This window comes from Desulfarculaceae bacterium (genome assembly GCA_020444545.1).
Lineage (GTDB): Bacteria > Desulfobacterota > Desulfarculia > Desulfarculales > Desulfarculaceae > Desulfoferula.
The window spans coordinates 112,650-170,320 of sequence record JAHLKT010000001.1 but is presented as its reverse complement, the minus strand read 5'-3'; the positions used below and the strand labels follow the sequence as shown (position 1 = coordinate 170,320).

General features: G+C 66.1%; 44 protein-coding genes, 2 tRNA genes and 1 pseudogene (2 of these 47 cut by a window edge). 31 read left to right on the top strand and 16 right to left on the bottom strand.

The features are described 5' to 3' along the window. Positions 1-374 carry the beginning of an alanine racemase gene (gene alr / locus KQH53_00785; GenBank protein MCB2225181.1) on the bottom strand. The gene continues 769 nt to the left of window position 1, outside the view, so the window shows 374 of its 1,143 coding nt (coding positions 1-374); its start codon is at positions 372-374; the stop codon falls past the left edge of the window. A gap of 102 nt (positions 375-476) precedes the next feature. Between alr and KQH53_00780 the strand changes: the two genes are divergently transcribed. Next, positions 477-553: transfer RNA gene (locus KQH53_00780), tRNA-Arg, on the top strand. 238 nt (positions 554-791) lie between these two features. Here the strand turns inward: KQH53_00780 and KQH53_00775 are convergent. From KQH53_00775 to KQH53_00760, 4 genes are read right to left on the bottom strand one after another with little or no spacing between them, the layout of a single operon-like run. After that, positions 792-1,868: a two-component system response regulator gene (locus KQH53_00775; protein ID MCB2225180.1), complete on the bottom strand. Its 1,077-nt coding sequence runs from the start codon at positions 1,866-1,868 to the stop codon at positions 792-794. A gap of 2 nt (positions 1,869-1,870) precedes the next feature. Further along, positions 1,871-4,615, bottom strand: a complete 2,745-nt coding sequence (locus KQH53_00770; GenBank protein MCB2225179.1) for a response regulator — start codon at positions 4,613-4,615, stop codon at positions 1,871-1,873. Between the two features lie 4 nt (positions 4,616-4,619). Next, positions 4,620-5,147: a 4-vinyl reductase gene (locus KQH53_00765; protein MCB2225178.1), complete on the bottom strand. Its 528-nt coding sequence runs from the start codon at positions 5,145-5,147 to the stop codon at positions 4,620-4,622. An 18-nt stretch (positions 5,148-5,165) separates the two neighbouring features. After that, positions 5,166-10,274: a transporter substrate-binding domain-containing protein gene (locus KQH53_00760; protein MCB2225177.1), complete on the bottom strand. Its 5,109-nt coding sequence runs from the start codon at positions 10,272-10,274 to the stop codon at positions 5,166-5,168. A 270-nt stretch (positions 10,275-10,544) separates the two neighbouring features. Here KQH53_00760 and KQH53_00755 point away from each other — a divergent pair, with 270 nt between their 5' ends. The 7 genes from KQH53_00755 to KQH53_00725 all read left to right on the top strand — a co-directional run bounded on the left by KQH53_00755 (position 10,545) and on the right by KQH53_00725 (position 16,877). Next, positions 10,545-12,281, top strand: a complete 1,737-nt coding sequence (locus KQH53_00755; GenBank protein ID MCB2225176.1) for a thiamine pyrophosphate-binding protein — start codon at positions 10,545-10,547, stop codon at positions 12,279-12,281. Positions 12,282-12,301: 20 nt separating this feature from the next. Beyond that, on the top strand, positions 12,302-12,856 hold the full coding sequence (locus KQH53_00750) for a hypothetical protein (protein MCB2225175.1): 555 nt from the start codon (positions 12,302-12,304) through the stop codon (positions 12,854-12,856). A gap of 191 nt (positions 12,857-13,047) precedes the next feature. After that, positions 13,048-13,869, top strand: coding sequence for a DUF1194 domain-containing protein (locus KQH53_00745; protein ID MCB2225174.1), 822 nt, complete (start codon positions 13,048-13,050; stop codon positions 13,867-13,869). Between the two features lie 232 nt (positions 13,870-14,101). Then, positions 14,102-14,530, top strand: a complete 429-nt coding sequence (locus tag KQH53_00740; protein ID MCB2225173.1) for an Rrf2 family transcriptional regulator — start codon at positions 14,102-14,104, stop codon at positions 14,528-14,530. After that, complete coding sequence (locus KQH53_00735; protein ID MCB2225172.1) at positions 14,523-15,281, top strand: 4Fe-4S ferredoxin; 759 nt, start codon at positions 14,523-14,525, stop codon at positions 15,279-15,281. Before KQH53_00740 ends, KQH53_00735 begins: the two co-directional genes overlap by 8 nt. Positions 15,282-15,285: 4 nt before the next feature. Beyond that, a complete protein-coding gene (locus tag KQH53_00730) occupies positions 15,286-16,128 on the top strand; it encodes a 4Fe-4S binding protein (GenBank protein ID MCB2225171.1) in 843 nt (280 codons plus the stop codon). Further along, a complete protein-coding gene (locus KQH53_00725; protein ID MCB2225170.1) occupies positions 16,128-16,877 on the top strand; it encodes an HD domain-containing protein in 750 nt (249 codons plus the stop codon). The genes KQH53_00730 and KQH53_00725 overlap by 1 nt, the downstream gene beginning before the upstream one ends. 97 nt (positions 16,878-16,974) lie before the next feature. Here the strand turns inward: KQH53_00725 and KQH53_00720 are convergent, their stop codons facing one another. Both KQH53_00720 and KQH53_00715 read right to left on the bottom strand, forming a co-directional pair. After that, positions 16,975-17,358 carry a P-II family nitrogen regulator gene (locus KQH53_00720; protein ID MCB2225169.1) on the bottom strand — a complete coding sequence of 128 codons (384 nt, stop codon included), beginning with the start codon at positions 17,356-17,358 and terminating at the stop codon, positions 16,975-16,977. Between the two features lie 44 nt (positions 17,359-17,402). Further along, a complete protein-coding gene (locus KQH53_00715) occupies positions 17,403-18,611 on the bottom strand; it encodes an ammonium transporter (protein MCB2225168.1) in 1,209 nt (402 codons plus the stop codon). 601 nt (positions 18,612-19,212) lie between these two features. Between KQH53_00715 and hisS the strand changes: the two genes are divergently transcribed. The 8 genes from hisS (at position 19,213) to KQH53_00675 (ending at position 29,038) form a co-directional block, all read left to right on the top strand. Next, entirely contained in the window at positions 19,213-20,466 is a 1,254-nt protein-coding gene (gene hisS / locus KQH53_00710; GenBank protein MCB2225167.1) for a histidine--tRNA ligase, read from the top strand. Between the two features lie 2 nt (positions 20,467-20,468). Further along, entirely contained in the window at positions 20,469-22,262 is a 1,794-nt protein-coding gene (gene aspS / locus KQH53_00705; protein MCB2225166.1) for an aspartate--tRNA ligase, read from the top strand. 185 nt (positions 22,263-22,447) lie between these two features. Further along, positions 22,448-22,909 (top strand): LysM peptidoglycan-binding domain-containing protein, encoded by a 462-nt coding sequence (locus tag KQH53_00700; protein MCB2225165.1) that lies wholly within the window; start codon positions 22,448-22,450, stop codon positions 22,907-22,909. 151 nt (positions 22,910-23,060) lie between these two features. Then, entirely contained in the window at positions 23,061-24,893 is a 1,833-nt protein-coding gene (locus KQH53_00695; GenBank protein ID MCB2225164.1) for a hypothetical protein, read from the top strand. A gap of 114 nt (positions 24,894-25,007) precedes the next feature. Further along, positions 25,008-25,235, top strand: a complete 228-nt coding sequence (locus tag KQH53_00690; protein ID MCB2225163.1) for an acetyl-CoA carboxylase biotin carboxyl carrier protein subunit — start codon at positions 25,008-25,010, stop codon at positions 25,233-25,235. A gap of 154 nt (positions 25,236-25,389) precedes the next feature. Next, positions 25,390-26,955, top strand: a complete 1,566-nt coding sequence (locus tag KQH53_00685; protein MCB2225162.1) for an acyl-CoA carboxylase subunit beta — start codon at positions 25,390-25,392, stop codon at positions 26,953-26,955. Between the two features lie 12 nt (positions 26,956-26,967). Beyond that, positions 26,968-28,623 carry a methylmalonyl-CoA mutase family protein gene (locus KQH53_00680; GenBank protein MCB2225161.1) on the top strand — a complete coding sequence of 552 codons (1,656 nt, stop codon included), beginning with the start codon at positions 26,968-26,970 and terminating at the stop codon, positions 28,621-28,623. 13 nt (positions 28,624-28,636) lie between these two features. Further along, complete coding sequence (locus tag KQH53_00675) at positions 28,637-29,038, top strand: cobalamin B12-binding domain-containing protein (protein ID MCB2225160.1); 402 nt, start codon at positions 28,637-28,639, stop codon at positions 29,036-29,038. Between the two features lie 782 nt (positions 29,039-29,820). Here KQH53_00675 and KQH53_00670 read toward each other — a convergent pair. Genes KQH53_00670 through KQH53_00655 form a run of 4 tightly spaced genes read right to left on the bottom strand, consistent with a single transcriptional unit; the run spans position 29,821 to position 33,966 of the window. Then, positions 29,821-30,405, bottom strand: a complete 585-nt coding sequence (locus tag KQH53_00670) for a DJ-1/PfpI family protein (GenBank protein MCB2225159.1) — start codon at positions 30,403-30,405, stop codon at positions 29,821-29,823. 6 nt (positions 30,406-30,411) lie between these two features. Then, positions 30,412-31,029 (bottom strand): indolepyruvate oxidoreductase subunit beta, encoded by a 618-nt coding sequence (locus KQH53_00665; protein ID MCB2225158.1) that lies wholly within the window; start codon positions 31,027-31,029, stop codon positions 30,412-30,414. Next, positions 31,026-32,945 (bottom strand): 4Fe-4S binding protein, encoded by a 1,920-nt coding sequence (locus tag KQH53_00660; protein MCB2225157.1) that lies wholly within the window; start codon positions 32,943-32,945, stop codon positions 31,026-31,028. Before KQH53_00660 ends, KQH53_00665 begins: the two co-directional genes overlap by 4 nt. Beyond that, complete coding sequence (locus KQH53_00655; protein MCB2225156.1) at positions 32,938-33,966, bottom strand: Coenzyme F420 hydrogenase/dehydrogenase, beta subunit C-terminal domain; 1,029 nt, start codon at positions 33,964-33,966, stop codon at positions 32,938-32,940. Before KQH53_00655 ends, KQH53_00660 begins: the two co-directional genes overlap by 8 nt. A 219-nt stretch (positions 33,967-34,185) precedes the next feature. On the opposite strand from KQH53_00655, the gene KQH53_00650 reads away from it, so the two are divergent. From KQH53_00650 to KQH53_00585, 14 genes and pseudogenes are all read left to right on the top strand, one after another. Then, a tRNA-Gly gene (locus KQH53_00650) sits at positions 34,186-34,261 on the top strand. A 260-nt stretch (positions 34,262-34,521) separates the two neighbouring features. Beyond that, complete coding sequence (locus KQH53_00645) at positions 34,522-34,998, top strand: ribosome maturation factor RimP (protein MCB2225155.1); 477 nt, start codon at positions 34,522-34,524, stop codon at positions 34,996-34,998. Between the two features lie 48 nt (positions 34,999-35,046). Continuing rightward, a pseudogene (gene nusA, locus KQH53_00640) lies at positions 35,047-36,267 on the top strand (transcription termination factor NusA). 387 nt (positions 36,268-36,654) lie between these two features. Then, positions 36,655-39,474 carry a translation initiation factor IF-2 gene (infB, locus tag KQH53_00635; protein ID MCB2225154.1) on the top strand — a complete coding sequence of 940 codons (2,820 nt, stop codon included), beginning with the start codon at positions 36,655-36,657 and terminating at the stop codon, positions 39,472-39,474. 6 nt (positions 39,475-39,480) lie between these two features. Further along, a complete protein-coding gene (locus tag KQH53_00630; protein ID MCB2225153.1) occupies positions 39,481-39,813 on the top strand; it encodes a DUF503 domain-containing protein in 333 nt (110 codons plus the stop codon). Then, complete coding sequence (gene rbfA / locus KQH53_00625) at positions 39,777-40,169, top strand: 30S ribosome-binding factor RbfA (GenBank protein MCB2225152.1); 393 nt, start codon at positions 39,777-39,779, stop codon at positions 40,167-40,169. Before KQH53_00630 ends, rbfA begins: the two co-directional genes overlap by 37 nt. After that, positions 40,166-41,131 carry a bifunctional oligoribonuclease/PAP phosphatase NrnA gene (locus KQH53_00620; protein ID MCB2225151.1) on the top strand — a complete coding sequence of 322 codons (966 nt, stop codon included), beginning with the start codon at positions 40,166-40,168 and terminating at the stop codon, positions 41,129-41,131. Before rbfA ends, KQH53_00620 begins: the two co-directional genes overlap by 4 nt. After that, the gene (gene truB, locus KQH53_00615; protein MCB2225150.1) at positions 41,128-42,126 is read left to right on the top strand and encodes a tRNA pseudouridine(55) synthase TruB; all 999 of its coding nucleotides are present in this window, start codon (positions 41,128-41,130) and stop codon (positions 42,124-42,126) included. Before KQH53_00620 ends, truB begins: the two co-directional genes overlap by 4 nt. 82 nt (positions 42,127-42,208) lie before the next feature. Further along, positions 42,209-42,478: a 30S ribosomal protein S15 gene (gene rpsO, locus KQH53_00610; GenBank protein MCB2225149.1), complete on the top strand. Its 270-nt coding sequence runs from the start codon at positions 42,209-42,211 to the stop codon at positions 42,476-42,478. Between the two features lie 37 nt (positions 42,479-42,515). Continuing rightward, entirely contained in the window at positions 42,516-44,678 is a 2,163-nt protein-coding gene (gene pnp / locus KQH53_00605) for a polyribonucleotide nucleotidyltransferase (GenBank protein ID MCB2225148.1), read from the top strand. An 8-nt stretch (positions 44,679-44,686) separates the two neighbouring features. Further along, positions 44,687-45,940: an insulinase family protein gene (locus KQH53_00600; GenBank protein MCB2225147.1), complete on the top strand. Its 1,254-nt coding sequence runs from the start codon at positions 44,687-44,689 to the stop codon at positions 45,938-45,940. Beyond that, on the top strand, positions 45,937-46,383 hold the full coding sequence (gene dut, locus KQH53_00595) for a dUTP diphosphatase (GenBank protein ID MCB2225146.1): 447 nt from the start codon (positions 45,937-45,939) through the stop codon (positions 46,381-46,383). The genes KQH53_00600 and dut overlap by 4 nt, the downstream gene beginning before the upstream one ends. Position 46,384: 1 nt before the next feature. Further along, complete coding sequence (locus KQH53_00590) at positions 46,385-47,155, top strand: MBL fold metallo-hydrolase (GenBank protein MCB2225145.1); 771 nt, start codon at positions 46,385-46,387, stop codon at positions 47,153-47,155. Between the two features lie 77 nt (positions 47,156-47,232). Continuing rightward, positions 47,233-47,751 (top strand): hypothetical protein, encoded by a 519-nt coding sequence (locus tag KQH53_00585; GenBank protein ID MCB2225144.1) that lies wholly within the window; start codon positions 47,233-47,235, stop codon positions 47,749-47,751. 91 nt (positions 47,752-47,842) lie between these two features. On the opposite strand, the gene KQH53_00580 is transcribed toward KQH53_00585, so the two are convergent. The 5 genes from KQH53_00580 to KQH53_00560 form a co-directional block, all read right to left on the bottom strand. After that, complete coding sequence (locus tag KQH53_00580) at positions 47,843-48,322, bottom strand: universal stress protein (protein ID MCB2225143.1); 480 nt, start codon at positions 48,320-48,322, stop codon at positions 47,843-47,845. Beyond that, positions 48,319-50,655 (bottom strand): TRAP transporter fused permease subunit, encoded by a 2,337-nt coding sequence (locus KQH53_00575; protein ID MCB2225142.1) that lies wholly within the window; start codon positions 50,653-50,655, stop codon positions 48,319-48,321. Before KQH53_00575 ends, KQH53_00580 begins: the two co-directional genes overlap by 4 nt. A 90-nt stretch (positions 50,656-50,745) precedes the next feature. After that, entirely contained in the window at positions 50,746-51,735 is a 990-nt protein-coding gene (locus KQH53_00570; protein ID MCB2225141.1) for a TAXI family TRAP transporter solute-binding subunit, read from the bottom strand. Between the two features lie 304 nt (positions 51,736-52,039). Beyond that, the gene (locus KQH53_00565) at positions 52,040-52,675 is read right to left on the bottom strand and encodes a response regulator transcription factor (protein ID MCB2225140.1); all 636 of its coding nucleotides are present in this window, start codon (positions 52,673-52,675) and stop codon (positions 52,040-52,042) included. Beyond that, positions 52,672-55,161 carry a PAS domain S-box protein gene (locus KQH53_00560; GenBank protein ID MCB2225139.1) on the bottom strand — a complete coding sequence of 830 codons (2,490 nt, stop codon included), beginning with the start codon at positions 55,159-55,161 and terminating at the stop codon, positions 52,672-52,674. Before KQH53_00560 ends, KQH53_00565 begins: the two co-directional genes overlap by 4 nt. 219 nt (positions 55,162-55,380) lie before the next feature. On the opposite strand from KQH53_00560, the gene lon reads away from it, so the two are divergent. Further along, a protein-coding gene (gene lon / locus KQH53_00555) for an endopeptidase La (GenBank protein ID MCB2225138.1) crosses the window boundary here: on the top strand, positions 55,381-57,671 show its 5' portion. The gene runs 190 nt beyond the window's last position; 2,291 of the gene's 2,481 nt are visible here — the first part of the coding sequence; the start codon lies at positions 55,381-55,383; its stop codon lies beyond the right edge, outside the window.

The window sequence follows — 57,671 nt, the reverse complement described above, 5'->3', positions numbered from 1 at the left end:
ACCCCCAGGGCCTTGGCCGCCCCGCTCAGGGCGTCGAATTCTTCCATGCTGGTAAGGAAGGGGATGAGATCGTGGGCGGCCACCTCCTGGGCGCTGTCCGGGGCCAGGCCCATCATCACCAGGATGGGGCCCTCGAGGCCCGCCCGGCGCAGGAGCACGCCCTCGCGGGGCACGGCCACGGCCAGGGCCTCGGCCCCCTCGGCCTTGAGCCGCCGGGCCACGGGCACCATGCCGTGGCCGTAGGCGTCGGCCTTGACCACCCCGGCCACTCCCAGGCCGGGGGGCAACAGGGAGCGCAGGGCGGCCAGGTTGGACGCCACCGCGTCCAGGTCCACGGTCACCAGATTGTCGGGATTGGGTGCCACCCGGGTCATGCGGCCTCCTTTGCCTCGCGGTCTATATTCCCATCCCGGCCCCTGCCTGGCAAGCTCGGGGCTTTACACCGCGCCTCCAAAGGTTAGAATAGTCCGGCACACGCGCCAGTAGCTCAGGTGGATAGAGCAGTGGCCTTCTAAGCCACCGGTCGGGGGTTCGAGTCCCTCCTGGCGTGCCAAAAAAAATAAGGGGTTAGCCATTTCGGCTAACCCCTTTGCTGTCACCATTTTTAGGGTTCATCACCATCTTCGATATCAGGGATCGTCCCATTGCCGCCGCCATGACCCCAGCTTGGCAAAGGCAGGCAGGTTCGATTTATCAATAGGCCGAGCGATGTCCCGGCATGGCCGATGCGCCATGACGGAGGAAACCGTCTCCTCGTCCGGGCTCCGCCATCGCTCGAGAGGGGGCCCGGCTCAGTCCTGATCCTCGAACTCTTTGGCGATGTCGGCGAACTCCTGGTGCATCTCCAGGAAGGTGTCCACGATGTCCGGGTCGAAGTGGGTGCCGCGGCCATCGCCGATGATTTGGACCGCTTGCTCGTGGCTGAAGGGCGGCTTGTACACCCGCTTGCTGATCAGGGCGTCGTACACGTCGGCCACGGCCATGAGGCGGCCGGATACGGGGATATCCTCGCCGGCCAGGCCCTGGGGATAGCCCGAGCCGTCCCACTTCTCATGGTGGGTGTAGGCGATGTCCTTGGCGTGGGAAAGGAACGAGGGCCTCTCCTCCAGGTCGAAGACCTCCTCGGCCTTGAGCAGGGCCTGGAAGCCCAGCTCACAATGGCTCTTCATCACCGTGAACTCCCCGTCGTCCAGCTTGCCCGGCTTCAGCAAAATGGCGTCGGGCACCCCCACCTTGCCGATGTCGTGCAAGGGGGTGGACTTGAATAGAAGCTCCACGGTGTCGCCTCGCAGGGCCTCGGCGAACTTGGGATGATCGCTCAGCCGGCTGGCCAGGGCCCGCACGTAGCGCTGGGTCCTGAGGATATGCTTGCCGGTCTCGTTGTCCCGGGTTTCGGCCAGGGAGGCCAGGCTGTGGATGGTGATATCCTGGGTCACCTCCACCTCGCGGGTGCGCATGGCCACCAGCTGGTCCAGGTGGTCGCGGTGCATCTTGAGGTCCAGGTGGTTGTGCACCCGGGCCTGCACCTCGCGCACCTCGAAGGGCTTGGTGATGTAGTCCACCGCGCCCAGCTCGAATCCCTTGGTCTTGTTCTCGACCTCGGTGAGGGCGGTCAGGAAGATGATGGGGATGCTCCTGAAACGGGGGTCGGCCTGCAAGCGGCCGCACACCTCGTAGCCGTCCATGCCCGGCATCATGATGTCCAGGAGGATGAGGTCGGGCGGCTCCTCCTCCACCGTCTCCAGGGCGCTTTCGCCGTCCATGGCCACCATGATCTCGTAAAGGTCGCCCAAGGCGTCCACCAGGATGTCAACGTTGGCTTCGGTATCGTCCACCACCAGCACGCTGCATTCTTCCAGGGACTTCACGGCTACTGCCTTTCCTTCAGCTTATGCTGTAATGACTCCACTTTTTCCAGGGCAGGTTTGAATTTGTATTTCACGATCAGCTTGGCCAGATCGCCGATTTCGATGGACAAGTCGGGGGGCCAGGCCAGGGAGGTGACCCCCTCCATGGCCTCTTTGGCCAGCTTGGGTTTCCTGGTGCGCAGGTGGGGAACCAGCCCCTCCAGCGAGGCCAGCAGCTCCCCGGCGGTGGCCGGGGCCGCTTGGGCGGCGGCCGGGGCCGCTTGGCTCTCCCCCGCGCCCAGCACGGCCAGGGCCTCGGCGATCTCCCCCAGGCTTTGGCCGAAGGCCTCCAGCAAGGCGGGGTAGTCCGCCTGGCGCGCATCGCCGATGGCAGTTTCCAGCGCGCCGGCGGCATCCTGCAAGCCGCCCGCGCCCACGTTGCCGGCCACGCCCTTGATGCTGTGAGCCAGGCGCTGGGCCTCATCGTTCTGGCCCTTTTCCAGCAGCCCGGCGATTTCCTCGCGCCCTTGGGCATAGTCGTCGCGCAGCTTGATCAGGAGCTTGCGGTAAAGCTCCTTGTTGCCGCCCACCCGGGTGAGGCCCTCTTGCAGGTTGATGCCTTCGATGGCATCGGGCAGCTCGGCGGCGGGCGGGGCCGCGCTGGGGGCAAGCGGGGCGGCCGAGGGCACGAAGCCGCGCACCCCGGGCTTGATCCAGTGGCGCAGGGTTTTGAAAAGCTGGCTCACGTCGATGGGCTTGGCCACGTGGTCGCTCATGCCCGCTTGCAGGGCCTTTTCCCGGTCCCCGGCCATGGCGTTGGCGGTCATGGCGATGATGGGCAGGTCGTCGAAGCCGCCCTTGGCGCGGATGGTCCGGGTGGCGGTGTAGCCGTCCATCACCGGCATCTGCACGTCCATGAGCACGGCCTGGTAGCCGCCCTGGCCCACCATGTCCACCGCCTCCTGTCCGTTGCCCGCGATGCGCACTCCGAGCCCGGCCCCTTCCAATATCTCGCGGGCCACCTGCTGGTTTATCTCGTTGTCCTCCACCAAGAGCACTTGGGCCCCGTACAGGCCCTCTCCCTCGGGGACCTCGCCGCCCGGGCCGCGCCCCGCGCTGGTGTCGCGCTGGGTCTCCTTGCCGAAGGCGCTCATGATGGAGTCCAGGAGCAGGGAAGGGCTCACCGGCTTGATCAGGAAGCCTTCCAGGCCGATCTGGTCGGCCCGCTTCATGATCTCCTCGCGGCCGTAGGCGGTGACCATGATGATGGTGGGCGTGGTGGTAAGGCCGGGGTCGTGCTTGATCTTCTCCGAGGCGGTGAGCCCGTCCATGCCCGGCATCTTCCAGTCCATGAGCACCAGCTGGTAGGGCTGGTCCGGGTCGGCCTTGGCCAACATCTCCAGGGCCTCGGCGCCGTCGCGGGCCAGCTCGGCCTCGAAGCCCATGGAGTCCAGCATGCCCTCCAGGATCTCCCGGCTGGTCGCATTGTCGTCCACCACCAGCACCCGCATGCCCCTCAGGTCGGGATCGGGCGTGAGCTTCTTCTTGGCCTGGGCCCGGCCCAGCCCGAACACAGCGGTGAAGATGAACTCGCTGCCCTGGCCGGCCTCGCTCTCCACCCAGATCTCGCCCCCCATCATGTTCACCAGCTTCTGGCTGATGGTAAGGCCCAGGCCGGTGCCGCCGTACTTGCGGGTGGTGGAGCTGTCGGCCTGGCTGAAGGCCTGGAACAGCTTGGCCTGCTGCTCCGGGGTGAGGCCGATGCCGGTGTCGCGCACGCTGAAGCGGGCGTGCACCTGCTCGCCTTCAAGCTTGTCCAGCCTGGCGCTGATCACGATCTCGCCCTGGTCGGTGAACTTCACCGCGTTGTTGGCCAGGTTCACCAATATCTGCCCCACCCGGAGGGGGTCCCCCTTCAGGCTGCGCGGCAGTTCCTGGTCCAAGTCGAACAACAGCTCCAGGCCCTTTTCCTGGGCCTTGATGCCCACCAGGTTGGAGACGCTGGCCAGCACCTCGTCCAAGGAGAAGTCGATGCTCTCCATGTCCAGCTTGCCGGCCTCTATCTTGGAGAAATCCAGAATGTCGTTGATGATGCCCAGCAGGGCCTGGGCGCTGGCGTAGATCTTGTCCAGATAGTCGCGCTGCTTGGGGTCCAAATCGGTCTTGAGGGCCAAATGGCTCATGCCGATGATGGCGTTCATGGGGGTGCGGATCTCGTGGCTCATGTTGGCCAGGAAGTCGCTCTTGGCCCGGGTGGCCGCCTCGGCCTTGGCCTTTTCCTCGTCCAGGTCCTCCAGCATGTTCAGCATGGCCCGCCGGGTCTTGGCCAACTCCCCGATCTGGCTTTGCAGGGACTCGGCCGATTCCCGGCTCTGTTCGAAGGAGTCCTTGAGCTGGGCGGTCATGCGGTTGAAGGCCTCGGAGAAGTCTCCCATGAAGCCGACCTGCTGGTTGAAGTCGCCCGTGGCGATCTGCTGGGTGGTCCAGGTCAGGTTGCGCAGGCTGTTTTGCAGGTTCTTGAGCGAAGAGAGCAGGGCGCTGTTGCCCCGGGGCGCCTGGTGGTCGATGTCGCCCTGGGAAAGGGCCAGGCCCAGCGCGGCGGTGGCGTTGTACTCGGCGATGAACTTGTTGATATAGCCCACCGCCTGCTTGATCTCGTTGTCCGGAAAATCGGCGGGCAACTCGATGGGCGAGGGCGTCTTGCCCTTCGAGATCAGATAGAAGGCCTCGCTGATCTTGTCGATTATCTCTTCGCTGACCTGGAGCATCGCTTTAGGCTTTCGGCTTTACCTCGAAACGGCAGACCCGGTCTCCCGAGCACCAACAGTCGACCTCTTTGACATCGTACTCCTGTCCGGTGAACTCCAGGAACAGGCCGTTGATGAAGCCTTCGTCATAGGTGCAGATGTTCTCGTCGGTCAAGGGCAGGCCCGAGCAGTCCAGGTCCTCGGCCATGGTCAGGATGAAGTTCATGTCGGCCAGGTCGGCCTTTTCCACCCGGAGAATGCTGATGCTCAGGTCGCTGAGCAATTGCTGCAACTCGATGACGAATTGGTTGAAGTCTTCCTTTTGGGTGATCATGTTCCGGAAAAATTGGCGTCCGGCCGAGCGCCCGGCCCGGAAATAAATGCGGTCGGCCGCCTCGGGGCCGTACTCCTGGATGATCACGTCGCGCAGGGTGAACTGCATCAGCCGGTAGACCTCCACGCTTATGTTGTTGCCCAGGTTGGGGCGTCCCTCGGCCACGTCGCCCAGCATTCTCCAATCGAACAGCAGCTCGTCTCGCTCTTCCTTGAACATGGCTGGTCTCCCTTTCCCTTACTGTAGATCGCTCTGCTCGACGATCTTGTATTTTCTGTCCTTGCCGGCCGTTTCCAAGAGCTGGTTGATCTCTTGCTTTAGGGCGATCATGCGCTCCTCGCGCCCGATGGTCAGGCGGCTGAAGCGCTCCAACTCGTCCAGGTTGCGCCTAAGCTCCTCCTCGGCCTGCTTGCGCTCGGTGATGTCCCGGAAGGTCACCACCGCGCCCAGCACCTTGCCGTCCTTGGCGATGGGGGTGGAGGCGTACTCCACCGGGAAGGAGGAGCCGTCCTTGCGCCAGAGCACCTCATCCTCGATGTGGTGGGGCTGCCCCTTGGTGTAGGAGGCCCACATGGGGCAATCCTCCACCGGGTACTCGGAGCCGTCGGCCTGGTGGTGGTGGATCAGGTCGTGGACCTCTTGCCCCATGATCTCTTGTTCGGAGAAGCCCAGCATGTGCAGGGCGGCCGGATTTATGAAGGAGATGCCTCCCGAGGCGTCCACCCCGAAAATTCCCTCCCCGGCCGAATCCAGGATCGACCGGCTACGCTCCTCGCTTTGGGCAAGCGCCTCCTCGGCCTCCTTGCGCTGGCTGATGTCCACGAAGCTTTCCAGCAGGTATTCCTTCTCCCCGAACTTGATGGGCACAACCGTCTTCAGGATCGGAATCTCACCGCCTTCGGCGGTCAGCAGAATACGCTCGGAGTTGTCGATGCTCTGCTTGTGGTCGGTGATGGGGCAGTCGTTCTCCGCCTTGGGGCAGATGAACTGATGGCACTTGGCCCCGATGATGTCTTCCCTGGACACGCCGATCATCTCCTCCGCCAGCGGGTTGGTGTCGAAGATGGTGTGGTTCTCGGGGTCGATGATGACGATGCCCGTGTTGATGGAGTTGAGAATGGTGCGGACCCTTTGCTCACTTTCCCTGATGGCCTCTTCGGCCTTCTTGCGCTCGCTGATGTCGCGCACCGTGCCCGCCGCGAACCACTGGCCCTCCAGCTGGAAGGAGGACAGCGTCACCTCCACCGGGAACTGCTCGCCTTGCCGGTTGCGGCCGGTGATCTCGGTGGTGGTGCCCAACACCGGGCCCTCGCCGGTGCGCGCGAAATGGGCCAAACCGGGCCGGATCTTGTCCTGGTACTCCTCGGGCGCGGTCAGGCCGTGGTAGTCCTGGCCCAGGGCCTCGGCTTCGCTGTAGCCGAAGAGCCGCTCCGCCGCCGGGTTCCAGAACATGATCTTGCCTTCGCCGTCGATCATGATCAGGGCGTCGCCCACCGCCTGGCTCATGGCCTTCACCTTGCGCTCGGCGGCCTGATATTCATGCTCGGCCAGCTTGCGCTCGGTGATGTTGAGGATGAAGCCGTTGTAGGCGAGTTCGCTGTCGGAAATGCGGGAGGGCGTGGCGCTGACCCTTATCCAGCCGATCTCCCCGTTAGGCATGTAGATGCGCACCACCATATTGAGCTTCTGTTGCTTGACCAGGGAGCGGTTTATCTCTCCGATGGCCCGTTCCTTGTCGTCGGGGTGGAACTGGAGCAGGCGCTTCTCGGCGATGATCACCTCCGGGGGCGCTCCCCAAAACTCCTCGGCCTGCTCGTTGACATAGGTGAAGCGCGCCTGTCCGCCGGCGGTGGCCACGAACTGGAATATGGTTCCCGGCACGTTGGCGGCCATGCTCTTGAAGCGCTCCTCGGCCATTCTGCGCGCGGTCACGTCCAGGATGAATCCGGTGGCCAGCAGAAATTCCCCGCCTCCATCGGCGGCCGACGCGGTCAAGCGGACCCACTTCTCCTCCCCGCCCGGAGGAATGATGCGGGCCTCGAGATCGACGTACCCTTCCGCCGAAATGGAGGCCTCTATCTCCTGGTTCACCCTCGCCTGGTCTTCTGGGTGCCAGGGAAGCAGGCTCTTGTTCGCGATGATCTCCTCGGGCGTGGCGTTGAAGAACTCCTTTGCCTGGGGGCTCAGGTAGTGGTACTCCCGCCGGCCGTCGCGGTGGATGTTCATCTGAAAAATTGCCCCGGGCACGTTGGCCACCATGGCCGCCAGGCGCTCCTCGGTCTCCTTGCGCTGGGCCACCTCCCGGGCCATGCGCCGGTTCCAGATGATGATCACCGTCAGGACTATCAGCACCACCGCCGCGGCGGTGCCTCCCGCCCTGGCTATGAAGCCCCAATCGATGCGCCCGGCGAAGTGGACGTTGATCCATCGGCTGGTAATGGCCGCCTTTTCCTCGGGGGTCATGGAGTTCAGGGCCCTCTGCACCATGGCCGCGAACTGGGGCCAGTCCTTGCGCACCGCCATGGACAGCTCGAAGTTGTACCCGGTGGTGGCCGCGATCTTGAGCTTCTTCAGGCCCATTTCCTTCAGGTGATAGTTGACGGAGGCTATGTTGCCCACATAGGCATAGACCTCCCCTTCGCTAACCTCCCTGAGGCCTTGCTCGATGTCTTGCACCGGTTTGAGGCGCAGCTCGGGATGGTCCCTTTTGATCAGCTCGAACACGGCGTAATCCCGGGGCACCGCGATGTCCTTGCCTTTCAAGTCCTCCAGCTTGACTATGACCGGCACGTCATCGCGGGTGACCACCACCACCGGGAAGCTGAGGTAGGGCCGGGAGAACAGCAGATACTTCTCCCGCTCGGGGGTGCGCATGGCCGCGGGCAGCATTTGCACCTCGCCCCGGCGGGCCTTGGCCAGGACCTGCGGCCAAGTGAGCCCGGGGGCCGGCTCTAAAGCAACCCCGAGCTTCTTGGCCAAAACCTCGCAGAGCCCCGCCGCGATCCCCTGATAATCCCCTTCCTCGCTGATCCCCTCGAAAGGCATCCAGGCCGGGTCGATGCCCAGGGCGATATGGGGGTGCGCGGCCAGCCACTTTTTGTCGGCCGCGGAGAGCACCAGCTCCTTGGTCGCCGCCTGGCTGCCGACGGAGATCGGCAGCCATTGCTGCTTGAGGCGCTGCTTGGCCCCGGGCGGGGTGGCATCCAGGGCCTTTTGCAAGATGCCGCAAAGAGCCGCCTGGCTCTTGAGGGTGGCCATGTGCAGGCTGGTGGCCTCCGGCTTGTCCAGGACGACCTCGTCCACGATGCGCACGTTGGGGATTATGTTCTCGTTGAGGATGTGGGTGATAACTCCCAGGCTGCCCACAAAGGCGTCCGCCTTTCGCAGGGACACCGCCTTGAGGCCCTCCAGGACGTTTTTGACAAAGACCTGTTTGATATGGCGATGCTTTTCCATGAGCAGGCGGCTGATGGAGAAGCCCTCGATCACGGCCAGCTTCTTGCCGGCCATGTTCTCGAGGTTGCGGATGTGCGACTCGCCGTCGCGGGTCACGATCACCGTGGGGTTGGCGGCATAGGCCTTGGTGAAGGCCATCTCCCGGACCCTCTCCGGGGTCTCGTACACCGCGGGCAGGATGTCGATCTCGCCCTTCCTGAACTTGACCAGCAGCTCTTCCCAGGTGAAGCCGGAAACGAATTGCAGGTTCAGGCCCGCTCTTTCGGCCGCCAGGCGCAACAGCTCGTTGGAGTATCCGGTGGCCCGGCCGGCCTGCACGAAGTCGAAGGGTGGCCAGTCCATCTCCGCCCCTGCCACGATGGGCCTCTTGCGCGCGGCCAGCCACTTCTTCTCCGCCGGGCTGAGCACGAACCTTTTGCCGGTGTTGGCGAAGTGCTGCATGGTCTCGTCGGGCACCCAGCGCTTCTCGATGGCCAGAATCTCTTGCCGGGTAATGGCCGCCAGGCCCTTGTTCACCACCTCGAGGAGTCCGGGCTTGTCCTTGGCGACGCCCGCTTGCAGTCTTTCCGCCGATAGAGGCGTGCCGTCCCAGGTGATGTCGCCGCTGTAGCCCATATGGACCAGGGTCTCGTTGAAGGAGGCGGCCACCGCGGCCACCGCCCGCACTTCGCCTTTCTGCAGGGTGCGGGCCAGGCCGGCCATGCTGTCGATCTGCTCGAAGATTATGCCCGGATGGCGCTTGGCCAGCAGGCCGATTAAAAAGGAGTCCTTGAGCACCCCCACGTTCTGGCCGGCCAGCCGCGACGGGTCCACCGGCCCGTCGGAGGTGCGGTAGAACAGGGCGGTGTTGATGGTGAACAGCGGATGGGAGAGCTGCATCCACGAGTCCATGTAGGGCTCGCTTATCAGGCCGGCAACAATGTCCACCCCGGCGTTGCGCACCCGGTCGATGAGGCCGGAGCGCGTTCCGAAGACGAACTCGATGCGCCTCCCGGTCTTGGCCGCCCAAAGTCGCCAGATGTCCACCAGGATGCCGGTGGGCCTGCCGGTGGTGGACAGCGAGCTGAAGGGCTGGTTGTGACGCTCGCAGCCCACCAGGAGCACGCCCTTTTTGCGGCCCTGGGCCATCCCGCTCCAGCGGCGCTCGATAGCCACCCGTTCGGCCCGGCTGATTTTATCCAGCCCCTTGGCCACGATCCCGGCCAGCTCCCCGTTGCCCTTTTTCACCGCGGCCCGGAACTCGGCGCTGTAGAGCGGCTTGTCGGGCAGGAAGGTGTAGTCGGAGATCAGGTTCCACTTATTCAGGAAGTAGAGCCCCACCGGGGTGTCCGAGGCGAATACCCGGATCTCGCCGGCCTTGAGGGCGGTAAACATGTCATCGTAGGTGTCGAACTCGGCCAGGCCGGCCTCGGGAAGCTTGTCCCGGAGGAACTCCACCAGGAAATCGCCTTTGATCACTCCCACCCGGTAGGGGGCCAGGTTCAGCACGGTGTTGATGCCGTACAGGCCCTTGTGGAAGAAAAAGGTGCTGCTGGTCCGGCAAAGGGGGCCCGCGAAGTCCAGGTATTCGGCGCGCTGTTTGCTGTAGAAGCAGCCGCCGTGCACGTCCACCTTGCCCTCGGCCACCAGCTTGAGGGTCTGGGCAAAGGGGGCGGCGACGAACTTGACCTCGATGCCGGTCTTGGAGGACCACAAGCGCCAGGTGTCCACCAGCCAGCCCCAGGGATGTCCCTGGCCGTCCACCGCGTTGAAGGGGGGGTAGTCCTCGCCGATGGCCACGGTGACGCTTCTCGGCGCCTCGGCGGCAAAGGCCGTGGGCGCGGCCGCCAGGGCCAGCACCAAGACAAAAGCAATAAGCCAACCAAGGCAGCGGGGCAGTTTTGCAGCCATTGGGCCTCCGAAGGAGAACTTATTTTGCAGGTGAAATGACTATATCCCACGAATGCCAAGCGAATAAAGCAAGAATTGCCTTTGCTCCCCAAGGGGGCCGGCCGTAATTACGCGGCACGGACGGTGCGGTTCTTCGCGCCCGCCCCGGTTGCTTCCGCTTCCCGGCTTCCTTTACCATTTTAGTAGCCGATATCGGCTATCCCCCTGGGTGCGCCACGGGGCGGCGAGTCCCCGGCCACCCTTAACCAGGCCGCAAGGCTCGGAGGCGCCATGACTCCCAAAGTGACCACCTATCTGCTGGAAGCGCTCAAGGCTGAAGGCATCTCCCACGTGTTCATGGTGCCCGGCGGGCTGGTGGACCCTTTCCTGCCCGCCTTTTCCGAGGTGGAGGGCCTCACGCCCATCGTGGCCTGCCAGGAGGGCGGGGCGGCCTACATGGCCGACGGCTACGCCCGGGCCAGCAACCGCTTCGGGACCTGCCTGGTCATCGGCGGCCCGGGCATCACCAACACCGCCACCGCCGTGGAGGCGGCGCGCACCGACGGCTCGCCCATGCTGGTGGTCTCGGGCCAGGTGCCCACCGACTGGGAAGGGCGGGGCGGCTTTCAGGACTCCAGCCCGGCGGCCCTGGACGACATCAGCATCCTGCGCCCCCTGAGCCTGGCCTCCTTCGCGGTGGAGAGCCCGGCCCTGGTCCGCCACCACCTGCGCGCCTGCCTGGAGCGCATGTTGGCCGGGGGGCGGGGCCCGGTGCACCTTAGCCTGCCCTTGGATGTGCAGAAGTCTCCCAGCGAGGAGCCCTGGGCCCCGCTGGACGGCTCCCACTACCGCCCGGCCGTGGTGGACCTAAAGGCCATGGAGCGGCTATGGGCCCTGCTGGCCCCGCCGGAGGGCGGCGCGGGGCTGGAGAAGATTTGCATCCTGGCCGGGGCCGGGGTGGAGAAGGCGGCCGCCTGGGACGAGCTGCGCCGCTTTGCCGAGCGCTACGAGATTCCGGTGGCCACCACCCTCAGGGCCAAGGGCGTGTTGCCCGAGAACCACCGCCTGAGCCTGGGGGTGTTCGGCTACGCGGGCCACCGCCACGCCATCGAGACGATGCTTTCCGGCGAGGTGGAGCTGCTCATCGTGCTGGGCTCGGGCCTGTTGCAGCGCGACAGCATGTTCTGGGACCCCAAGATGCTGCCCCAGCGCAGCCTGGTGCACGTGGACATCGACCCCACGGTGCCCGGCCGCACCTGGCCGGTGGAGCTGCCCCTGGTGGGCGACTGCGGCCAGGTGCTGCGCGAGCTGATGAACCCCGAACCCGCGCGGGACCAGGCCCTCAAGAGCGGCATCCCGGCGCGCGCCGCCTGGCTGGAGGGCATCCGCGCCCTGGGCGGGCAGTACTACGACGAACAGAACCAGGGCAGCGAGGCGGTGCCCCTGCACCCGGCCCGGGTGATAGCCGAGCTGCGCAAGGCGATGCCGCCCGAGGGCGCCCTGGTGGTGGATTCCGGGGCCCACCGCGCCTTTGCGGGGCACTATTGGAAGGCATTGCGGCCCCATACCTATTACTCGGCCACCAACCTGGGGCCCATGGGTTGGGCCATCCCCGCCGCGGTGGGCATCAAGGCCGCCCGGCCCGGCACCCCCCTGGCGGTGATCACCAGCGACGGCTGCATGATGATGCACGGCATGGAGATCCAGACCGCGGCCCGCTACGGCCTGCCCGTGGTCTACGTGGTGCTCAACAACAGCGCCCTGGCCAACGTGTGGCTGCGGGCCCACCAAGAGGGGCCGGGCCCGGACGCGCTGACCAGCCTGCCTACCCACGACTGGGCCGGCTTCGCCCGCTCCTTGGGCCTGGAGGCGGCCACCGTGAGCCAGCCCGGCGAGCTGGCCGGGGCTTTCGAACAGGCCCTGGGCTCGGGCAAGGCCTATTTGTTGGACGTGCGTTGCGACAAGAAGTTCACCACCCCGGTCACCCCCTACAGCCAGGCCAAGAAGGAATGGGTGGATGACCACTAGCCACTTGGAGGCATGAGCCCATGGCGCGACTTCCCGACCCGGTGGGGCATCTGGGCCCCAAGGCCCGGCGGCTCTACGACGAGCTGGCCGCCAAACGCGGCCGCATCGACGGCATGTACCGCTCCCTGCTAAACCACCCCGACCTGTTGGAGCACGTGGCCCAGCTGGGCACCTATTTCCGCTTTGGCGACTCCACCCTGCCCGGCGAGCTCAGGGAGCTGGCCATCCTGCGCTTCGCCCGTTTGGCCGGGGTGGGATATGAGTGGTGCAAGCACGAGCCCGTGGCCGTGGGCCTGGGCCTGAGCGCCGACCTCCTGGCCCAGCTCCAGAACGGGGAAAAGCCCGACGGCCTCACCCCGGTTCAGTCCTTGGTCCACGACGCGGTGGAATACGTGTTCCGGGCCGAGTCCTTGCCGGCGGAGTTGCAAGCCGGCCTGGAAAAGGAGCTGGGCCTTGAGCCCATGATCGAGCTGGTGGTGCTCTGCGGCTTCTACGGCATGATCGCGCGGGTGATCACCAGCTTTGACGTGCCCCTGCCCCCGGGGTGCCCCGATCCCTTTGCGCCGGAGCCCTAGGGCCGCCTGGAGCCGGGAGCACGGCAAAGCAATCATTGTAGGCCCGCCAGGCGGCCGCCGGGCTGGCAAAATTTGGGGTAACTGGTTGCATCCCCCGGTTTATTGGGCCAGAATAAAAAACTGCCCCAACAAACTTCGTTTTTTTAAAGCGTGATGCTTCGTAATAGCCTGGCGTTTGAGAGGGAAGAATAATGTCGCTGAAGAAGACCGCCATGCTGGTGGCCCTGGCTTTGTTGCTGCTGGTCCCGGCCGCCTCGCGGGCCGACAGCATTCCGGTGGACCTGCAGCTCGCCCTGCTGGTGGATGTGTCGGGCAGCGTGAGCAACTCCGAGTTCAACTTGCAGATGCAGGGCTATGCCCAGGCTTTTCGCAGCGATGAGGTGATCTCGGCCATCGTGGGCAACGACATCGGGTCCATCGCGGTGAACATGGTGTTCTGGTCCGGCCGCAACCAGCAGGCCACGGCGGTGGACTGGTTCTACATCGGCGACGCGGCCACCTCCTTCGACTTTGCCAGCGCCTTGAGCGAAGTGAAGCGGCCCTATTCGGGCAGCACTTCCATCTCCGGGGCCCTGAGCTACGCCACCAGTCTTTTCGCCACCGACGAGACCTACCTGGCCACCAAGGAGGTCATAGACATCTCCGGCGACGGCACCAACAACCAGGACCCCTACGGTCTGAACCTGAAGACCGCGCGGGCCGACGCCTTGGCGGCGGGCATCGTGATCAACGGCCTGCCCATCGGCAACAACAGCCTGGCCGAGTACTACTCCAGCAACGTGATCGGCGGGGACGATTCCTTTATCGTGCAGGCGCGCAACTACAGCAGCTTCAGCGAGTCGCTGCTCAAGAAGCTGGTGACCGAGATCTCCAGCGTGCCCAGCACCGGAGGCGGCGGCAGCGCGGGCACCCCCGAGCCGGGCACCATGCTGCTGATGGTCTCCGCCCTGGGCGCGGTCGGCGCGGCCCGTCTGCGCCGCCGGCGGGGCAAAAAAGCCACCCGCCGCGCCTAAGCGCCAAGGCCACAGTCAACGGGCCGCTGCCCGGGGATTTATTCCGCCCCGAGCAACGGCCCGAGTTTTTTGGCGCTTTTATGGCCAAGACTCTCCCCGCGGGCCGTATATTTAATTTGCAATAAATCCAAATGCTTGGATGTGGTGCCAAAATTTTTTGGAGGCCCATGCTTGACTTTGGGGATTAAATAGGTATTTTAATACCAGAATAATTCATTAGAGGGGAATCCTTATGCAGCACTTGCTGAAAATATCCGAAGCCGCCTCTCTGGCCATGCACACCATGGGCCTGTTGGCCGCCGAGCCGGGGCGCCTCATCTCCACCCGGGAGATGGCCTCGCGCCTCCGGGTGTCGGAAGCCCACCTGGCCAAGGTGATGCAGCGCCTGGGCCGGGCCGGTCTGGTGCGCTCCCAGCGGGGGCCCAAGGGAGGCTTTTCGCTCCTGGGCAAGGCCGAGGAGATCACCCTCCTGGAGGTCTACGAGGCCACCGAGGGGCCGCTCAGGGAGCAACACTGCCTTCTGGGTAAGCCCATGTGCGACGGCAACTGCATCATGGGCGGCCTGCTGGAGCGAGTGGGCGACGAGGTGCGCGAATACTTCAGCACCACCCGTTTGTCCGATTTTAAGGACTCTTTTCTGCGCGAGGCCCAAAATGCGTAAGACCCGCGACATCATTCAGATCGACGAGGAGCTGTGCAACGGCTGCGGCCAGTGCATCCTGGACTGCGCCGAGGGCGCTTTGCAGCTGGTGGACGGCAAGGCCCGCCTGGTGGGCGAGATCTACTGTGACGGCCTGGGCGCCTGCCTGGACGGCTGCCCCACCGGCGCGTTGACCGTTACCCAGCGCGAGGCCGAGGAGTTCGACGAGGCGGCGGTGGAGGAGCTTCTGCAAGGCCAAGGCCAAGGCGCGGCCCCTGCCGAGCCCCAGGGTATGCCCATGGCCGGAGGCTGTCCGGGCCACGCGGCCATGAGCCTCTCGCCCGCTTCGGCCGCTCCGGCGACCGGCGCGGCGGCCAGCACCCTGGGCCACTGGCCCATCAAGCTGCAACTGCTCTCGCCCCAGGCCCCGTTCCTCAAGGGCGCGGACCTGCTGCTCTTGGCCGACTGCGCGGCGGCCTCGCTGCCCGACCTGCACGCCCGGCTGTTGCCCGGCAGGGCGGTGGCCCTGGCCTGCCCCAAGCTGGACAACCCCCAGGCCCACGTGGACAAGCTGGCCGACCTGTTGGCCAACGCGGAGGTCAACTCCGTGACCGTGGTGCGCATGGAGGTGCCTTGCTGCGGCGGCCTGAACTGGATAGTGGAGCAGGCCCTGGCCAAGGCGGGCAAGGACCTGCCCGTGGGCGAGATGGTCATCGGCCGGGGCGGCCAAGTGCTAAGCAGCGCCGACCTTCCCTGGAACGAGGCGGCCTAGACCCATGGCCCGCACCCCGGCCATAGCCTGGGAGCCCGAGGCCCACGAGGCGCTCAAGCGGGTGCCCGCCCTGGTGCGGAGCCTGGCCCGGCGCAAGGTGGAGCAGCGGGTGGCCGCCGCCGGAGGCGACCGGGTGCGCCTGGCCGACTTTGCCGAGGCCGAGGCCCGCTTCCGGGCGGTGATGGGCGGGCGGAGCGAAAAGGAGCTGGCCTCCTTGTTGCCCGCGCCCAACCAGCCGGGAGCCGAGATGGTGGTGCTGGAGGCCTGCCGGGCGGGCCTGAGCAACTGCCCCAACGTGCTGTTGGACACCGAGCCCTGGCGCGCGGCCATCGAGGCCTGGCTGGAGCAAGACAAGGTCAGCGAGCGGCTGCGGGCCCGGGTGGAAGAGGACTCGGTGCTGTTCCACCACAAGCTGCGCATTGCCCTGAGCGGCTGCCCCAATGGCTGCTCCCGGCCCCAGATCGCGGATTTGGCTCTGGTGGGAACCGCGCGGCCGGTTTTCGAGCCGGATGATTGCACCGCCTGCGGCCTTTGCGCCGCAGCCTGCCCCGACAGTGCGATCACCCTGCGCGAGGCCGCCGTGTGGGACCCCGATTCCTGCCTGGGATGCAAAGCGTGCAGCCAGGCCTGCCCCGAGGAGGCCGTAAGCCTGGGGCCGCCTCTGGCCCGGGTGCTCCTGGGCGGCAAGCTGGGGCGGCATCCCCATTTGGCCCGCGAGGTGGCCGTGGTGGAGCGGCCCGAGCAGGCGGTGGATATTTTTCGGCAGGTAGTGAACGACTACATCGACCACGCCCCGCCGGGCGAGCGCTTCGCCGCCTGGTGGGCCCGAGAGCGAGGGGGTATCTGATGGCTCAGACCATGTGCCCCGGCCAGGACACCAAGTTCTGGGGACCGGGCGACATCTTCGAGACCACCTGCGCCAACTGCGGCGCGGAGGTGGAGTTCTTCAAGGACGACGCCAGCCGCCGTTGCTCCAAGTGCGGGTCCAAGGTGGCCAACCCCAAGCTGAACCTGGGCTGCGCCAATTGGTGCGAGCACGCCAAGGACTGCCTGGGCTACGACCCCAAGGAGGTCCTGGCCGAGAACGCGGCCGCGGGCGGTGGGGGCGAGACCCTGCTGGAGCGCCTCTTGGAGGCCATGCGGGCCACTTTCGGCCGGGACACCAAGCGCATCGAGCACGCCGAGGCAGTGCTGGCCAATGCTCAGGAGCTGATGAAGGCCGAGGGCGGCGACCCCAAGGTGGTGCTGGCCGCGGCGGTGTTGCACGACATCGGCATCCAGGCGGCCGAGGCCAAGCACGGCTCCAGCGCCGGGCGCTGGCAGGAGCTGGAAGGCCCGCCCATCGCCGAGGCGATAATGAAGGACCTGGGCCTGGACATGGACACCCGCGACCACGTGGGCAAGATCATCGCCAATCACCACAGCGCCCGGAACATAGACACCCTGGAGTTCCGCATCTTGTGGGACAGCGACTGGCTGGTGAACATTCCCGAGGAGTTCCCGGAGATCAGCCAGGAGAAGATGGCCAAGCTCATCGACAAGGTCTTCAAGACCGAGACCGGCCGCGAGCTGGCCCGGGAGCGCTTCCTGAACTAGGCGCGAGGCTGAACCGAAAAAGTATAGGGCCGGAAGGGAATGCTCCCCTTCCGGCCCGTTGTTTGCCGCTATGGTTGTCTAGCCGGTGCTGCTGTTTCTAGGCGGCGCCTTTTTTCTTCTCGTCGATGTCGCCGGGGTACATCACCGCTTCGTTGCCCCGCTCGCCGGTGCGGATGCGCACCGCCTCGTCCACGGGGTAGATGAAGATCAGGCCGTCGCCGGCGTCGCCGGTCTGGCCCGCCTTGAGGATGGCGGCGATGGTGTCGTCGACGTTCTGCTCGCTGAGGATGATGTTGAGCTGCATCTTGGGCAGCATGTCCACCTGGTAGGTGCCCGAGCGCCCGGCCAGGGTGATGCCGCCCTGGCGGCCCTGTCCCCGGATCTCGAAGACGTTCATGCCCCGGATGCCGATCTCGTGCAGGGCATCCTTCACGTCGCCCACCTTATCCTCGCGGATGATCGCTTCTATCTTCTTAAGCATGGCTTATATGCCTCCTATGCTTTTTGATTCCGCTATGGGGCTTCCTAGGAGTAGGCCCGCTCGCCGTGTTCGGAAAGGTCCAGTCCCACTTCCTCCTCGAGCTGGCTGACCCTGAGGCCCATGGTGGCGTCGAGAATCTTGGCCAGGACGAAGGTGACCACGAACACGAACACGATGGTCACCGCCACGCTGAAGGCCTGGATGCCCAGCTGGGCCGGGTTGCCGTAGAACAGGCCGGTGGCGCCGTTGACCGCGGGGGCGGCGAACAGGCCGGTGGCCAAAGCGCCCCAGGTGCCGGCCATGCCGTGGCAGGCCCAGACGTCCAGGGACTCGTCGAGGTTGCGCTTCTGGCGGAAGCGGATGGCGTAGTAGCTGATGGGCGCGGCGATGGCGCCGATGGCGATGGCCCCCATGGGGGTGACGAAGCCCGCCGCCGGGGTGATGGCCACCAGGCCCACCACCGCGCCGGTGGCGATGCCCAGCACGCTGGGCTTGCCCGCGTCGGCCCAGGACACCATCATCCAGCTCATGGCCGCGGCGGCAGTGGCGGTGTTGGTGTTCACGAAGGCGTAGGAGGCCAGGCCGTCGGCGGCCAGGGAGCTGCCCGCGTTGAAGCCGAACCAGCCGAACCACAGCAGGCCCGCGCCCAAGACGGTGTAGGGGATGTCATGGGGCTCCATGGGAGCCTTGGGGAAGCCCTTGCGGGGGCCGATGGCCATGGCGAAGGCCAGGGCGCTGAAGCCGGCCGCGATGTGGACCACGGTGCCGCCGGCGAAGTCCAGCGCGCCCATGGCGCCCATCCAGCCGCCGTCGCCCCACACCCAGTGGCACAGGGGGTCGTATACGATGGTGGCCCAGATGAGGCTGAATACCAGGAAGGTCTTGAAGCGCACGCGCTCCACGAAGGCGCCGGTGATCAGCGCCGGGGTGATGACCGCGAACATCATCTGGAAGGCCGCGAAGGCCAGGTGGGGAATCTTATCGGAATAGGGCCCCGCCGCGCCGGTGACGCCGGCAAAGCCCAGGAAACTGAGGTCACCCACGATGCCGAAGACGTTCTTGCCGAAGGCCAGGCTGTAACCGTAGAGAACCCACTGGACCCCGATCAGGCCCATCATGATGAAAGAAAGGTTCAGGGTGGAAAGGATGTTCTTTTTGCGAACCATGCCTCCGTAAAAGAAGGCCAAGCCGGGGGTCATCAAAAGAACCATCGCCGAACTGGTGAGTATCCAGCCGGTGTCTCCGGCGCTGATGGGGGTTGCCATGACTGCGTCCTCCTACTCGACTAACAGTGCCTCTGGTTATGTGTAAAGCCGCCGGTCCTACCCTCTGGCGGTATGGGCGGCGCTGTTTCCGGGCTAGTGAAGGCAACTACAATGCCAACCATGAAATGTTTCAAAATTAAGCAGGAAAAAATGTAGGTTATGGCATCGGGCCGCTCCGAGGCGGGAGACGGAAACCCTACCTAAAGGTAGGCCGGGATGGGGGCCGGGAGCGCCTCCAGACGGCCGCCGGGCCGCGCCAAGGGCCAAAAACCGCTTGGAGGCCGGTCTTTGCGCAGAATTGTCGATGAGGATTTTACAATTAATAATAGATGGTTATGGCCAATTTTGCCAAAAAACATACCAATCGGTATTGTGCCCCAAAAAAACATACCAATCGGTAGCAAGGTAGGCGGGCGCGCCCCCGGCGGTCACATATTTGTAGATTGTGCGGCCGGGCGCTCAATTGCAATTTGGTAAACCGGCCCGGGGTGCCCTTTCCTTGACCCGCTTACAAATTCCGGGTATATATGCAAAATTCCTGGCGGCTCTCCCGGAGCCCCAACCCGAACAACGGAAAGGCGGCGGCGTTTTGGCCATTCAGGCGGTCAGGGGCATGAAGGATCTTTTGCCCCCCGAGGCCCCCAAGTGGCGCTTCATCGAGGCCACGGCCCGGGAAGCGTTCGCGGCTTTCGGATTCAATGAGATAAGGGTTCCCATCTTGGAGCGCACCGAGCTTTTCGCCCGTTCCATCGGCGAGGAGACCGACATCGTTTCCAAGGAGATGTACACCTTCGAGGACCGTAGCGGCGATTCGCTGACCATGCGGCCCGAGGCCACCGCCGGGGTGGCGCGCGCTTTTCTGGAGCACAAGCTCCACGCGGTCCCCGGCCCCCACAAGCTGTTCACCATCGGCCCCATGTTCCGCCACGAGCGCCCCCAGAAGGGCCGCTTGCGCCAGTTCCACCAGCTCGACTGCGAGGTCCTGGACGACGCCGGGCCCCAGAGCGACGCCGAGCTGCTGGTCATGGCCGACCATTTGCTGAAGACCCTGGGCGTGTCCAAGGTGGAGATCGTGCTCAACTCCCTGGGCTGCCCGGAGTGCCGTCCCCAGTTCAAAGAGGCGCTTCTGTCCTACTTCGAGGGCAAGCAGGGCCGTTTGTGCGAGGACTGCAAAAAGCGCCTGGTCAACAACCCCCTGCGCGTGCTGGACTGCAAGCAGGAGGATTGCAAGGAGATCGCGGCCAGCGCGCCCCTGATCTCCGGCTCCTGGTGCCCGGACTGCTCGGCCCATTTCGACCAGGTGAAGCGCCTGCTGGACCTGGCCGGGGTGGAGTATTCCCTGGACCCCAAGCTGGTGCGCGGCCTGGACTACTACACCCGCACCGCCTTTGAGTTCAAGACCGGCGAGTTGGGGGCCCAGGACGCGGTGGGCGGGGGAGGGCGCTACGACGGGCTGATCCAAGCCCTGGGCGGCCCGGCCACTCCGGCCATCGGCTTCGCCTTGGGGCTAGAGCGGCTCTCGCTGCTCATCGAGGACCGGCCCGAGTGGCAACAGGGACCGGCTCTGTTCATCGCCGCCCTGGGCGACGAGCCCCGGGAATGGGCCTTTGGCGCGGCCACGGGCTTACGCAAGAAGGGCCTGTGGGTGGAGATGAGCTCCAGCGACGTGAGCCTCAAGGCCCAGATGCGCCGGGCCAACAAAATGAACGCGGCCCAGGTGCTCATCGTGGGCGGCGAGGAACTCAAGGCAGGCGCGGCCCCGCTCAAGGACATGGCCAGCGGCGAGCAGAGCGAGCTGCCCCTTGGCGAGATTGTGAGCCGCCTGGCGGCGGCAGGAGAATAGAAGTGTCTGAACGATTCATCCAAGACCTCAAACGCACCCATTCCTGCGGCCAGCTGGGCACGGCGGAGGTGGGCGACCAGGTGGTGCTCATGGGCTGGGCCCAGCGCCGCCGCGACCACGGCGGGCTGATCTTCGTGGACCTACGGGACCGCGAGGGCATCACCCAGGTGGTGTTCAACCCGGAGATCGACCAGGGCTCCCACTCCGAGGCCCACACCATCCGCAGCGAGTTCTGCCTGGCGGTGCGGGGCACGGTGCGCGCCCGCCCCGAGGGCATGGCCAACCCCAACCTGGTCACCGGCGAGATCGAGGTCTATGTCGACAGCTTCGAGATCTTGAACCCCAGCAAGACGCCTCCGTTCATGCTGGAGGACTGGATCGACGTGGGCGAGAACATCCGCCTGAAGTACCGCTACCTGGACCTTCGGCGGCCGGAGATGTACGCCAACCTGCTGCTTCGGCACCGGGCGGCGGCCGCGGCCCGGAGCTATTTGAACGGCCAGGGTTTTTTGGAGGTGGAGACCCCGGTCCTCACCAAAAGCACCCCCGAGGGCGCCCGCGACTATCTGGTGCCCAGCCGGGTGAGCCCGGGCAGCTTCTTCGCCTTGCCCCAGTCGCCCCAGCTGTTCAAGCAGCTGCTGATGATGGGCGGCATCGAGCGCTACTACCAGATCGTGCGCTGCTTCCGCGACGAGGATCTGCGCGCCGACCGCCAGCCCGAGTTCACCCAGGTGGACCTGGAGATGAGCTTCGTGGGCGAGGAAGACGTCATGGCCCTCACCGAGGGCCTGGTGGCCGAGATCGTCAAAGAGGCCACGGGCCGCGAGATGGAGCTACCCCTGCCGCGCATGACCTATGACGAGGCCATCAGCCGCTACGGCCTGGACGCGCCGGACGTGCGCTTCGGCCTGGAGCTGACCGACGTGGTGGACCTGGTGGCCGAAGCGGAGTTCAAGCTCTTCGCCACCGCCGCCTCCAAGGGCCTGGCGGTCAAGGCCATCAACGGCAAGGAGATGGCCTCGCTCAGCCGCAAGGACCTGGACGACCTGACCTCTTACGTGGCCGATTTCGGGGCCAAGGGCCTGGCCTGGGTCAAGATCAAGGCGGGCGGCGAGTGGCAGTCGCCCATCGCCAAGTTCTTCACCCCCGAGCAGCAGCAGGCTATCAACGCCCGCATGGACGCGGTGGAAGGCGACATTCTGTTCTTCGGGGCCGACGTGCCCGCCGTGGTGCACGAATCTTTGGGCCGTTTGCGCCTGGAGCTGGCCCGCCGTTTCGGGCTGCGCCCCGAGGGCGTGCTGAGCTTCTGCTGGGTCACCGAGTTCCCCATGATGGAGTGGGACCCCGAGGCCAAGCGCTGGCAGGCCATGCACCACCCCTTCACCTCTCCCCGGGCCGAGGACCTGCCCCTGCTGGAGAGCGACCCCGGCGCGGTGAAGGCCCGGGCCTACGATTTGGTGCTCAACGGCTCCGAGGTGGGCGGCGGCTCCATCCGTATCCACCGCGCGGACGTGCAGGCCAAGGTGTTGGCAGCGCTAAATATTTCCGACGAGGACGCCCAGGAAAAGTTCGGGTTCCTCCTGGAGGCCCTGACCTATGGCGCACCGCCCCACGGCGGCCTGGCCCTGGGCTTCGACCGGCTGACCGCCATCTTGGCGGGTGAGCCCTCCATCCGCGAGGTCATCGCCTTCCCCAAAACCCAGAAGGCTTCCTGTCCCCTCACCGACGCCCCCGGACCGGTGAGCCGGGAGCAGCTATTGGAGTTGGGCCTGCGCCTGGATAAACCGGCCAAGTGACAACTCGGCGGCATTGTGGCCACCGGATGTTGACTTTATACGAACAACGCGCCTAGAATTGTACAGAGAGTAAAAATAGTGGTAACTTACGGGTGATGCTTCATTGACTCGCTTAATGTGGTTTACCCGGTGAGTGATTATGGCACTTCGCTCCTAGGGAGGAAATTGGTAAGGAGGATATGGGAATGACCAAGCTGAAAAAGGTTTTGCCCTGGATGGCGATTGTAGCCGCTCTGGGCCTGCTGGGTGGTTGTGCATCGGTGTGTGGGGTGGAGAAAGTTCCCCCCAAGGCTCCGCCTCCGCCTCCCGCCGTCAAGAAGTGGACCGCGCCGGCCAAGCCCATGCCGGTGACCGAGAAGCCGGCTCCGGCCCCCGCGCTGCCCACCACCTACACCGTGGAGAAGTGCGACGACCTGTGGAGCATCTCGGCCAAGCCCCAGATCTACAACGATCCCTGGCTGTGGCCCCTGCTGTGGAACGCCAACAAGGACAAGATCAAGAATCCCAACAAGATCTCGGTCGGCACCGTGTTGATGGTTCCCCGGAGCGTGAGCGACGCCGACAAGGCCGCCGCCCGCACCCAGGCCAAGAAGTTCCCCAAGTACATGCCTCCCAAGGGCGCCAAGCGCTACTGCCCGCCCAAGTAGGCACCACGACGTAACCAACCCGGCCCGCCCCCCCGGGGCGGGCCGGAGTTGTTTGTATGCGCGAACACCCGGAGGGGACGCCCTTTGACGAGGGTGCCCCCTTCCGGTATTTTTGCGTGCATGTGAAATTCGATCAGGAAAGAGGTGGACCATGGCTGAATGGAATCCGCGCCGCCGCTTGCTGGACCACACGCATCAGCCCAACTTCGTCAGTTTGGTGGACCAAGCGGAGCCGCAGCTCTTCCGCAACATCTTCCCCTATGACGAGGTGTGCCGCACCGACTTCGACCACATGGTCCAGCCCCTGGACCCGGCCGAGGAGATGTTCATCACCGACACCACTTTCCGTGACGGGCAACAGGCGCGCCCGCCCTACAAGACCAAACAGATCGTGGACATCTATGACATGCTCCACAAGCTCTCCGGTCCCAAGGGCATCGTGCGCCAATGCGAGTTTTTCCTCTACAGCCAGCGGGACAAGGAAGCGGTGGAGCAGTGCATGGCCCTGGGGCACCGCTTCCCGGAGATCACCGGCTGGGTGCGCGCCAAGAAAGAGGAGCTGGCCGAGGTCAAGAAGATGGGCCTCAAGGAGACCGGCATCCTCACTTCGGTGAGCGACTACCACATCTACCACAAGATGAACCTCACCCGGGCCCAGGTCATGGACCGCTACCTGGGGGTGGTCAAGGACGCCCTGTCCCTGGGGCTGATCCCCCGCTGCCACTTCGAGGACCTCACCCGGGCCGACATCTACGGCTTCGTGGTGCCCTTCGCCCGTGAGCTGGCCAAGCTTCGGGAAGAGTCGGGCATCGGCATCAAGATTCGCCTGTGCGACACCATGGGCTACGGGGTCACCTATCCCGGCGCGGCCCTGCCCCGCAGCGTGCCCCGCCTGGTGCGGGCCATGATCGACGACGCGGGCTGCCCGGGCAAGCTCCTGGAGTGGCACGGCCACAACGATTTCTACAAGGTGCTCATCAACGCCAGCACCGCCTGGCTCTACGGCTGCGCCGGGGCCAACAGCTCGGTGCTGGGCTTTGGCGAGCGCACCGGCAACACGCCCCTGGAGGCGCTGGTCATCGAGTACATCTCGCTACGGGGCAGGGCCGACGGGATGGACACCAGGGTGATCACCGACCTGGCCGAGTACTTCGAGAAGGAGATCGGCCACCGCATCGCCTCCACCACCCCTTTCGTGGGCCGCGACTTCAACTCCACCAAGGCGGGCATCCATGCCGACGGGCTGGTGAAGAACCCGGAGATCTACAACATCTTCGACACCGAGAAGATCCTCAACCGGCCCTACACCATCGCCATCACCGACAAGAGCGGGGCCGCGGCCATCGCCCACTGGGTCAACCAGCGCCTCAAGCTGGAGGGCGACAAGCGGGTGGACAAGCGTCATCCGGGCATTTTGAAGATCAACAAGTGGGTCTCCGAGCAGTACGAGGAGGGACGCCTGACCTCCATCGGCAACTCCGAGCTGGAGGTGGTGGCCCGCAAGCAGTTGCCCGAGCTGTTCTACAGCCAGTTCGACCGCCTGAAGGACCGCGCCAAAAAGCTGGCCCTGTCCCTGGGCGAGGAGATCATCGACCGCCCGGAGCTCAAGACCATGGCCCCGGCGGTCATCGAGCCCCTGTTGCAGGAGGCCCTGGACAAGAACCCCTTCATCCAGTTCCTCTACGTGGTCAACTCGCAGGGCTACAAGATAACCAAGAACATCACCAACATCACCGACCGGGCCAAGTACTCCTCGGCCATGTTGGATACCGATTTCAGCGACCGCGACTGGTTCATCAAGCCGATGAAGGACGGCAAGCTCCATGTGAGCGAGTTCTACACCAGCAAGATCACCGGCGCGTTGTGCATCACCTTGAGCGGCCCCCTGCGCGACGACAACGAAAATATCGTGGCCGTATTGGGCGCGGATATACGTTTCGAGGACCTGGCCAAACTGGAAGACGAGGAGACCACCGAGGAATAACCGCCGATCTCCTTGGAACTTGACAAAAATCACCGTATCGGTCTATTCTTCGGGGACATTTTTACCGAAGTTCAACCAGGCAAAAACGCAGGGGCCTTTGGGCTCATAGGATCAATAGGGAGGTACACCTTGGCAGAAATTAAAGCACCCATGGGCGGCAAAGTCATCAAGATCTCGGTCAACGTCGGCGACTCCATTGGCGAGGACGACGAAGTGGCCGTGCTCGAGGCCATGAAGATGGAAATGCCGATCCTGTGCGAGGAAGACGGCACCGTCGCCGAGATCAAGGTTGAGCCGGGCCAGACCGTGGAAGCCGAGCAGGTACTGGTAGTTCTCAGCTAAAAACGGGGTTCAGGCCCCGCTATGACAGCGGCCGCGGGCTGCCCAGGACTGAACCCCAATCAGCTCTGGGCAGCCTTCGTTTGTTTGGGGCCCCCCGCGCGGGCGGCGGCTCCGGCAGGAGCGCAGGCAATCGGTTAAGAGGGAGGTCCTCGTAATGCAGAACGTGCCGGTCACCACCAAGGAAAAGATCGAAGATCTGGTACGCCGGGACGCGGCGGCCCAGTTGGGCGGGGGCGAAAAACGCATCGAGGCCCAGCACGCCAAGGGCAAGATGACCGCCCGGGAGCGCATCGAGGCCCTCTTGGACACCGGGACCTTCGAAGAGTTCGACCGCTTCGTGGTCCATCGCTGCACCGACTTCGGGATGGAAAAAAACAAAATACCCGGGGACGGGGTGGTGACGGGATTCGGGCGGGTCAATGGCCGCCCGGTTTTTGTTTTCAGCCAGGACTTCACCGTGTTCGGCGGCTCGCTGTCGGGCCCCTTCGGCGAGAAGGTCTGCAAGGTCATGGACCTGGCGGTAAAGGCCGGGGCTCCGGTGATCGGCCTGAACGACTCGGGCGGCGCGCGCATCCAGGAAGGCGTGGTCTCCCTGGGCTCCTACGGCGAGATTTTTAGGCGCAACGTGCTCTCTAGCGGCGTGGTGCCCCAGATCAGCGCCATCATGGGCCCCTGCGCCGGGGGCGCGGTTTACAGCCCGGCCATCACCGACTTCATCTTCATGGTGGACCAGACCTCCTACATGCACATCACCGGCCCGGCGGTCATCAAGTCGGTGACCGGCGAGGAGGTGACCAGCGAGTCGGTGGGCGGAGCCAAGGTGCACAACACCAAGTCCGGCGTGGCCCAGTTCATGGCCAAGGACGACGCCGAGTGCCTGGAAATGGTGCGCCGTTTGCTCTCGTATCTGCCCAGCAACTGGGAGGAGAAGCCGCCGGAGAAGCACACCGGCGACCCGGCCAGCCGCATCGCGCCGGAGCTGGACGCCTTTATCCCCGACAGCTCCAAGCAGCCCTACAACATGAAGAAGCTGATCAAGACGGTGGTGGACACCGACAGCTTCTTCGAAGTCAGCAAGGGCTGGGCCAAAAACATGATCACCGCCTTCGCCCGTTTGGCGGGCATGGCCGTGGGCATCGTGGCCAACAACCCCATGCAGCTCGCCGGCTGTTTGGACATCGACGCCAGCCGCAAGGCGGCCCGCTTCGTGCGCTTCTGCGACGCCTTCAACATCCCGGTGGTCACCTTCGTGGATGTGCCGGGCTTCCTGCCAGGCGTGCACCAGGAGTACGGCGGCATCATCACCCACGGCTCCAAGCTGATCTACGCCTACTGCGAGGCCACGGTGCCCCTGATCACCGTGATCACCCGCAAGGCCTACGGCGGGGCCTACGACGTGATGGGCTCCAAACACCACGGCGCGGACGTGAACCTGGCCTACCCCACCGCCGAGATCGCGGTGATGGGCCCCGAGGGCGCGGTGAATATCGTGTTCCGCAAGGAGCTGGACCAGGCCGATGACAAGGACGCGACCTACCAGGAGCTGGTGAGCCAGTACCGGGCCAAGTTCGCCAGCCCCTACCGGGCGGCGGAGCTGGGCTACATCGACGAGATCATCCTGCCCAGCCAGACCCGCTCCAAGCTCATCCGCGCCCTGGACGTGCTCAAGACCAAGCGCACCTTCCGGCCCCAGCGCCGCCACGGCAACGTGCCGATGTGATTGAGGGGAGACATGAGCGATTTTAATCAACAACTAATGGCCTGGCAGGCCAAGGTGGACAAGCTGGTGGCCAAGCGCCCCGAGCGCAAGGACCAGTTCACCACCATCAGCGGCCTGCCGGTGGAACGCCTGTACCTGCCCCAGGAACCCGGCGAGGCCTACGCGGACAAGCTGGGCCTGCCGGGCGAGTACCCCTACACCCGGGGCGTGCAGCCCAACATGTATCGCGGCCGGCTTTGGACCATGCGCCAGTACGCCGGCTTTGCCACCGCCGCCGAGAGCAACCAGCGCTACCGCTATCTGCTGGACCAGGGCACCACCGGCCTGAGCGTGGCCTTTGACCTGCCCACCCAGATCGGCTACGACGCGGACCACAAGCTGGCCCAGGGCGAGGTGGGCAAGGTGGGCGTGTCCATCAGCTCGCTGAAGGACATGGAGCTTCTGTTCGACCAGATCCCCCTGGACAAGGTCTCCACCTCCATGACCATCAACGCGCCGGCGGGCATCCTGTTGGCCATGTACATCGCCGTCGGCGCCAAGCAGGGGGTGGGCCCGGACCAGCTCCGAGGCACCATCCAGAACGACATCCTCAAGGAGTACTCCTCCCGGGGGACTTACATCTTCCCGCCCAAGCCCTCCATGCGCATCATCACCAACATCTTCGCCTACTGCGCCGAGGAGGTTCCCTCGTGGAACACCATCAGCATCAGCGGATACCACATCCGCGAGGCGGGGAGCACGGCGGTGCAGGAGGTGGCCTTCACCCTGGCCAACGGCATGGCTTATGTAAAGGCGGCCATGGAGGCGGGCCTGGACGTGGACCAGTTCGCGCCGCGCTTGAGCTTCTTCTTCAACGCGCACAGCGAGTTTTTGGAGGAGGTGGCCAAGTACCGCGCCGCCCGGCGGCTGTGGGCCAGGATCATGAAGGAGCGCTTCGGGGCCACCAACCCCAAGAGCCTGATGGTGCGCTTCCACACCCAGACCGCCGGATGCAGCCTCACTGCCCAGCAGCCCAAGAACAACATCGTGCGGGTGGCCTTCCAGGCCATGAGCGCGGTCTTGGGCGGCACCCAGAGCCTGCACACCAACTCCATGGACGAGGCCCTGGCCCTGCCCACCCAGGAGGCGGTGACCATCGCTCTCAGGACCCAGCAGATCATCGGCTACGAGTCCGGCGTCACCAGCACGGTGGACCCCCTGGCCGGGTCGTACTACATCGAAGAGCTCACCGACGAGATCGAGAAGGGCGCCGAGGCCTACATCGCCAAGATCGACGAGATGGGCGGCGCGGTGGAGGCCGTGGAGCAGGGCTACGTGCAGCGCGAGATCCAGGAAGCGGCCTACGAATACCAGAAGGCCATCGAGAGCGGCGACCGGGTGGTGGTGGGGGTGAACAAGTTCGCCACCGCCAAGGAATCGCCCGGCGACATTCTCAGGGTGGACCCCAAGGTGCGCCTGGAGCAGATGGAGGCCCTGGCCAAGCTCAAGGCCGAGCGCGACAACGCGGCGGTGGAGCAGAAACTGGCCGCCCTCAAGGCGGCGGCCCAGGGCGAGGACAACCTCATGCCCCACTTCCTGAGCTGCGTGCAGTCCTACGCCACCCTGGGCGAGATCTGCGACACCCTGCGCGGGGTCTTCGGCGAATACCAGGCCCCCACGACCATCTAGGAGGAGCAAAGCCATGCGCAAGATTAGAGTATTGGCGGCCAAGCCCGGCCTGGACGGTCACGACCGGGGAGTCAAGGTCATCGCGGCGGCCCTTAGGGACGCGGGCATGGAGGTGATTTACACCGGCCTGCGGCAAACGCCGGAGCAGATCGTGGCCACGGCCATCCAGGAGGACGTGGACGTCATCGCCCTGTCCATCCTTTCCGGGGCCCACGATTATCTCTTCCCCGAGGTGATGAAGCTGGTCAAGGAAAAGGGCCTGGACGACGAGGTGCTGGTCCTGGGCGGCGGGGTCATCCCCGAGAGCGACGTGGCCGCCATGAAGGAGGCCGGCGTGGCCGACATCTTCGGCCCGGGCACCTCCACCCACCAGATCGTGGAGTACATCCAACAGAACGTGAAGCAGCGCGCCTAGCGCGGCGAATAAAGCGAGCAACGCCCGGGTCCCATATGGGGCCCGGGTTTTTTTGGGGCGATCCAAAGAAGCAGGTAATAAAAAAAGAGCGGGTGTCCCAGACAGCTCGCTGTCTGGGCAGCGAGGCTTTGGCCGAGCGGCAGGAGGTTTGGGGGGGCTTGCGATTCTAGCTGACGAGGCCGGCCGCGCGACTCCGACTTTTGCAGGCAGAGATTGCTTCGCTGCGCTCGCAATGACAAGGGTTGTTGGTATTAGAAAAATGTCTGGGCGAGGATAAACCCCGTCCCTACACTGGCCTGGCAGCTCCGCTAGCGCCCCCTGTCTTTTCTTCCCCCCTTTTCTCCCCCAACCACCCCCGCCGGGGTCGCCACCGGGCCGGCATCTCCGCGCCCCACCCGGCCTGCCTCCCTAAAGCCCAGCTAATTTTTCACCCCCCTGCTCCGCGTCCCCGGCACCACGTCCACGCCCCGCCAACGAGCGCCCTTTCCCGGCAACCACCCTTATGCCGGCCCAGGGCGGCCCCGGCAAAAAAACGCTTTTTCTTTTCTTTTTCCCCTTCTTCTCTGTTCGGTCCAAGCCGGAGAAGACACCAAGGAAGATCGCCACCTCGCGGCGGGACGGTCGCCTCTTTCATTACCCGCCCCAAGGCCGCCGCTCCTCGCGATGACTGTCTATTTCTGAAAAGGACGGTTCGAGCCTTCGTAGCTTGGGGGATGGCGCCGGTTGCAAAAGAATAGGGCGGGGAGCAGCCCCGCCCTCGCGAATCAAAGTTTATGCCCTTGCTAGCGCCAGGGCCCGTCCAGGCGGATGGCCTCTTGCCGCCGGGTCTCCCAGCCGTAGAAGCGCTCCAGTAAGTACAACCCCAGGTCCACGCCCGAGGCCACGCCCCCGGCGGTGACCACCCCGCCCGAATCCACCAGGCGGTTGTTGATCACCGTCACCTTGGGATAGTCGCGGGCCAGCTGGGCCCGGAAACGCGGATGGGTGGTCACGGTGAGGCCGTCCAAAAGCCCGGCCCGGGCCAGCCACACCGCGCCGGTGCACACCGAGGCCAGTATTTGCAGCGACGGCGCCTGGGCCTTGATGAACTCCACCACCGGCTCGGGATTTTCGGGCAGGCGGGCGCCCGGGCCGCCGGGCACCACCAGGATGTCCAGGGCCGGGGCCTGATCCAATAGCGCATGAGGCCGGACCATGAGTCCGTCCACGCACTCTATCTCCGGCTTGGTTCCGATGGTCAGGGCCTTGAAGCAAGGCAGGTCGTCGGCGGTGCGGGCACGTCCCAGCACCTCGAAGGGCCCGGCGAAATCCAGCACCTCCACCTGCTCGAACAAGAGCACCCCCGCAGTCAGTGGCTGCGCTGTCATATGTCTTTACCCCTTTGTTATGAGTTCGGCTCCCTTGCTCAGGGCCGCCCGGTTGGGGCCCATGAGTTTTTCAGGGAACATTTCGCCCAGAGCCGCTTCCACCTCGGCCGCGCCGATGGGAAGAAGGTCCAGGGCGCACAGCGCGCCCAGGAGGACCACGTTGGCCAAAATGTGGTTGCCCAGCTCCAGGGCGGCTTCGGTGGCGGGCAGGGCGTATAGCCGGTGGCACAGGGAGGCCAGAGTGGCCTTGAGCTCCTCGGCTCCAGGGTAGGCCTGCTCCCCGGCCAGGACCGCCAATGGCCGCAACGGGCGGTCGTTGGTTATTACTATAACACCGGGATGGCCATAAGTCCCCAATACCCTCAGTGCTTCCAGGGGTTCCAGGCTAACGATGGCCGTGGCGCGGTGCTCGGGCATCAGGGGGCCCAGCACCGGCCCGGAGCTGAGGCGCACTTGGCTCATCACCGAGCCGCCCCGCTGGCTCAGGCCGTAGGTCTCGCCCACGGTGACTTCGTAGCCCGCCGCGAGCAGGGACCGGCCCAAAACCTGGCTGGCCAGGACGTTGCCTTGGCCACCCACGCCGGTGATCACGATGTCCAGGGGGTCGTGCTTGAGCGCCTTCATGCCGCCGCCTCCTTGGGCAGGGCCCGTATGGCCCCGGCCGGACAGATCTGGGCGCACACTCCGCAGCCCACGCAAACCACCTCGTCCACCTTGGCCCGCCCGGTGGCCTCGTCGAAGACCAGGCCCGGGCAGCGGAACACCCGGGTGCAGTAGCGGTTGCAGCCGCAGTCCTCGCCCCGGCACAGCTCCGGGTCCACGCTCACCGCGTAGGGATGCCCGCCGCGCTTGCCCTGCACCAGGGCGCAGAGCCGCCGGAAGATGAGCACCCGCACCCCGCCGCCTTCCTGCAAGGCGTCGTAGAGCGCCTCCTGGGTGGCGGCCAGGTCGTAGGGGTCCACCACCGAGTAGGGCAGCTCCAGGCCCCGGCATACCTGTTCCACGTCCACCGGGGTGCCGGGAGTGCCCATGGCGGTCTGGCCGGTGCCGGGGTGGGGCTGGAAGCCGGTCATGGCCGTGGCCGAGTTGTCCAGGACCACCAGCACGTAGTCCGCGTTGTTCCAGCGGGCGTTGACCAGGCCGGGCAGGGCGGCATGGAAAAAGGTGCTGTCGCCCACCACCGAGATTACCGGCTGCCTAAAGCCCTGGTCCCGCAGCTTGCCCAGGCCCGAGGCCACGCCCAGGCCCGAGCCCATGCAGTGCACCGCGTTCACTCGCTTGAAGCCGGTGTTCAACACACCCATGGTGTAGCAGCCGATGTCGCCGCTCACGATGCCTTCGCGGCCGTCCGCGTCCAAAACCTGCTTCATGGACCAATAGGAGGCGCGGTGGGGGCAGCCGGGGCAGAAGCCCACCTCGCGGGGCGCGGCCAGGGCCTGCGCCTGTTGCAGGCGCGCGGCGTAGTCCGGGTCCAGCTCTTGCCAGGGCAGGCCGAGGATGTCGGCCATGGCCCCGGCCAGCTTGCCCGGGCTCAGCTCGCCCACCTTGGGGGCGTGGCCGCTCTCCTGGCCGAAGAAGCGCTTGATGCCCAGCTCGGCCACGTGCTGCGCGTAGAGGCTCTTCACCGCCGTGTCCACGAAGGGGTCCAGCTCTTCGGCGATGAGCACCTTGTCCGCCAGGGCCAGATGTTTGAGCACCAGTTCCTCGTCCAGGGGCCAGGTCCAGACCAGGTGCAGGATGCCCACCCGGTCCGTGGCCGCCAACATGCGCCGGGCCTCGTCGGCATAGAGCCGGGCCGAGCCCGAGGCGATGACTAAGAGTTCGGGATGCTCCGGGCCTTCGTAGCGGTTCAGGCCCGTGGCCTTGAGTATCTCGCCCGCCTTGGCCAGCTTGGCCAGCATGCCCTGGTGGCGCGGCACCACCGGGATGGTGAACCAGGCCTGCTTGGGGTCCCAGTAGGGCTGGCGCGCGCGGTCGGGCAGGGGGCCGGGGGTCACCCCGGCCCGGGTGTGGCTCAGGCGGCTCAGGCTGCGGAACACCACCAGATTGCCGATGTCCTCGCTGAGCTGAAAAGCCAGCTTCATCATGGCCAGGCACTCGGCCGGAGTGGCGGGCTCCAGCAGGGGCAAGACGGCGGTGCGGGCCACGAAGCGGGCGTCCTGCTCGTTGGTGGAGGATACGCCCGAGGGGTCGTCGCATGTAACCAGGACGATGCCGCCCTTGGTGCCGCTGATGGTCAGGTTGCAGATGAAGTCCAGGGCCACGTTGACCCCGTTCTGCTTCATGGAGGCCATGGCCCTGAGCCCCGCGAAGGAGGCGGCCGCCGCGCTTTCCAGGGCCACCTTCTCGTTGGTGGACCACTCGGCGTAGATGCCCGCGCCCTCGGCCGAGTCGGCCAGGGTCTGCAATATCTCGCTGCTGGGGTTGCCGGGATAGGCGGCGGCCAGGTTCACCCCGCCTTCCAGGGCGCCCCGCGCGATGGCCTCGTTGCCCTGCAGGAGCACCTTGGCCCCCGGGGTCAGGGTGCTTATGTCAGGCACGGTTCTGCTCCTGTTCCGCCCGCTGGCGCTTGGCGTCGGCCGCCGCGCTCAGGTGCTCCAGAGATGACTCGGCCGCGGGCTCCAGCTCGATGAGCTCCAGGTTGGTCGCCAGGTTGATCAACGCCTCGCCCGGGCCGCTGCGGGCCAAAACGGTGTTCCAGCCCTCGCGGCCCTCGCAGGCCCCCACGCTGATATCCGCCGCCTCGGCGGTGAGGTCCGGGCAGCCGGCACAGCCGGGGTAGCGGATGGCGCGGACCTCTTCCAAAGGCAGTTCGTGGTACTGGCCCTCGCTCCATACCTGGAAGATGCCCGCCGGCGGGGGCGGGAAGTCGCTGCGCTCCACCGGCCCCCGGATGTCGTGCTGGTGCAGCAGGGCGCGCAGCTCGCGGCCCGGCAGGTTCATGGTGCAGAACAGCCCGATGCTCAGGGCGATGCGCTCGGCCGCCGACGGGTAGCGCTCATGGGTTTTCATACGCGCGGCGGCCAACGCCTGGCAGGGCAGGCCCACCAAGGCCAGGGGATGGCCGGCGTCTTCGGACAGGGCCTGGTTGAGCTCGCGCAAGGCCCCGCCCCCGGCGTAGATGGAGCCCGCCGAGGCCAGGACCTGATCGCGGGTCTTGGCCCGCACCCCCTGGGGGATGCCGCGATGGCCCGGGGCGGTTAGAATGGCCTCGCCCACCAACCCTTCGGCCAGGGCCAGGGCCGTGAGGGTGGACACCACCCCGCCGTATTGGGCCTTGGTTTGCAAATCCGGTGATTTGGCCCGGGCGGCATAGGCGGCCTTGACCTTGCCCAGGGGGCCTGCGGCCGGCACGGCCGGGGAGGGCCGCGCGGCCACGGGGCACAGCTCCACGCAGCGGCCTTGCTCCAGGCCGCAGGGGTCGGGCGCGGCCACCCGGCCGTCCAGGAACAGCAGGTGGGGGCACAGGCCCAGGCAGGCGCCGCAGGCCACGCAGAGGCCGGGCTCGATGACTTGGGTGATCAGCCGGTCCAGACTGGCGGCGGGGGGGTGGGGTACCATTCGCCGGCTCCAAAGCAGGGGTTGTCGGTCCGCCAACACCCATAGCAGGGGCGGCGGCAAAAAGCAACGCCCCATAATCTGGTGGACAATAGCGGTTGCGCGGGGAAGTTTTTGCAATATAATATGCCTTGTCCGGCTCTTAGGGGCCGGCAAGCGTCAGGAGAGGGCGGCAGCGTCCATGGCCGGGTGCGGCCTGGGCGGAGCCTTCTTCTGGGTTGAGCGGGCATAACTCAGTTGGTAGAGTACGAGCTTCCCAAGCTTGAAGTCGCGGGTTCGAGCCCCGTTGCCCGCTCCACGCATTGACCTGGCCGAACCAATCCCGGCTTGCGGGCCGCGGCTGGGCCGCGCGACCCTAGCTGGGTTGTCCCTTTTTGAGGGGGTTTCCCGGTGCCGCCCCCCGGCGCTTGGAAGCTTGCTTCGATTAGTGGACCTGATCCGATCTGGCCGGCTTTCCATGGCCACCGCGACGGGCGGACAGATTTGACGTGGTCCACGGTCTCGGGTTTTCCCGGGGCCAGGGGCCTTGTATTGCGCGTTGCGCATGGAGGACGGCTTGTGGAGGCCCGTGGCCCCGCCAGCGAGATGGAACGCCGTTTGAGGGACATCGTGGCGCCGGTGGTGCGCTCCGAGGGCCTGATGCTGGTGGAGCTGAACTGGCGGCGGGAGTCCGGCGGCCAGGTGCTGCGCCTGATCGTGGACCGCCGCGAGGGCGGGGTGAACCTGGACGATTGCGCCCTGCTCAGCCGCCAGGTGAGCGACCTGTTGGACGTGGAGGACCCCACCAACGGGCCCTTCAACTTGGAGGTGAGCAGCCCGGGGCTCACCCGCAAGCTCAAGGACCCGGCCGAGTTCGACCTGTTCGCCGGGCGGCCGGCCAAGCTGACCGTGAACGAGCCGGACGGAAAAAGCCGCACCTTGCGCGGCGTGCTCAAGGGCACCATGGGCGACGACGTGCTCATCGAGGTGAAGGGCAAGCCAATGGCGGTGCCCGTGGCCTCGGTGGCCAAGGCGCGCCTGGAAATAGATTTGTGAGGGGGGATGACCCCTGGATGACAAGGCAATGAGGTTGGGGAGTACCCAATGAGCGAACTGAAAAGGATGATCGACCAGGTATCCCGTGAAAAGGGCCTGGACCGCGAGATTCTCATCAACACCCTGGAGGAGGCCATGCGCTCCGCCGCCCGCCGCAAGCTGGGCTCCAAGGTGGAGGTCGACGTGGCCTACAACGATGAGGACGGCGAGGTGGAGGTCTTCGAGTTCAAGGAGGTGGTCAACGAAGTTGACGACCCCGACACTCAGATCAGCCTGGAGCACGGCCACCGCCTGGACCCGGATTGCGAGGTGGGCGACGAGCTGGGCGTGAAGGTGGACACCGCCGACTTCGGGCGCATCGCCGCCCAGAGCGCCAAGCAGGTGATCATCCAGCGCATGAAGGACGCCGAGCGCGACATCATCTACGAGGACTTCAAGGACCGCAAGAACGAGATCATCAACGGCATCGTGCAGCGCTTCGACAAGGGATCCATCGTGGTGAACCTGGGCCGCACCGAGGCCATCCTGCCCCCCCGGGAGCAGGTGCCCCGCGAGGGCTACCGCCCCGGCGACCGGCTCAGGGCCTACGTCCTGGACGTCAAGCGCATCTCGCGCGGTCCCCAGGTGGTGCTCAGCCGCACCCACCCCGGCTTCATCGAGGCCCTGTTCGAGCTGGAGGTGCCCGAGATCTCCGAGCAGATCGTGACCATCGAGGGCGTGGCCCGCGAGGCGGGCAGCCGCACCAAGCTGGGCGTGGCCTCCAATGACCGCGACGTGGACCCGGTGGGCGCCTGCGTGGGCATGAAGGGCTCGCGGGTGCAGGCGGTGGTCCAGGAGCTCCGGGGCGAGAAGATCGACATCATCGCCTGGGACCCGGACCCGGCCCGCTACGTGGTCAACGCCCTGGCCCCGGCCGAGATCAGCCGGGTGGTGGTGGACGAGGCCAACCAGACCATGGAGGTCATAGTGGCCGACGAGATGCTCTCGCTGGCCATCGGCCGGCGCGGGCAGAACGTGCGCCTGGCCTCCAAGCTCACCGGCTGGAAGATCGACGTTAAGAGCGAGTCGCGCTACGGCGAGTCCCTGCGCGACGGCTACCGCTCCCTGCTGGACGTGGTGGGCGTCTCCGACGTGAGCGCCGACACCTTGTACCAGGCGGGCTACGGCTCGGCCGAGGCTCTGGCCGAGGCGGACGCCGAGGAGCTGGCCGCCCTGCCCGACATCGACGCCGAGCGGGCCGAGGGGCTCATCGCCGACGCCAAGAATTATCTGGCCGAGGCGGTGCGGCGCATGGCCCAGGCGGAGAACGCGGACGACCCCAGCGCCCTGGACGCGGCCCGCGAGGCCTGGAAGGAACTTTCGGCCCAGACGGCGGAGGCCGAGGCCGAGGAGGCTCCGGAGCCCCAGGCGGAACCGGCCGACGAGACCGAGGCCGGGGAAGAGGCCGCCCCCGAGGCGGCGGAGGAATCCGAACCCGAGGCCGAAGCCGCCCCGGAGCCGGACAAAGAGCCCTAGGGGCGAGTTGGACTAGAGACTGTTAGCCAAGCGAGGCTCCGCCGCCAAGGCGGCCGGGGCCTGGCACATAGACCGCCGAGGCGGTCATGGGAAGCGGGGCCCAAACCCCTTCCCGCCAGGTAGAGATCGGGGAGATAGTTAATGGCCAAAATGCGGGTTTATGAGCTGGCCAAGGAACTCAAGCTCGACAATCGGGAACTGGTGCGCCAGATGCTCGATATGGGCATGGACGTTCGCAACCACATGAGCACCCTCACACCGGATGAGGCTCAGACGGTGCGCGACAGGCTCAAAGCCGAACGCAGCGAGGTGGTGGAAGAGAAGCGGGTGACCACGCGGGTCATTCGCCGCCGCCGCAAGAAGGTGGAGCCCGAGGCGGGCGCTGAAGGCGTTGACGAGGCCATGGAGGCCGCCGAGGAAGAAGGCGAGGCCGCCGAAGCTCCGGAGGAGGAGGCCCTGGCGGCCGCTCCGGAGAGCGCCCCGGCCGAGGCCAAGGCCGAGCCCGAGCCCGAAGCCGAACCCGAGCCTCAGCCGGAACCGGAGCCCGAGTCCGAGCCGGCCCCGGCCGAGCCCAAGGCCGAAGCCGCCCCCGAGCCCGAGCCGGAGCCGGAGCCCGAGCCGGAACCCGAGCCCAAGCCCGAGCCGGAGCCCGAGCCGGAACCCGAGCCCGAGCCGGAGCCCAAGCCGGAACCCGAGCCCGAGCCGGAGGCCGAGCCCAAACTGGAGCCCAAGCCGGAGCCCAAGCCCGAAGCCAAGCCCGAAGCCAAATCCGAGCCCAAGGCCGACCCCAAGGCCGAGCCCAAGCCCAAGAAGGCCAAGGTGGTGCGGCCCAAGCGCAGCGAGGACGCCCCGGCCCGCATCATCAGCAAGCCCACCAAGCCCGTGGCGCCCATCGGCGACCGCTGGCGCGAGGATTCGCGTCCGGCCCCGGCCGCCCGCAGGGGCGGGCCCCGTCCCGGCCCGGGCGCGCCCGCGGCCCCCGGCGAGATTCCCCCGCCGGACAAAAGCGACGGCCGTCCCCGCCGCCGCAAGAAGGGCAAGAAGGGCCAGGTGCCCTCCGACGACGTGCTCATGCGTAAGGCGGGCAGCAAGCGCAAGTCGATCCTGGACAAGGACGCTCTCTACGGCGGAAAGCCCTCCCGGGGCCGCCGCCGGGGCGTGGCCGCCAAAAAGGCCATGAAGACCGAGCTGACCACTCCCAAGGCCATCAAGCGCCGCATCAAGGTCACCGAGGCCATCACCGTGGGCGAGCTGGCCAAGCGCATGGGCGTCAAGGCCGCGGACATGGTGGGCCGCCTGATGAAGATGGGCATGATGGTCACCCTGAACCAGTCCCTGGACGTGGACGACGCGGCCATCGTGGCCGCCGAGTTCGGCTTCGAGATCGAAAGCGTGGGCTTCGCCGAAGAGGGCCTGCTGGAGCAGGACCAGGATCGTCCCGAAGACATGCAGGGGCGTCCCCCGGTGGTCACCATCATGGGCCACGTGGACCACGGCAAGACTTCGCTGTTGGACACCATCCGCCACGCGGACGTGGTCAGCGGCGAGGCCGGCGGCATCACCCAGCACATCGGCGCCTACGACGTGCACCTGGCCGACGGCGGACACGTGGTGTTTTTGGACACTCCGGGCCACGAGGCCTTCACCCAGATGCGCTCCCGCGGCGCCCAGGTCACCGACGTGGTGGTCCTGGTGGTGGCGGCGGACGACGGCATCATGGAGCAGACCAAGGAGGCCATCAACCACTCCAAGGCCGCCGAGGTGCCCATCATCGTGGCGGTCAACAAGATCGACAAGCCCGGGGCCGACCCCGAGCGGGCGCGCCGCGAGCTGAGCGATCATGGCCTCATCCCCGAGGACTGGGGCGGAGACACCATCGTGGTGGACGTTTCGGCCAAGACCGGCCAGGGCGTGGACAGCCTGCTGGAGATGCTCCAGTTGCAGTCCGAGGTGCTGGAGCTCACGGCCAACCCCGACAAGCCGGCCCGGGGCCACATCCTGGAGGCGCACCTGGACAAGGGGCGCGGTCCGGTGGGCACGGTTCTGGTGCGCGAGGGCACCCTCAAAAACGGCGACAGCTTCGTTTGCGGCACCTTCGCGGGCAAGGTTCGCTCCATGCTCGACGACCGGGGCAAGCCGGTGGACAGCGCCGGGCCTTCCATTCCGGTGGAGGTGCAGGGCTTCGGCGGCGTGCCCGAAGCGGGCGATGAGTTCGCGGTGGTGGAAAACGACAAGGTGGCCCGCCAGATCGCCGATCACCGCTCCCTGAAGAAGCGCGAGGCCGAGCTTTCGGCCAAGACCAAGACCTCCCTGGAAGGCTTCTTCGAGCAGATGGCCGAAGGCGCGGTGCAGGAGCTCAAGCTGGTGGTCAAGGCCGACGTGCAGGGCTCGGTGGAGGCCCTGGTGGACGCCCTGGGCAAGCTGGGCAACGAGGAGGTGCGGGTCAACGTGATCCACTCCGCCACCGGCGCCATCAACGAATCCGACGTGATGCTGGCCAGCGCTTCGGACGCCATCGTCATCGGCTTCAACGTGCGGCCCATGGGCAAGGTGAGCGAGGTGGCCGAGGCCGAGCGGGTGGACATCCGCGCCTACGAGGTCATCTACCAAATCCTGGACGACGTGACCGCCGCCCTCACCGGCATGCTGGCTCCGGAGTTCAAGGAAGAGGTCATCGGCCGGGCCGAGGTGCGCGACACCTTCGGCGTGCCCAAGATCGGCACCGTGGCCGGCTCCTACGTGACCGACGGCAAGGTGACCCGCGGGGCCAACGTCCGCCTGCTGCGCGACGGCGTGGTGATCGCCAACACCAAGGTGTCGAGCCTCCGGCGCTTCAAGGACGACGTGAAGGAAGTGGCCCAGGGCTTCGAGTGCGGCATCGGCCTGGAGAACTACAACGACATCAAGGTCGGCGACGTGATCGAGTTCTACGTCATCCACGAAGTGGCGGCCACGCTGTAGAAGAACATGGTGGTGGGCGCGATGACCATAACCTTGCACCTGGGCCAGGGCGGCAGCCTCAAGGCCAAGCGCAAGGTGGTGCGCAGCCTCACCGACCGGGTGCGGGCCCGCTTCAACGCGGCCGCCGCCGAGGTGGGGGCCCAGGAACTGTGGCAGCGCATCGAGCTGGGCTTCACCGTGTGCGGCAATGAGACGGCCCACGTGGACGGCCAGATGGAGGCCATCCGGCGCTTTGTGGAGCGCTTGGCTTTGGCCGAGATCACCGACGTGCGCCAGGAGCTGATCAACCTCAAGGAGATGACGTGGGCACCCGCCGCACCAAACGACTGGGCAACCTGATCCAGGCCGAGTTGGGCGAGCTGCTGCTGCGGCGGGTCAAGGACCCCCGGGTGGCTTCGGTGGCGGTGACCGCGGTGGATGTCAGCCCCGACCTCAGCCAGGCCAAGGTGTTTTTCAGCTTGCTGGACCACGAGCAGCACGAGGCGGCCCTGGCCGGTCTCAACGCAGCCGCCGGTTTCCTGCGCCGCGAGCTGGCCGCCCGCCTGCGCCTCAAGAGCATCCCCCGCCTGGTGCCGGTCTACGACGACTCCCAGGTAAAGGGGGCGCATCTGGAGCAGGTGCTGAGGGAAGCCCGCGCCCAGGACCAGGCCGCGGCCCAGGCCCGGGGCGAGGACGAGCCGGAGGGCTCGGCATGATGCGCGAGGTGGTCCAGGCCTTGGCCGGGGCCCAGCGGGTGCTGCTGGTATCCCACCTGCTGCCCGACGGCGACGCCTTGGGATCGTCCCTGGGGCTGATGCACCTGCTCGCCGCCCAGGGCAAAGAGGTGAAGGTTTACAGCGCCGGGCCCATCCCCGAGGAATACGAGTTCATGCCGGGCATGGAGAGCGTGCAGAACGATCTGCCCGGCAAGGATTGGGTGGAGCTGGCCGTGCTGTTGGACTGTCACCAGCCCGAGCGCACCGGCGAGCGTAGTGCGCCGTATTTGGCCAAGCTCCCCAACGTGGCGGTGATCGACCACCACCAGGGAGAGGCCAGCGTCGGCCAAGCGGTTTGGGTGGACCCGGGATTCGCGGCCACCTGCGAGCTCTTGGCCGAGATGGCCCACGCCGAGGGCTGGAGCATGAGCCCCGAGGCGGCCACCTGCTTGTTCGTGGGAGTGCAGACCGACACCGGGTCGTTCCGCTACTCCAACACCACTCCCCGCTGCCTGCGCGCGGCGGCCCGCCTCATCGAGGCCGGGGCCGAGGCGTGGGCCATAAGCCAGGAGGTCTACGCCACCCGGCCCAAGCGCCTGCGCATCCTGGGCCGGATCATGGACAGCCTGGAGCTGATGCGGGGCGGCCGCCTGGCCTACAGCCAGATCACCCTGGCCGAGCTGAATCGGGTGGAAGGCGGGCCGGCCGATCTGGAGCAGGCGGTGGAGACGCTCAGGCTCATCCCCGGCGTCGAGGTCTCGGCCCTGCTGCGCGAGACCCCCAGCGGAGCCATCAAGGTTTCCATGCGCTCCCGGGGCAAGGTGGACGTGAGCCGGGTGGCCATCGCCCTGGGCGGCGGGGGCCACAAGAACGCGGCCGGGGTGACCCTGGAGGGCAACCTGGCCGGGGTGCGCCGCCAGATCTTGGGCCTGCTGGAGCAGGGCCTGGAGCAGCTCTCGTGAGCCGCCGCAAGAAAGCGGCCTTTTTCACCGACGGCGTGTTGGTGGTGGACAAGCCCGCCGGGCCCACCAGCCACGACGTGGTGCAAAAGCTACGTCGGCGCTACAAGCCCTCCAAGCTGGGCCACGCCGGCACCCTGGACCCTTTTGCCACCGGCGTGTTGGTGCTGTTGTTCAACCGGGCCACCCGCATGGCGGGCCTGTTGGGCACCGGCGACAAGCTCTACGCCGGGGTGGTGAGCCTGGGCGCGGCCATGGACACCGGCGACCCCACCGGCCAGGTGATCGCCGAAGCTCCGGTGCCCGAGCTGAACGAGGCCATGGCTGCCGCCGCGCTTAAGGCCCTGGAGGGCGAGCGCGAGCAGGCCCCGCCGGCCTATTCGGCGGCCAAGCACCAGGGCAGGCCGCTCTACGCCTATGCCCGCGAGGGCGTGGAGGTGAAAAAGCCGCCCCGGCCCATAACGGTGCACCAGGCGCGGCTCACCGGCCTGGAGCCGGGCGAGATCGCCTTTGAGATGCTCTGCTCGCGGGGCACCTACGTGCGCTCCCTGGCCGAGGACCTGGCCAAGGACCTGGGCACCGTGGGGCATCTGAAGAGCCTCACCCGCCTGGCCTCGGCGCCCTTTGCCTTGAACGAGGCAATGGGCCTGGACGAGGCCCTGGACCTAGGGCCCGAGGGGCTGAGCGAGAAGATGATCCCCCTGGGCGAGGCCCTGGCCCGTTGCGGCCTGCCCGTGGTGGAGGTGGACGAAGATTTGGCCTGGCGGCTGAGGCAAGGGGAGATCATTCCCCGGGCCGAGCTGACGGGCAACGACGATTCGGCCGCGACCGGCCCTTTCCGCGTGGAGCGGGAGGGCGAGCTGGTGGCGGTGTTGCGGTGGCTGGAGCCCGGCGAAAAACGGCCCGGCCGCGACTACGAGAGCCTAAGAGTATTTGCCGAGCCGCCCGATGCGCGGCTCCAGAACGAAACATCTGCGTCGGCCATGGGGGCCGAGTAGCCCGGGGGGCGGGACGGTCCCGCCCGGCTGGGCCGCAGACGAGGGGCCAAGGACAGGCCCGTAACTAAGGAGGAATGAGAAAGTGGTACTGACCCCGGAAGACAAAGGCGCTATTGTCGGCAAGTTTCAGCGTAAACCGGGCGACACCGGCTCGCCGGAGGTGCAGATCGCCCTTCTGAGCGAGCGAATCAAGTATCTGACCGAGCACTTCAAGGTCCACAAGAAGGACCATCATTCACGACGTGGCCTGCTGAAGCTGGTGGGCCAGCGCCGCCGTATGCTCAACTACCTCAAGCGTAAAGACATTGAGCGTTACCGCGCGGTTATCAAGGAGCTGGGCATCCGTAAGTAGGGCCCGAGTTCCGTGTAGGAAGGCGAGAGAGAGAAAAATGGTTAAGAAGGTATCGGCGACCATCAACGGTCGCGAGTTGACGATCGAGACTGGCAAGATTGCCAAGCAGGCCGGCGGCGCGGTTATGGTCACCTACGGCGAGACCGTGGTGCTGGTTACCGCCACCGGCGACACCAACATGCGCGAGGGCATCGACTTCTTGCCCCTCACCGTGGATTACCAGGAGCTGGCCTACGCCGCCGGACGCATTCCCGGCAACTTCTTCCGCCGCGAGATGGGCCGCCCCAGCGAGAAAGAAACCCTGACCAGCCGGCTCATCGACCGGCCGGTGCGTCCGCGCATGCCCAAGGGTTGGACCTACGAGACCCAGATCATCGCCAACGTCTATTCGGCCGACAAGGTCAACGAACCCGACGTGCTGGCCCTCACCGGCGCTTCGGCCGCCCTGTGCATCAGCGACGTGCCCTTCGACGGGCCCACGGCCGGCGTGCGGGTGGGCCGGGTCGACGGCCAGTTCGTGGTAAACCCCACCGCCGATGAGCGCGCCAAGAGCGACCTGGACCTCATCGTGGCCGGCAGCCGCGACGCGGTGGTCATGGTGGAAGGCGGCTCCGAGCTGCTGCCCGAGGACGTGGTCCTGGAGGGCATCTGGTTCGGCCACGAGCAGTTGCAGCCCCTGCTGGACATCCAGGAGGAGCTGGCCGCCGCGGTGGGCAAGCCCAAGCGCGAGTTCACCAAGCCGGTGGAGGACACCGAGCTCAAGGCCAAGGTGGCCGAGCTGGCCGCCGAGGGCGTCAAAAAGGTTCTGTCCACCGTGCCCAAGCTGGAGCGCTACGCGGTCAAGCGGCAGGTGAAAAAGGACGTCGTCGCCGCCCTGGGCGAAGAGGCCGCCGGCCGCGAAGGCAAGGTCAAGGACATGGTGGAGCATCTGGTCTCCGACGGGATGCGCAACATGATCCTGGACCAGGGCCGCCGGGTGGACGGCCGCGACTTCGTCACGGTACGCCCGGTTTCCTGCGAGGTGGGCCTGTTGCCCCGCACCCACGGCTCGGCCCTGTTCACCCGGGGCGAGACCCAGGCCATCGTGACCACCACCCTGGGCACCAGCGGCGACGAGCAGCGCATCGAGTCGGTCACCAAGGAAGACTCCTTCCGTGACTTCCTGTTGCACTACAACTTCCCGCCCTTCTGCGTGGGCGAGGCCCGCATGCTCCGGGGCCCCGGCCGCCGCGAGATCGGCCACGGCGCCCTGGCCCGGCGCAGCCTGCAAAAGGTGCTGCCGGCCAAGGACGGCTTCCCCTACACCATCCGCGTGGTCAGCGACATCACCGAGTCCAACGGCTCGTCGTCCATGGCCAGCGTGTGCGGCGGGTCCTTGTCCATGATGGACGCGGGCGTGCCCACCAAGGCGGCGGTGGCCGGCGTGGCCATGGGCCTGATCAAGGAAGGCGACAAGACCGCGGTGCTCACCGACATCGTGGGCGACGAGGACCATCTGGGCGACATGGACTTCAAGGTCACCGGCTCCAGCGAGGGCGTGGCCGCCGTGCAGATGGACATCAAGATTAGCGGCATCTCCAAGGAGATCATGGGCCAGGCCCTGGCCCAGGCCAAGGACGGCCGCCTGCACATCCTGGGCAAGATGGCCGAGGCCATCAACAACCCCCGGGGCGACATCAGCGACTGGGCCCCGCGCATCACCACCATCAAGATCCCGGTGGAGCGCATCAAGGACATCATCGGCCCCGGCGGCAAGATCATCCGCGGCATGCAGATGGAGACCGGCGCCAAGATCGATGTCGAGGACGACGGCACGGTGCACGTGGCCGCCGTGGACGGCGCGGCCGGCAAGAAGGCCCTGGCCATGATCAAGGACCTCACCCAGGAGGTGGAGGCCGGCGCGGTGTACGAAGGCACCGTGGTCAAGATCATGGACTTCGGCGCGTTCGTGGAGATCCTTCCCGGCCGCGACGGCCTGGTGCACATCTCCGAGCTGGACCACACCCGCGTGCGCGCGGTCACCGACGTGCTCAAGGAAGGCGACAAGGTCAAGGTGAAGGTGCTGGGCGTGGACGACCGCGGCAAGGTGCGCCTGAGCCGCAAGGCCCTGCTGCCGCCTCCCGAGGGTGGCGAGGTGCAAAACGACCGTCCGAGCGGCGGCCGTCCTCCCCGAGGCGCCAGCCGTCCCAGGCGCGACTAAAGGCAACTGTGATCAACAAAACCACACTGGATAACGGAGTCCGCGTTGTCACCGAGAGGCTGGAACACGCCTACTCGGTGACCGCGGGCTTGTGGATGGAGGTCGGCTCCCGCGACGAGGAGCCGACCCAAGGCGGCATCAGCCACTTCATCGAGCACATGGCCTTCAAGGGCACCGCCAAGCGCGATGCCCTGGCCATTGCCCGTGAGCTGGACCGCATGGGGGGCATGGCCAACGCCTTCACCTCCAAGGAAGTGACCTGCTTCCACGCCCGCACCCTGGCCGAGCTTCTGCCCGAGATCGCCGACCTGCTCACCGACATCTTCCTGTTCCCGGCCTACCCGGCCGCCGAGCTGGAGCGCGAGCGCCAGGTGATCATGCAGGAGATCTGCGCGGTGGAGGATACCCCCGACGAGCTGGTGCACGTCATGTTCGGCCAGGACTTCCTGCCCGGCCACCCCCTGGGGCGGCCGGTGCTGGGCACCACCGAGAGCGTGAGCGCGGTGAGCCGCGAGGACCTGGTGGACTATCTGGCCACCTCTTACGTGCCCTCCAAGCTGGTGGTCTCGGCCGTCGGCGACCTGGAGCACGAGCGTCTGCTGGATCTGTTGGCCCCGGCCCTTTCGGGCCTGCCCATGGGCGAAGGGCGCAACCACCGCCAGCCGCCCGAGCCCCGGCCCGGCCTGTGGGTGCACCAGCGCGACAGCGAGCAGGTGCACGTGGCCATGGGGGCTCCCGGCCCCTCGGTGGTGGACCCGGACCGTTTCGCCGCCGCTCTGCTCAATGTGATCCTGGGCGGCAACATGAGCTCGCGGCTGTTCCAGGAGGTGCGCGAGAAGCGCGGCCTGGCCTACGCGGTGTACAGCTATCTCAGTTCCTACAGCGACGCCGGGCTCTTCGGGGTCTATTTGGGCGTGGCCCCGGGCCGCTCGCCCGAGGCGCTCAAGGTGGTCAAGGACGAGATGGCCCGCCTGGCCGTGGAGCCGGTGGGCGAGGAGGAGCTGGCCCACGCCAAGGAGCACACCAAGGGCTCCATCCTCCTGGCCGCCGAGAACTCGGACAGCCGCATGTCCCGCCTGGCCCGCAGCGAATACAACTTCGGCCGCGAGGTTCCCATGGAAGAGGTGGTGGCCAACATCGAGGCGGTGACGGTGGACGACCTCACCCGCATCGCGGCCCAGTGCCTGGACCCCACCAAACTGGGTATCACCGTTTTGGGCCCGGCCGACGCCGATGGCCTGGCCGCGGAGGCCGGGGCATGAGCCGCCCCAAGGTCTTGGTCAAGCGGCTGCCTCACGGCGAGGGGCTCAAGCTCCCGGCCTACGAGAGCGAGCTGGCCGCCGGCCTGGACCTGCCCGCCGCCCTGGACGAGCCCCTGACCATCGATCCCCGCGACATCGTGATGGTGCCCACCGGCCTGGCCCTGGCCATACCGGCGGGCTATGAGGGACAGGTGCGGCCCCGCTCCGGCCTGGCCATCAAAAAGGGCCTCACCGTGGTCAACGCGCCGGGCACCATCGACGCGGACTATCGCGGCGAGGTCAAGGTGGGCCTGGTCAACCTGGGCCCCGAAGCCGTGGTGCTTCAGCGGGGTGACCGCATCGCCCAGTTGGTCATCGCGCCGGTGGTGCAGGCCGAGCTGGCCGAGGCCGGCGAGCTGCCCGACACCCAACGGGGCGAGGGCGGCTTCGGCAGCACGGGATAATATGGGGCTCACCTTCTGCTCCCTGGCCAGCGGCTCCAAGGGCAACTGCATCTACGTGTCCGCCGGGGAGAGCGCCCTGCTCATCGACTGCGGGCTCAGCGCCAAGCAGACCATCCTCCGCCTGGAGGCGCGCGGCCTGCCCTCCCACAAAATCAAAGCCATTCTCATCACCCACGAGCACGGCGACCACATCCGGGGCCTGCGGGTTTTGGCCAAGCGCCTGAACGCCGTGGCCGTGGCCACCCCGGCCACCTGGGCGGCCACCAAGGACAGGAAGGGGACGCGCCACCAGCCCATGGAGGCGGGCTCCACCTTCAGCCTCAACGGCTTGGAGGTGCATCCCTTCACCGTGTCCCACGACGCGGTGGACCCGGTGGGCCTGGTGATCAGCGCGGGAGCGGCCCGCCTGGGGGTGTGCACCGACTTGGGGAAGGTCACCGGTCTGGTGACCCAGCGCCTGGGCGGCTGCGGCGGCCTCATCCTGGAGCACAACCACGACCCCGAGATGCTGTCCTCGGGCTCCTATCCGCCCTGGCTGAAGCAGCGGGTGCGCGGGCCGCAGGGGCATTTGTCCAACCAGGAAGGGGCCGGGCTTCTGGCCGAGCTTTGCCACGCGGGGCTCAAGCAGGTGCTCCTGGCCCACATCTCCCAGCAGAACAACCTGCCCCACCTGGCCGAGGCCGCCGCCAAGGCCGCCCTGGCCCCGGGCGGGCACGCCCCCGGCCTGGCCGCTGCGGATCAGGACCAGCCCAGCTTGGTATTCGAGATTTAGAATAAGCTACAATTTGAATAGGAGAAGCCCCCGCGGGGCTCGCAGAACCTTTTTCCAACCCTTGCAGAGGCCGTGGAATGTCTGCCCCTGAGCAAAACCCCAAGTCGCCGTCCTCCCATCCCATGCGGGAGCTGCTGGTCATCCTGCTCATTGCGGGCGTGGTGTTTTGGGTCTCCTCCCGGCTGGACGTTTTCGAGTGGCTGGTGGACACGGTGCACCACTACGAGGACTACGAACTGGACGAGGTGGTGGTTCTCTTGGCCATCCTGTCCTTGGCCTTCGGGGCCTTCGCGGTTCGCCGCTGGCGGGAGTCGTCCCGGGAGTATGCCCGGCGGCTGGAAGCGGAGCGCCTGAAGGTGGTCCTGGAGACGGCGGGGACGGTGAGCCACGAGTTCAACCAGCCCCTTCAGGTGATCATGGGGGCCGCCGAGATGGCCCTTCTCGATGTGCCGGAAGACTCCAAGCTGCACAAGTACCTGAGCAACATCCTGGACAGCGCCAAGAAGCTGGCCCAGCTCATTACCAAGCTCAACCGGATAACTGCCTACCGCCGCAAGCCCTACTACAAGGACCAGCACATCCTGGACCTGGACTGAGCCAAGGCGCCAATCCACCGCCGTGCAAGCAGCAGGCAAAAAGAGGGGCCCTCCCGAAGGAGAGCCCCTGTTTGTTTTGGTTTGGCCGCGCCTAGCGCACGAACATCACCCGGCACTGGGCCCGGCGAAAGACCTTCTCCGCCGTGGAGCCGAAGCGCAGGGCCTTGGCCAGGGAGCCGCGCCCCTTGGCGCCCATGATGATCAGGTCCGCGCCGAACTCCTCGGCCACCTCCAGGATGCGCTCGTAGGGCAAGCCCACCGCGATGCGCGAGGAGTGGGTTACCGAGTCCAGGGGCAGGCCCTGGTCCTGGGCCGCGCCCAGAATCTCGCGCACCCGCTTGGCCCGCTGCTCCTCCTTGTCGCTGATGGCCCGCCCGGCCACCCCGTCGAGCATCTCGAAGCGGCCGGCCAGGCGCTCCAGCTCCTCGTAGTTGCGCTCGTTGACCACGTTGACCAACAAGAGCTCGGCCCCATGGTTGTCGCACAGGGTGAAGGCGTCGCTGACCACGTCGGCGGAGTAGTCCGAGAAGTCGACGGCGCACAGCACTTTTTTGATGGGGGTCAGGCTCATGCCGCTGCCTCCTGCATTTTCTGCCGCTCATAAATGGGCAGGGTGAGGGTCGGGTCCTTCTTGATGCGCGCCTTCTGCGAAATGTAGACCAACGCCACCAAGGCTATGCCGATGAAGTCGGCCCCCAGTTTAGGCACCGGGGTCCAGGAGTGCAAGAGGCCCGGGAAGAACAGCAAGGCGGTGGCCGCCGCAAAGACGACCCACTCGTACCAGGTGGTGGGGCAAAGCATGTACCCCATGGTCAGTGAGCCGAAGGCGATGGTGCCCAGAGTGATGGTTATGTAGGCCAGCACAATGTCATGCCAGTCGCCCCCCAGCAGGAAACCCGGTGCGAAAGCGAAGAGGAAAGGCCCGATGTAGAGCATCTTGGCGAACTTGAAACTGGTCCAACCGGTCTTCCAGGGGTCGGAGCCCGCAATGGCCGCTCCGGCGTAGGCCGCCACGCACACCGGTGGCGTGATGTTGGAGTCCTGGCTGAACCAATACACGATCATGTGTGATGCCAATAGGGCCCAGGAGGCGTAGCCCGCCTGAACCAGCTCGGGAGTCACCTCCAGGTCCCGGAAGCTCATGCCGAACTGGGTTTGGGCGATCATCTCGCTGACCGCGCCCACGGCCAAGACCGCGGTGATCAGATAGGCCGCCGTGACCGGCACACCCATGCCCAGCACCAGCGAGGCCAGGCCGATGAGCAGGATGGCGATGGGCAGCGAGCCGCTGGAGAGCTCGATGATGATCTGGCTGAACTTGAGCCCGATGCCGGTCAGCGCGATGGTGCCCACGATGATGCCGATGACCCCCACCGTGGCCCCGATGATCAGGGTGTTGCGCGCGCCCTCGATCATGGCCCCCAGCACCTCCTTGAGGCCCATCTTGTTGTCCTTGGTGGTCCAGGAAACCGCCACGCAGCTCACCGTGGCCCAGAAGGCGGCCATGCCCGGGGAGTAGCCCAGGAGCATGAGCACCACGATGATCACCAGGGGCGCGGACAACAGCCACTGCGCCTTGAGGATGTCCCAGGCGGTGGGGGCGTTGGGGTCCTTGTTGCCCACCAGGCCATAGCGCTTGGCCTCGAAGTGGACCATCACGAACACGCTGAGGAAGTAGATGGCCGCCGGGAAAATGGCCATCTTCATGATGTCCACATAGGGGATCTCGGTGAACTCGGCCATGAGGAAGCCGCCCGCTCCCATGATGGGCGGCATGAACATGCCGCCGATGGAGGCGCTGGGCTCGATGGCCCCGGCCACGTGGGGCCTAAAGCCCGCCTTTTTCATCAGGGGGATGGTGAAGGCGCCGGTACTCACGGTGTTGGCGATGGCCGAGCCGGACACCGAGCCGAAGAAGCCAGAGGCCATCACCGCCACCTTGGCCGGGCCGCCCACCGTGCGGCCCGCCAGGGCCATGGGGAGGTCCAGGAAGAAGCGGGAGCAGCCCGAGGCTTTGAGGAAACTGCCGAAGAAAATGAACAGGATGACGTAGGTGACCAGCACCGAGGCCATGATGCCGAACACGCCCTCCTGCTTCAGATAGATGTGGTTGATGGCCCGGTCCATGGCGAAGCCGGTGTGGGCGAAGGAGTCGAGAACCGGGATGTACTCCAGGAGGTTGCCCCAGAAGGCATAGCACAGGAAGGCCACCCCCACCAGGGTCATGGACCAGCCCAGCACCCGGCGGGCCACCTCCAGGGACACCAGGATGCCCACGATGCTCACCGCGGTGTCCAGAGGGGTCTCGGAGCCCATGCGGTAGTTCAGGGCCTCGTACTCAGTGATCCAGTAGCCGATGACAAAGGCGGCGATGGCCGCCAGGGCCAGGTCCATGGCGATGGGCTTTTCCCGGTCGGTCCAGCCCCAATGCTTGATAGGCAGGAAGAAGACGGCCGCCACGATCACGCTGGGGATCACGACCAGGAAATTAAAGGTGATGCCGGGGTCATCGGGGTTCTGCAAGAACAGCATGTCCAGCATCAGGTACGCGAACATGCCCACCGCCACGAAGGGTATGAGGTTGTCCAGGTAATATCCCGGCTGGCTGGTGCGCTTGGTGGTGGCGGGGTAGTTGATGAACACCAGGATATAGGTGATCAACACGTAGATGCCCAGGAAGTACTGGGTGTCCACCGGCAGGATGCCCGCGTTGTAGAAGTAGAACAGGACCATGAACACGCCCAGGCCGGCGGTAAACCAGGCCCAGAAACCGCTCATGGAGCGTCCCACGGCGGCGTCCTTGCGGACTATCTCGTCGAGCTTTTCCTTGTCGACAGCCGAATCCTGGAGGGCTGCCTCCTCATCGTAGGCGTCGACTTTCTTGTTCTTGGGGTCGTCGCTCATGGCCAACCTCTTGGCTTGTATGTAGGCGGGTTTTTTAAAAAAGGGGGGAGGGTAGCTCGACCCTCCCCCCTGAGGTTCACCCGTGGGGGATTAGTCGATGGGCTTCAGGTTGTCCGGAATCTTGAGGCCCTGCTCGGTCCAGAACTTATAGGCGCCCTTGTGCAGCGGCACGGAGGCACCCCGGAAGTTGTTCTGCAGGGTCATGGCCTTGAAGGTCTTCTTGGCGGCCACCATGGCCTGCATGCCCTTCTCGGACCACAGGGTCTTCATGATCTTGTAGACCAGCGCCTCGGGCACGTCCTTGTTGGTGGTCAGGATGGTGGAGTCCTGGAAGGTCTCGCAGGGAGGCATGCCCTTGTAGTAGGTGTTCTCGGGGATGGTGGTGGGGCTGTAGGCGAAGGCCTTGTAGAAGCCGGTCTTCACCGCGTCCTTGTTCACGTCGATCAGGCGGATCTTGACCTGCACCGAAGCCTCGATGATGGAGCGGTTGGGATAACCCACCAGCACCCAGAAGGCGTCCAGCTTGCCGTCCTTAAAGGCGCTGGCCGCGGCCGAGTAGCCCAGGAAGGTCGGCTTGAAGTGGTCCCACACGCCGATGTGGCGGAAGAAGCGCTCCGCGCTGGCGGCGGCGCCGGAACCGGCGTTACCCACGGCCACGCGCTTGCCCTTCAAGTCCATGGCGCTCTTGTAGCTGCTGTCGGCGCGAACCACCAGCTGGGCCGGGGCGCCGTAGAGGTAGCCCATGGAACGGATCTTGTTGTACTTCTTGGAGTCCTTGGGCAGCTTGCCCGCGAAGCCCAGGGCGCTGTCCACGGCATAGCACAGGCCGATGGTGCTGTCGCCGTTGTTCACGCGCTTGACGTTCTCCACCGAGCCGCCGCTGCCCACGGCGCTGGCCTTGATGTCGGAATTGACTTTGGGGATGTAGACCGCCGCGCCGTTGGCGAAGGTGTTAAAGGTTCCGCCGGTGGGGCCGCCGCCGACTTTGACCTTGTAGTCCTTGGCCATGGCCGGAGCCGGCACCATGCCCAGACCCACCACCAGAGCGGCGGCCAGAGCAAAGATAAGAGCCTTTTTCATAGGATCCCTCCCATAGGTAAATGATGGACGTTTACTGCCTAAACCAGAGCCGACGGCCGGTTGCGGCCGATAAGCTCATTCCTCGCCAATGGTTCTTTTTCGGGGCAGGGAAGAGCGCTCCGCCATTTTGGTCTCGGCGGCAGCGGAAGCAGGCGCCCCGTCTTTTTGCAGTCACCCCTATCAGGTGAGCTTAGGTTATAAAATAGGCGGGCAACAGGTAAATTGGAACAACTCTGATTCTTGTGTAAAAGAATTTCTTACAAGATATTGCAATAGTCCGGAATCATAGGGTTTTAGGCTGCGGTTACGGTTCGACCAGGCCTTGGGCGATGGCGAAACGCGACAGGTCGGCGTTGTTTCGCAGGTTCAGCTTTTTGAGCAGGCGAAAACGATAGGTGTCCACGGTTTTCACGCTGATGTGGTAGGTCTCGGCGATCTCCCGGTTGGTCTGGCCCAGGGCCAGGGCGCGGAGCACCTGCACCTCGCGGTTGGAAAGGCTGTCCAGGGGGCTGCCCTGCTCGCCCCGGGCCACGCGCAGGGCCAGAAGCTCCGCCGCCTCCTGGCTGAGATAGCGGCCCCCGCCGTGCACCTGGCGGATGGCGCTGACCAGCTGCTCCGGGGCCGAGCGCTTGGTGATGTAGCCCTTGGCTCCGGCGCTGATGGAGCGCACCACGTACTGCTCCTCCTCGTGCATGGTCAAGACGATGATGGGCAGCTCGGGTTTGGCCGTGGCCAGCTGGTTGAGCACCTCCAGGCCGTCCATGCCGGGCATGGAAAGGTCCACCACGGCCACGTCCACCGGGTTTTCCAGGGCCTGGCGGATGGCCTCGCGGCCGTCGGCCGCCTCCACCAAGACCACCATGTCCCCGGTGTCTTCGATGAGGCTGCGGAGCCCCGCCCGTACGATGCTGTGGTCGTCGGCCAACAGGACCTTGATCATAGCGACTCTCCCAGGCCGGGCTTGAGGGGCAAGACCAGGCGAACCTCGGTGCCCGCGCCCGGGGCCGATTTTATGCTCAGCGAGCCCCCGGCCAGGGCGGCGCGCTCGCGCATCCCCGCGATGCCCAGCTCCTCGCCCTCGCTCAAAAGCTCCACCGAAAAGCCGTCGCCGTTGTCGCGCACCGTGAGCTCCAAAAGGCCCTCATGGCTGGCCAGCTCCACCTCCACATCGGTGGCCCCGGAGTGGCGGGCCACGTTGGTCAGCGCCTCCTGGGCCACGCGGTAGGTGGCGATGGCCAGGGGGTCCTCCACCTCGGGCAGGCCGTTGGAGCTGAACACGCAGGCGATGCCGGTGCGCTTTTCGAAGTCGCTGGTGTGCCACTCCAGGGCGTCGGCCAGGCCCAGGTCCTCCAGGGCGGGCGGGCGCAAGCGGGTGGCGATGCCGCGCACCTCGCTGATGGTCTGGTCGATCAGGGCGCACATGGTGTCGGCCCGGGCCCCGGCCTTGGGGTCCGCCTCGCTCAGGCGTTGGCGCAGCCACACCGCGTCGATGCGCAGGGCAGTGAGCACCTGGCCCAGCTCGTCGTGCAGCTCCCGCGCGATGGCCCGGCGCTCTTTTTCCTGGCTCTCCATTATGCTGCCCGAGAGCAGGCGCAGCCTCTCCTGGGCCTTTTTGAGGTCCGTGATGTTGAGCATGATGCCGCAGACCCGGCTCACCTCGCCGCTCTCGTTGATGATGGGGAAGCGCACCGAGAGGTAGGTGCTCACCCCGCTCTCCTGGGGGATGCGCTCCTCGGCCTGCACCGGCTGTTTGCCGCGCACCACCATCTGGTCGTAGCGCCGGAAGCGCCCCGCGATCTCCGGGGGGAACAGCTCGGTCACCGTGTTGCCCCAGGCCTCCTCCATGCTCAGGCCGAACAGCTCCTCGAAGCGGGAGTTGACCATGATGTAGCGCCCCTCGGCGTCCTTCATGTAGACCACCGCGGGCGCGTACTTCATGAAGCTGGTGATCTCCCGGGTGCGCTGGCGCACCTGGCGCTCCAGGTCGCGGGAGTATTCGCTCAGCTTCTCCTGGGCTTGCCTGAGCTCTTCCTCGGTGTGCTTGAGAGTGGTCACGTCCACCAGCACGGCCAGGGAGTTGACGATGCGCCCCTCGTCGTCGCGCTCGGCAATGGCCGACAAGAGCACGTCCACCACTTCGCCGTTTTTCTTGACGAACTGGTAGGAGATGTCCTTGGCGCTGCCGGTGCGGAAGAAGCGGGGCAGCACCTCGCTCTGGGCGTGGCGGCGGCTCTCCGGGGTGAGGAAGTCGGTGAGGCGGCGGCCGATGACCTCCTGGTCGTTGTAGCCCATGGCCTCGGCCCAGTAGTCGCTCACGTTGACCAGGCGGCCATTGATGTCGATGGAGTGCAGCAGGGCCGGGGTCTTGTGGTAGAGGCGGCGGTAGCGCTCCTCGCTGCGCCTCAGCTCCAACTCGGCGCTGCGGCGGCGGTTTATCTCCTGGGAGGCCTTGCGGTAGAGGAAATACACCCCCAGGCCCGCGAAGATGCACAAGCCCAGCACCACCACCCCGGTGGTCTGCACGTAGGGCTTGAAGGCCCACTGGGTCACCATGGACAGATCGGTGAAGTAGTAGACCTGCCAGCCCGGGAAGTTGGCCACCGGCCGGGTGTAGTAGAGGTATTCCTCGCCCCGCTGGTCGGTCACCTTGTGCTCGCCGGTGCGGCGGATGCCGCTCCAGGGCCAGGGCCCGTCGCCGAACTGCCGGGTGCGGGCGATGGCCTCCCAGTGCTCCAGGCTGCTGGGCCACAGGGTCTTGTTGACCCACTCCGGGCGGGAGGACGAGAAGATGACGTCATGCGGCCCCACCAGGAGGGTGGCGTCCATGTCGCCCTGCTCCATGCTGGTCTCCAGCAGGCCGATGGGCGCCTTGATCACCGCCACGCCCCAGGGCAGGCCGCCGGGGCCCCACACCGGGCTGGAGTAGTAGGCGCCGCGCTTCTTGCTGGTGGTGCCCAGGGCCAGGTACTTGGCCGGGTGGCCGGCCATGGCCTGCTTGAAGTAGGGGCGGAAGGAGAAGTTGTGCCCCACGAAGCTGTCCAGGGAGTTGCGGTTGGAGCTGGCGATGGTCAGGCCCTGGGCGTTGAGCAGATAGCACACGTCCACGTCCAAGGCCTTTTGGAAGCGGTCCAGCACCTGGTTGGCCGCCTCCAGCCTGGCCTCGTTGGGGTCGGCCAGGGCGCGGCGCATCTCGCCCAGGCTGGCCAGGGCCCGGGCCGGCTTCTGGTTTTGCGAAAGGAAAGAGGAAATCTGGTTGGTGAGCACCTCGGTCTGTCCGGCCGCCCGGCGCCGCGCCAGGACCAGGGCCGAGTCTTGCAGAGAGTAGTAGTAATAGAGCCCGCCCACCGCCGTGGACACCAGGGCCAGCAGCGACAGGATCATCAATATGGTGCGCAGGCGCATGGGGGCTTTGTTCTCGCCAGGCAAGATCGGACCTCCGAGGGTATGCCTAAACTTGGCAGAATCGCGGCCCCATGTAAATACCCTGGAAATGTCTGCAAAATCGGGCGCGGCCCCAACGGGGCCCGGCCGGGGGGGCCGCATTGACAGGGGCCGGGTTTTTGTTAGGATGATTTAATTTCGGCGAAAAGGGTATGTTTAAACCAAAGCCCCAATTTTACGGGCCCGCGAGCCCGGGGACAGCCCATGGTGCGCAAGAAAAAAGATGAGGAGCAGGCCGTTCCGGTCGAGCCGTTCGAGGAGCAGGAACTGCCCGACAGCATGCCCCTGCTTCCCGTGCGGGACGTGGTGGTCTTCCCCTACATGATCCTGCCCCTGTTCGTGGCCCGCGAGAACTCGGTGGCCGCCGTGGAAGCGGCCATGGCCGAGGACCAGCACGTGTTCCTGGCCACCCAGCGCGACCAGAACGTGGAGTATCCCCTGCCCGAGGACCTCTACGAGGTGGGCACGGTCGGGGTGATCATGCGCCAGCTCAAGATGCCCGATGGCAGGCTCAAGGTGCTGGTGCAGGGCCTGGCCCGGGCGCGCATCGACCTCTGGGAGCAGGAGCAGCCCTACTTCCGGGTGAGCCTGCAAACCTTGCCCGACCCGGTGGAGGAAAAGCCCGGCCCCGAGTCCGAGGCCCTGATGCGCTCGGCCCGCGAGGCCTCCGAGAAGATCTTGGCCCTGCGCGGCCTGTTGACCAGCGACGTGCAGGCCATTCTGGGCTCGGTGGACGAGCCCGGCCGCCTGGCCGACCTGGTGGCCTCCAACATGCGCCTGGAGACCAAGGCGGCCCAGGGCATCCTGGAGGAGAGCGACCCGGTGATGCGCCTGACCAAGGTGCACGAGCACCTGGGCACCGAGCTGGAGGTTTCCACCCTTCAGGCCAAGATACAGTCCGAGGCCCAGGAAGAGATGAGCCGGGGTCAGAAGGAGTATTACCTGCGCGAGCAGCTCCGGGCCATCCGCCGCGAGCTGGGCGACGAGAACGACCGCGCCCGCGAGCTGGGCGAGCTGCGCCAGAGCCTGGAGAAAAAGCGCCTGCCCGCCGAGGTGCGCGAGGAGGCGCTGAAGCAGCTGAGCCGCATGGAGCAGATGCAGCCCGAGAGCGCCGAGGCCTCCATCATCCGCACCTACCTGGACTGGATTCTGGACCTGCCCTGGTCCAGCGGCAGCAAGGACCGCCTGGACGTGAAAAAGGCGGCCAAGATTCTGGACGAGGACCACTTCGACCTGGAGAAGGTCAAGGAGCGCATCCTGGAGTATTTGGCGGTCAGGAAGCTCAACCCCAAGATGAAAGGGCCGATCCTGTGCTTCATCGGCCCACCGGGGGTGGGCAAGACCTCCCTGGGCCGCTCCATCGCCCGGGCCCTGGGGCGCAAGTTCGTGCGCATCTCCCTGGGCGGGGTGCGCGACGAGGCCGAGATTAGGGGCCACCGCCGCACCTACATCGGAGCCCTGCCCGGCCGCATTATCCAGGGGCTCAAGAGCGCGGGCACCAACAACCCGGTGTTCATGATCGATGAGGTGGACAAGGTGGGCTCCGATTACCGGGGCGACCCCACCAGCGCGCTTCTGGAGGTCCTGGACCCGGAGCAGAACAACGCCTTCTCGGATCACTACCTGAACCTGCCTTTCGACCTTTCCAAAGTGATGTTCATCACCACGGCCAACGTGGAAGACACCATCCCCGACGCCCTGTGGGACCGCATGGAGGTGATCGAGCTCTCGGGCTACACCGAGGAAGACAAGGTGACCATTGCCCAGGGCTTTTTGATCCCCCGCCAGCTCAAGGAGAACGGCCTCAAGCCCGAGCAGATATCGCTGAGCCCGGCGGCGTTGTTGGAGATCATCCGCTCCTACACCCGCGAGGCGGGGCTTCGGAACCTGGAGCGCGAGATCGGCTCGGTGTGCCGCAAGGCGGCCCGCAAGGTGGCCGAGGGCGGCGAGGGCCCCTACAAGGTCACCGCCCAGAACCTGCACCGCTACCTCGGCGTGCCCAAGTTCCTGCCCGAGGAGGAGCGGGGCGAGGGCGAGGTGGGGGTGGCCACTGGCCTGGCCTGGACCTCGGCGGGCGGCGAGGTGCTGCGGGTGGAGGTGAGCGCGGTGGAGGGCAAGGGCAGCCTGACCATCACCGGCTCCCTGGGCGAGGTGATGCGCGAGTCGGCCCAGGCGGCCCTGTCCTATGCCCGCTCCCGGGCCAAGGAGCTGGGGCTTAAAAAAGGCTGGTACGACGACATGGACCTGCACGTGCACGTGCCTTCCGGCGCCATCCCCAAGGACGGCCCCAGCGCGGGGGTCACCCTGGCCACGGCCATCATCAGCGCCCTGACCGGGGTGCCGGTGCGCGAGGACGTGGCCATGACCGGCGAGGTGACCCTCACCGGCAAGGTGCTGCCCATCGGCGGGCTCAAGGAAAAGGCCCTGGCCGCCCAGCGCTCGGGCCTGGCCCGCGTGTTGGTGCCCGAGAAGAACCAGAAGGAGATGAGCGAGAT

What these genes read in the sequence shown, in the direction of transcription:
- KQH53_00770 (MCB2225179.1), bottom strand. Translation starts at nt 4,615, where the DNA reads ATGCTCCAGGTCAGCGAAGAGATAATCGACAAGATCAGCGAGGCCTTC.
- KQH53_00765 (MCB2225178.1), bottom strand. Translation starts at nt 5,147, where the DNA reads ATGTTCAAGGAAGAGCGAGACGAGCTGCTGTTCGATTGGAGAATGCTG.
- KQH53_00760 (MCB2225177.1), bottom strand. Translation starts at nt 10,274, where the DNA reads ATGGCTGCAAAACTGCCCCGCTGCCTTGGTTGGCTTATTGCTTTTGTC.
- KQH53_00755 (MCB2225176.1), top strand. Translation starts at nt 10,545, where the DNA reads ATGACTCCCAAAGTGACCACCTATCTGCTGGAAGCGCTCAAGGCTGAA.
- KQH53_00750 (MCB2225175.1), top strand. Translation starts at nt 12,302, where the DNA reads ATGGCGCGACTTCCCGACCCGGTGGGGCATCTGGGCCCCAAGGCCCGG.
- KQH53_00745 (MCB2225174.1), top strand. Translation starts at nt 13,048, where the DNA reads ATGTCGCTGAAGAAGACCGCCATGCTGGTGGCCCTGGCTTTGTTGCTG.
- KQH53_00740 (MCB2225173.1), top strand. Translation starts at nt 14,102, where the DNA reads ATGCAGCACTTGCTGAAAATATCCGAAGCCGCCTCTCTGGCCATGCAC.
- KQH53_00735 (MCB2225172.1), top strand. Translation starts at nt 14,523, where the DNA reads ATGCGTAAGACCCGCGACATCATTCAGATCGACGAGGAGCTGTGCAAC.
- KQH53_00730 (MCB2225171.1), top strand. Translation starts at nt 15,286, where the DNA reads ATGGCCCGCACCCCGGCCATAGCCTGGGAGCCCGAGGCCCACGAGGCG.
- KQH53_00725 (MCB2225170.1), top strand. Translation starts at nt 16,128, where the DNA reads ATGGCTCAGACCATGTGCCCCGGCCAGGACACCAAGTTCTGGGGACCG.
- KQH53_00720 (MCB2225169.1), bottom strand. Translation starts at nt 17,358, where the DNA reads ATGCTTAAGAAGATAGAAGCGATCATCCGCGAGGATAAGGTGGGCGAC.
- KQH53_00700 (MCB2225165.1), top strand. Translation starts at nt 22,448, where the DNA reads ATGACCAAGCTGAAAAAGGTTTTGCCCTGGATGGCGATTGTAGCCGCT.
- KQH53_00695 (MCB2225164.1), top strand. Translation starts at nt 23,061, where the DNA reads ATGGCTGAATGGAATCCGCGCCGCCGCTTGCTGGACCACACGCATCAG.
- KQH53_00685 (MCB2225162.1), top strand. Translation starts at nt 25,390, where the DNA reads ATGCAGAACGTGCCGGTCACCACCAAGGAAAAGATCGAAGATCTGGTA.
- KQH53_00680 (MCB2225161.1), top strand. Translation starts at nt 26,968, where the DNA reads ATGAGCGATTTTAATCAACAACTAATGGCCTGGCAGGCCAAGGTGGAC.
- KQH53_00675 (MCB2225160.1), top strand. Translation starts at nt 28,637, where the DNA reads ATGCGCAAGATTAGAGTATTGGCGGCCAAGCCCGGCCTGGACGGTCAC.
- KQH53_00670 (MCB2225159.1), bottom strand. Translation starts at nt 30,405, where the DNA reads ATGACAGCGCAGCCACTGACTGCGGGGGTGCTCTTGTTCGAGCAGGTG.
- KQH53_00665 (MCB2225158.1), bottom strand. Translation starts at nt 31,029, where the DNA reads ATGAAGGCGCTCAAGCACGACCCCCTGGACATCGTGATCACCGGCGTG.
- KQH53_00655 (MCB2225156.1), bottom strand. Translation starts at nt 33,966, where the DNA reads ATGGTACCCCACCCCCCCGCCGCCAGTCTGGACCGGCTGATCACCCAA.
- infB (MCB2225154.1), top strand. Translation starts at nt 36,655, where the DNA reads ATGGCCAAAATGCGGGTTTATGAGCTGGCCAAGGAACTCAAGCTCGAC.
- KQH53_00630 (MCB2225153.1), top strand. Translation starts at nt 39,481, where the DNA reads ATGGTGGTGGGCGCGATGACCATAACCTTGCACCTGGGCCAGGGCGGC.
- KQH53_00620 (MCB2225151.1), top strand. Translation starts at nt 40,166, where the DNA reads ATGATGCGCGAGGTGGTCCAGGCCTTGGCCGGGGCCCAGCGGGTGCTG.
- pnp (MCB2225148.1), top strand. Translation starts at nt 42,516, where the DNA reads ATGGTTAAGAAGGTATCGGCGACCATCAACGGTCGCGAGTTGACGATC.
- dut (MCB2225146.1), top strand. Translation starts at nt 45,937, where the DNA reads ATGAGCCGCCCCAAGGTCTTGGTCAAGCGGCTGCCTCACGGCGAGGGG.
- KQH53_00590 (MCB2225145.1), top strand. Translation starts at nt 46,385, where the DNA reads ATGGGGCTCACCTTCTGCTCCCTGGCCAGCGGCTCCAAGGGCAACTGC.
- KQH53_00585 (MCB2225144.1), top strand. Translation starts at nt 47,233, where the DNA reads ATGTCTGCCCCTGAGCAAAACCCCAAGTCGCCGTCCTCCCATCCCATG.
- KQH53_00580 (MCB2225143.1), bottom strand. Translation starts at nt 48,322, where the DNA reads ATGAGCCTGACCCCCATCAAAAAAGTGCTGTGCGCCGTCGACTTCTCG.
- KQH53_00575 (MCB2225142.1), bottom strand. Translation starts at nt 50,655, where the DNA reads ATGAGCGACGACCCCAAGAACAAGAAAGTCGACGCCTACGATGAGGAG.
- KQH53_00570 (MCB2225141.1), bottom strand. Translation starts at nt 51,735, where the DNA reads ATGAAAAAGGCTCTTATCTTTGCTCTGGCCGCCGCTCTGGTGGTGGGT.
- KQH53_00565 (MCB2225140.1), bottom strand. Translation starts at nt 52,675, where the DNA reads ATGATCAAGGTCCTGTTGGCCGACGACCACAGCATCGTACGGGCGGGG.